The 57,671-nt window shown below is 33.0% G+C and carries 48 protein-coding genes (2 of these 48 running past the window's edge); 28 read left to right on the top strand and 20 right to left on the bottom strand.

Annotation, left to right across the window (positions count from 1 at the left end):
• The 14 genes from AAC084_RS12245 to AAC084_RS12180 all read left to right on the top strand — a co-directional run.
• On the top strand, nt 1–505 hold the end of the coding sequence (locus tag AAC084_RS12245; RefSeq protein ID WP_339840488.1) for a hypothetical protein. Its footprint begins 689 nt before the window's first position; only the last 505 of its 1,194 coding nucleotides appear in the window; its start codon lies beyond the left edge, outside the window; the stop codon is at nt 503–505.
• 679 nt (nt 506–1,184) lie between these two features.
• On the top strand, nt 1,185–1,559 hold the full coding sequence (locus AAC084_RS12240; RefSeq protein ID WP_339840487.1) for a GreA/GreB family elongation factor: 375 nt from the start codon (nt 1,185–1,187) through the stop codon (nt 1,557–1,559).
• Nucleotides 1,560–2,202: 643 nt separating this feature from the next.
• On the top strand, nt 2,203–2,769 hold the full coding sequence (locus tag AAC084_RS12235) for a Crp/Fnr family transcriptional regulator (protein ID WP_339840486.1): 567 nt from the start codon (nt 2,203–2,205) through the stop codon (nt 2,767–2,769).
• 53 nt (nt 2,770–2,822) lie between these two features.
• On the top strand, nt 2,823–3,278 hold the full coding sequence (locus AAC084_RS12230; RefSeq protein ID WP_339840485.1) for a hypothetical protein: 456 nt from the start codon (nt 2,823–2,825) through the stop codon (nt 3,276–3,278).
• A 20-nt stretch (nt 3,279–3,298) separates the two neighbouring features.
• A complete protein-coding gene (locus AAC084_RS12225; RefSeq protein ID WP_339840484.1) occupies nt 3,299–4,102 on the top strand; it encodes a type 1 glutamine amidotransferase domain-containing protein in 804 nt (267 codons plus the stop codon).
• A gap of 324 nt (nt 4,103–4,426) precedes the next feature.
• On the top strand, nt 4,427–4,996 hold the full coding sequence (locus AAC084_RS12220; RefSeq protein WP_339840483.1) for a Crp/Fnr family transcriptional regulator: 570 nt from the start codon (nt 4,427–4,429) through the stop codon (nt 4,994–4,996).
• Between the two features lie 59 nt (nt 4,997–5,055).
• Nucleotides 5,056–6,069, top strand: a complete 1,014-nt coding sequence (locus AAC084_RS12215; RefSeq protein ID WP_339840482.1) for an NAD-dependent epimerase/dehydratase family protein — start codon at nt 5,056–5,058, stop codon at nt 6,067–6,069.
• A 136-nt stretch (nt 6,070–6,205) separates the two neighbouring features.
• Entirely contained in the window at nt 6,206–6,841 is a 636-nt protein-coding gene (locus AAC084_RS12210; protein ID WP_339840481.1) for a chloramphenicol acetyltransferase, read from the top strand.
• A gap of 398 nt (nt 6,842–7,239) precedes the next feature.
• A complete protein-coding gene (locus AAC084_RS12205; protein ID WP_339840480.1) occupies nt 7,240–8,343 on the top strand; it encodes a DUF5009 domain-containing protein in 1,104 nt (367 codons plus the stop codon).
• Nucleotides 8,344–8,574: 231 nt separating this feature from the next.
• A complete protein-coding gene (locus tag AAC084_RS12200) occupies nt 8,575–9,075 on the top strand; it encodes a hypothetical protein (protein ID WP_339840479.1) in 501 nt (166 codons plus the stop codon).
• 808 nt (nt 9,076–9,883) lie between these two features.
• Nucleotides 9,884–10,273 carry a nuclear transport factor 2 family protein gene (locus AAC084_RS12195; protein WP_339840478.1) on the top strand — a complete coding sequence of 130 codons (390 nt, stop codon included), beginning with the start codon at nt 9,884–9,886 and terminating at the stop codon, nt 10,271–10,273.
• A gap of 42 nt (nt 10,274–10,315) precedes the next feature.
• A complete protein-coding gene (locus tag AAC084_RS12190) occupies nt 10,316–12,151 on the top strand; it encodes an NAD(P)/FAD-dependent oxidoreductase (protein WP_339840477.1) in 1,836 nt (611 codons plus the stop codon).
• Nucleotides 12,152–12,187: 36 nt separating this feature from the next.
• Nucleotides 12,188–12,706 (top strand): flavodoxin domain-containing protein, encoded by a 519-nt coding sequence (locus AAC084_RS12185; protein WP_339840476.1) that lies wholly within the window; start codon nt 12,188–12,190, stop codon nt 12,704–12,706.
• Between the two features lie 106 nt (nt 12,707–12,812).
• The gene (locus AAC084_RS12180; RefSeq protein WP_339840475.1) at nt 12,813–12,986 is read left to right on the top strand and encodes a hypothetical protein; all 174 of its coding nucleotides are present in this window, start codon (nt 12,813–12,815) and stop codon (nt 12,984–12,986) included.
• A gap of 95 nt (nt 12,987–13,081) precedes the next feature.
• On the opposite strand, the gene AAC084_RS12175 is transcribed toward AAC084_RS12180, so the two are convergent.
• The 5 genes from AAC084_RS12175 to AAC084_RS12155 all read right to left on the bottom strand — a co-directional run bounded on the left by AAC084_RS12175 (nt 13,082) and on the right by AAC084_RS12155 (nt 19,967).
• Nucleotides 13,082–14,320: a glycosyltransferase gene (locus AAC084_RS12175; RefSeq protein WP_339840474.1), complete on the bottom strand. Its 1,239-nt coding sequence runs from the start codon at nt 14,318–14,320 to the stop codon at nt 13,082–13,084.
• A 165-nt stretch (nt 14,321–14,485) separates the two neighbouring features.
• Nucleotides 14,486–16,696, bottom strand: coding sequence for a hypothetical protein (locus AAC084_RS12170; RefSeq protein WP_339840473.1), 2,211 nt, complete (start codon nt 16,694–16,696; stop codon nt 14,486–14,488).
• A gap of 218 nt (nt 16,697–16,914) precedes the next feature.
• A complete protein-coding gene (locus tag AAC084_RS12165) occupies nt 16,915–18,426 on the bottom strand; it encodes a DEAD/DEAH box helicase (RefSeq protein ID WP_339840472.1) in 1,512 nt (503 codons plus the stop codon).
• Between the two features lie 98 nt (nt 18,427–18,524).
• A complete protein-coding gene (locus AAC084_RS12160) occupies nt 18,525–19,454 on the bottom strand; it encodes a glyoxylate/hydroxypyruvate reductase A (protein WP_339840471.1) in 930 nt (309 codons plus the stop codon).
• Between the two features lie 3 nt (nt 19,455–19,457).
• Complete coding sequence (locus AAC084_RS12155) at nt 19,458–19,967, bottom strand: DUF6155 family protein (protein ID WP_339840470.1); 510 nt, start codon at nt 19,965–19,967, stop codon at nt 19,458–19,460.
• Nucleotides 19,968–20,139: 172 nt separating this feature from the next.
• Between AAC084_RS12155 and AAC084_RS12150 the strand changes: the two genes are divergently transcribed.
• Together AAC084_RS12150 and AAC084_RS12145 are read left to right on the top strand one after the other, a co-directional pair.
• Nucleotides 20,140–21,003: an RNA polymerase sigma factor RpoD/SigA gene (locus tag AAC084_RS12150; protein WP_339840469.1), complete on the top strand. Its 864-nt coding sequence runs from the start codon at nt 20,140–20,142 to the stop codon at nt 21,001–21,003.
• Nucleotides 21,004–21,765: 762 nt separating this feature from the next.
• Nucleotides 21,766–23,067 (top strand): hypothetical protein, encoded by a 1,302-nt coding sequence (locus AAC084_RS12145; protein WP_339840468.1) that lies wholly within the window; start codon nt 21,766–21,768, stop codon nt 23,065–23,067.
• Between the two features lie 145 nt (nt 23,068–23,212).
• Here AAC084_RS12145 and AAC084_RS12140 read toward each other — a convergent pair whose 3' ends face one another.
• Genes AAC084_RS12140 through AAC084_RS12115 form a run of 6 tightly spaced genes read right to left on the bottom strand, consistent with a single transcriptional unit; the run spans nt 23,213 to nt 33,029 of the window.
• Nucleotides 23,213–24,541, bottom strand: coding sequence for a YaiO family outer membrane beta-barrel protein (locus AAC084_RS12140; protein ID WP_339840467.1), 1,329 nt, complete (start codon nt 24,539–24,541; stop codon nt 23,213–23,215).
• Nucleotides 24,541–26,922: a sulfatase-like hydrolase/transferase gene (locus AAC084_RS12135; RefSeq protein ID WP_339840466.1), complete on the bottom strand. Its 2,382-nt coding sequence runs from the start codon at nt 26,920–26,922 to the stop codon at nt 24,541–24,543. The genes AAC084_RS12140 and AAC084_RS12135 overlap by 1 nt, the downstream gene beginning before the upstream one ends.
• An 8-nt stretch (nt 26,923–26,930) precedes the next feature.
• Nucleotides 26,931–28,361, bottom strand: a complete 1,431-nt coding sequence (locus AAC084_RS12130) for a glycosyltransferase (RefSeq protein ID WP_339840465.1) — start codon at nt 28,359–28,361, stop codon at nt 26,931–26,933.
• The gene (locus AAC084_RS12125) at nt 28,354–30,894 is read right to left on the bottom strand and encodes a hypothetical protein (protein ID WP_339840464.1); all 2,541 of its coding nucleotides are present in this window, start codon (nt 30,892–30,894) and stop codon (nt 28,354–28,356) included. Before AAC084_RS12125 ends, AAC084_RS12130 begins: the two co-directional genes overlap by 8 nt.
• A gap of 4 nt (nt 30,895–30,898) precedes the next feature.
• Complete coding sequence (locus AAC084_RS12120; RefSeq protein WP_339840463.1) at nt 30,899–31,267, bottom strand: response regulator transcription factor; 369 nt, start codon at nt 31,265–31,267, stop codon at nt 30,899–30,901.
• A gap of 1 nt (nt 31,268) precedes the next feature.
• Nucleotides 31,269–33,029 (bottom strand): ATP-binding protein, encoded by a 1,761-nt coding sequence (locus AAC084_RS12115; RefSeq protein WP_339840462.1) that lies wholly within the window; start codon nt 33,027–33,029, stop codon nt 31,269–31,271.
• Nucleotides 33,030–33,172: 143 nt separating this feature from the next.
• Here AAC084_RS12115 and AAC084_RS12110 point away from each other — a divergent pair, with 143 nt between their 5' ends.
• On the top strand, nt 33,173–34,462 hold the full coding sequence (locus tag AAC084_RS12110; protein ID WP_339840461.1) for a dipeptidase: 1,290 nt from the start codon (nt 33,173–33,175) through the stop codon (nt 34,460–34,462).
• On the opposite strand, the gene AAC084_RS12105 is transcribed toward AAC084_RS12110, so the two are convergent.
• Nucleotides 34,459–34,863, bottom strand: a complete 405-nt coding sequence (locus AAC084_RS12105; RefSeq protein WP_339840460.1) for a hotdog domain-containing protein — start codon at nt 34,861–34,863, stop codon at nt 34,459–34,461. The two genes, AAC084_RS12110 and AAC084_RS12105, sit on opposite strands and share 4 nt — an antisense overlap.
• A 277-nt stretch (nt 34,864–35,140) precedes the next feature.
• Here AAC084_RS12105 and AAC084_RS12100 point away from each other — a divergent pair, with 277 nt between their 5' ends.
• Nucleotides 35,141–35,545 (top strand): glyoxalase, encoded by a 405-nt coding sequence (locus tag AAC084_RS12100; RefSeq protein ID WP_339840459.1) that lies wholly within the window; start codon nt 35,141–35,143, stop codon nt 35,543–35,545.
• On the opposite strand, the gene AAC084_RS12095 is transcribed toward AAC084_RS12100, so the two are convergent.
• Entirely contained in the window at nt 35,537–36,217 is a 681-nt protein-coding gene (locus AAC084_RS12095) for a DUF2461 domain-containing protein (RefSeq protein WP_339840458.1), read from the bottom strand. The two genes, AAC084_RS12100 and AAC084_RS12095, sit on opposite strands and share 9 nt — an antisense overlap.
• 94 nt (nt 36,218–36,311) lie before the next feature.
• Between AAC084_RS12095 and epsC the strand changes: the two genes are divergently transcribed.
• Together epsC and cysM are read left to right on the top strand one after the other, a co-directional pair.
• Nucleotides 36,312–37,103: a serine O-acetyltransferase EpsC gene (gene epsC / locus AAC084_RS12090; protein WP_339840457.1), complete on the top strand. Its 792-nt coding sequence runs from the start codon at nt 36,312–36,314 to the stop codon at nt 37,101–37,103.
• Entirely contained in the window at nt 37,096–37,980 is an 885-nt protein-coding gene (cysM, locus tag AAC084_RS12085) for a cysteine synthase CysM (RefSeq protein ID WP_339840456.1), read from the top strand. The genes epsC and cysM overlap by 8 nt, the downstream gene beginning before the upstream one ends.
• A gap of 108 nt (nt 37,981–38,088) precedes the next feature.
• Here the strand turns inward: cysM and corA are convergent, their stop codons facing one another.
• Nucleotides 38,089–39,183, bottom strand: coding sequence for a magnesium/cobalt transporter CorA (gene corA, locus AAC084_RS12080; RefSeq protein WP_339840455.1), 1,095 nt, complete (start codon nt 39,181–39,183; stop codon nt 38,089–38,091).
• A gap of 34 nt (nt 39,184–39,217) precedes the next feature.
• Nucleotides 39,218–40,003, bottom strand: a complete 786-nt coding sequence (truA, locus tag AAC084_RS12075) for a tRNA pseudouridine(38-40) synthase TruA (protein ID WP_339840454.1) — start codon at nt 40,001–40,003, stop codon at nt 39,218–39,220.
• Between the two features lie 668 nt (nt 40,004–40,671).
• Here truA and AAC084_RS12070 point away from each other — a divergent pair.
• From AAC084_RS12070 to AAC084_RS12060, 3 genes are all read left to right on the top strand, one after another.
• Nucleotides 40,672–41,154, top strand: a complete 483-nt coding sequence (locus AAC084_RS12070; protein ID WP_339840453.1) for a hypothetical protein — start codon at nt 40,672–40,674, stop codon at nt 41,152–41,154.
• A gap of 300 nt (nt 41,155–41,454) precedes the next feature.
• Nucleotides 41,455–42,153, top strand: coding sequence for a response regulator transcription factor (locus AAC084_RS12065; RefSeq protein WP_339840452.1), 699 nt, complete (start codon nt 41,455–41,457; stop codon nt 42,151–42,153).
• Nucleotides 42,150–43,643, top strand: coding sequence for a HAMP domain-containing sensor histidine kinase (locus AAC084_RS12060; protein WP_339840451.1), 1,494 nt, complete (start codon nt 42,150–42,152; stop codon nt 43,641–43,643). The genes AAC084_RS12065 and AAC084_RS12060 overlap by 4 nt, the downstream gene beginning before the upstream one ends.
• A 75-nt stretch (nt 43,644–43,718) precedes the next feature.
• Here AAC084_RS12060 and AAC084_RS12055 read toward each other — a convergent pair whose 3' ends face one another.
• Nucleotides 43,719–45,182: an AAA family ATPase gene (locus AAC084_RS12055; RefSeq protein ID WP_339840450.1), complete on the bottom strand. Its 1,464-nt coding sequence runs from the start codon at nt 45,180–45,182 to the stop codon at nt 43,719–43,721.
• Between the two features lie 145 nt (nt 45,183–45,327).
• Nucleotides 45,328–46,479, bottom strand: a complete 1,152-nt coding sequence (locus AAC084_RS12050) for a VWA domain-containing protein (RefSeq protein ID WP_339840449.1) — start codon at nt 46,477–46,479, stop codon at nt 45,328–45,330.
• A gap of 293 nt (nt 46,480–46,772) precedes the next feature.
• Between AAC084_RS12050 and AAC084_RS12045 the strand changes: the two genes are divergently transcribed.
• A complete protein-coding gene (locus AAC084_RS12045) occupies nt 46,773–47,618 on the top strand; it encodes a DUF1853 family protein (protein WP_339840448.1) in 846 nt (281 codons plus the stop codon).
• Between the two features lie 154 nt (nt 47,619–47,772).
• Nucleotides 47,773–51,456, top strand: coding sequence for a hypothetical protein (locus AAC084_RS12040; RefSeq protein ID WP_339840447.1), 3,684 nt, complete (start codon nt 47,773–47,775; stop codon nt 51,454–51,456).
• 283 nt (nt 51,457–51,739) lie between these two features.
• Here AAC084_RS12040 and AAC084_RS12035 read toward each other — a convergent pair whose 3' ends face one another.
• Together AAC084_RS12035 and AAC084_RS12030 are read right to left on the bottom strand one after the other, a co-directional pair.
• Nucleotides 51,740–52,585 carry a DUF4249 domain-containing protein gene (locus AAC084_RS12035; protein ID WP_339840446.1) on the bottom strand — a complete coding sequence of 282 codons (846 nt, stop codon included), beginning with the start codon at nt 52,583–52,585 and terminating at the stop codon, nt 51,740–51,742.
• 3 nt (nt 52,586–52,588) lie between these two features.
• Nucleotides 52,589–54,919, bottom strand: a complete 2,331-nt coding sequence (locus AAC084_RS12030; protein ID WP_339840493.1) for a TonB-dependent receptor — start codon at nt 54,917–54,919, stop codon at nt 52,589–52,591.
• A 321-nt stretch (nt 54,920–55,240) separates the two neighbouring features.
• On the opposite strand from AAC084_RS12030, the gene AAC084_RS12025 reads away from it, so the two are divergent.
• From AAC084_RS12025 to AAC084_RS12015, 3 genes are read left to right on the top strand one after another with little or no spacing between them, the layout of a single operon-like run.
• A complete protein-coding gene (locus AAC084_RS12025) occupies nt 55,241–55,783 on the top strand; it encodes an RNA polymerase sigma factor (protein ID WP_339840445.1) in 543 nt (180 codons plus the stop codon).
• Entirely contained in the window at nt 55,783–56,322 is a 540-nt protein-coding gene (locus tag AAC084_RS12020; protein ID WP_339840444.1) for a hypothetical protein, read from the top strand. Before AAC084_RS12025 ends, AAC084_RS12020 begins: the two co-directional genes overlap by 1 nt.
• Nucleotides 56,306–57,394, top strand: a complete 1,089-nt coding sequence (locus AAC084_RS12015; RefSeq protein ID WP_339840443.1) for a hypothetical protein — start codon at nt 56,306–56,308, stop codon at nt 57,392–57,394. The genes AAC084_RS12020 and AAC084_RS12015 overlap by 17 nt, the downstream gene beginning before the upstream one ends.
• Nucleotides 57,395–57,499: 105 nt before the next feature.
• Here the strand turns inward: AAC084_RS12015 and AAC084_RS12010 are convergent, their stop codons facing one another.
• Nucleotides 57,500–57,671: the end of a lactoylglutathione lyase family protein gene (locus AAC084_RS12010; RefSeq protein ID WP_339840442.1), read on the bottom strand. 341 nt of this gene lie beyond the right edge of the window; only the last 172 of its 513 coding nucleotides appear in the window; the start codon falls outside the window, past its right edge; the stop codon is at nt 57,500–57,502.

The raw sequence follows: 57,671 nt of genomic DNA, 5'->3' as shown, positions 1-57,671 counted from the left end.
TACGTTCATGTATGAAAATTTTAAAAGATACTACGCTCAAAAGAAATGGGATGATGAAAATATTTATGGAGGATTTGGATTTTCACATACCCTTCAAGCATATGAAAATACCATAGCAGGAAAAATAAAAAAGGATACCACTATGCCCTATTTTAATAAAATGGTTAGCATAAATACACTATATATTGATTCTCGATTAACTGTTGATAGCAGTGCTCTGCCAAAATTCATGCAAGACAAAGGAAAAAAATTCACGAGATTTAAGTATTCCCAAGACAATAGGTTATTTATGTATATCAAGGGAATTGCAGATTATAAAAAAGTAACAAGGCCAAATACCATAAGTCTTCTAAAATTAGATGCTGAGGAATCACCCTATTTACAATCGACAAGAGGAACCAAAGTAAAGAAACTAATAACTATTTGGGACGCCTATGATATTATTGAAGGAACTTCAACAACTGATTATGCCCAATATTTATTTTTTGTAAGAAATGCCGATTGAATAAAACCCGATAAAAATTAACAGTAAATAACAGGGTATAAACTTGATAGGCTGAACCAATAATATATAAACCAAATAGCAATTACCGTTTCAGATATTGTTCATCGTAAACAGGAAATAATACGTGTAATTCAAGTTAATAAATTCTTATAAAACACCGTAGTAAGTACTTGACTCCAAATTTTGAAACAACGAACTTCGTTATCATCTGCTAAAAGGAATTGAAACTACTCTTAGCTCTTCGTTGTCAGTAACTTAAAAACGCTCGAATTCAAAAACATGACGCCTTGCATACATCTATAGAACAATTGTTTTTAATATACCTTAGTGGCTTTAACATTGTAAAATTAAATATAATGTTTAGCTTTGTAACTCGTTAATTTTTAATACAAATGGCAGCAGTTTACTTTATATATACTGAAAAAAATCCTTTAGGGTTAGCGCTGTCATTATCTTACTTACATGACGATATTTTTTTAAAAAATTCTAAAGAGTTTATTGATTAATCCCTGTTACGACTCAAAACAGGGCAACTCTTTATTATTCTCAAATTTTAATCTTATTTTCTTCTTAACACTATTATTAGCACTCAAAAATAGGAGCTCAATATACTGCGCACTATTTTGAATGATTGAGTCACCACTACATAATATTAAGAAGGAAATTTAAAAAAAATATTATGTCAAAAAATGTAATTTTAACAACTGGAATATACGATATGATTAAAGATCATGTTCGAAGAAAAAAAGTAACCAAACAAGAAGAAGAACTATTACTTTTAGAATTAAAAAACGCCAAACAAGTACTTAGGCGAGACTTACCAGATGATATTGTAACGGTAAACCGACGAGTAAAAATTAAAGATCATACGGAAAACAAAGAAAAAGAATATATGTTTGTGGCAACCACTAGAACAAACAATAAAAAAGGAAAATTATCTATTTTATGCGATGTTGCCGTTGCCACAATTGGTAGACAGGTCGGCGATATAATAAATTGGCCTTTTAAGGATGGGGAAAGAAAACTAGAAATTTTAATGGTTGAAAATATTTAACCTTCAAAAACAAGAAAAAGAGTCTTTGCTTTAATAACGCAAAGGCTCATTTTTAATTTTTTAAGTGCAATTAATAAACTTGAAGGCTATGAAAAAAGTAATCTCACTTTCATCTGAAGCCAACATTTAATTAAACATATTGTTTTTTATCTCAATTATTTTTCGCCAATAATTCATAAAATTTACATTTGATAAATGGTTATTGAGTTTTATATATTGGATTCTGTTCTAAATCGGAATTATATTAACTTAATCCGGAATAAAAAAACTACGGGCAACACCTTGTATAATTATTTGCTTGGTTCTAGCCTGCTTACGAAAATCTTAGCGGATTTTTTTTTTGGTTTTTATTTTAGTTACTTAAACACGTAACAAATCATATACAATCACGATAACGAAACTTCTAACATATTCTTTTTACCAATCCATTTCCATATACCTAGTTTCAGCTATTATTTTTTATTATGCTCAATTACTTCGTAAAATGTTAAGTATTATTCCCGTTAATAACTTCTTATAAAACACAGTAACAAGTACTTGACTTCAAATTTTGAAACAACGAACTTCGTTTTCATCCGTTAAAAGGAATTGAAATTCCTCTTAGCTCGCCGTTTGCAACAAGCTAATCACTCAAAGACTAGAAATGAATCAAATAAAAGAATATTTAGAAAAAATTGTTGAGCTAAGTGATAGTGACTGGGAAATATTTTCATCTAAGCTAATAAGAACTGAATACAAGAAAAAAACTACCCTTTTAAAAATAGGAAAAATAGAAAACCATCTTAGCTTTATTGAAAAGGGCTCCATTAGATTATATATTCCTAAAGTAGAAAACGATATAACTTTTGGGTTTTGTTTTAAAGGACAGTTTATGAGTGCTTATGATTCATTTTTAACTCAGTCACCTAGTACTTACCAAACAGAAACATTAACAGCAACTACATTATGGAGATTAAAATTCATTGATTTGCAAGACATTTATAAGCGAACAAAAATTGGAAATATAATTGGTAGGGTAACCGCAGAAAATCTTTTTTTAATGAAATCACAAAGAGAGCAATCTCTACTTAATGAGACTGCTGAAAAGAGATATTTAAACTTGTTTACAGAAAGACCTCAATTGATTAAAGAAATACCATTAAAATATCTCGCCTCTTACATTGGTGTAACTCCACAGGCATTAAGCCGAATCCGCAAACGAATTTCTTAACTTAAGTTCATATTTCTAGTGTGTTAATCTTCTGACATTTGTCAAAAAAAAAGATGAAGCCACTAATCGTACTACTTGTACTATTTACAATTACATTATTTACATTAAAATTTATACAAGGCACATATAACTTTGCCTTTTCTGCGCGCATGGGAATGTCCGCAATGCTATTATTTACAGCATTGGGGCATTTTATGTTTACAGATGGTATGTCTATGATGGTTCCAGAATTTATTCCCTTCAAAAAAGAAATGGTCTACTTCACTGCAATCATTGAAATTCTGGGTGCTTTTGCTCTTCATATACCACAAGTTAGAGTTGTTACAGCGTGGTTATTAATTCTATTCTTTATACTCATATTACCTGCTAATATTAAGGCATCTATTGCATCCCTCGACTATCAAAAAAGTACGTATGAAGGAAATGGACCCTTTTATTTATGGTTTAGAATTCCGTTACAAATTCTTTTTATTTTTTGGATATATAAGAGCGCAATAAAAACCACTTAATACATTAAAACAAAACCCTTATGAAACATTTAATTTTATTAATAATGACTTTATCGTTTACATCCTTTACTTTTTCTCAAGAGAAAACCATTTTATTTGTCATGAGTGCAGAAGATACTTTGACTCTAAATAATAATACGAAATTACGACAAACAGGAGTTTTTCTAAACGAGTTTTATCTTGCCTATAAATCGGTAACTGAAGCCGGATATGATGTGAAATTTGCGACCCCATCAGGAATTAAAGCTACCATAGATAATGAAAGTACAAACGATAAGTATTGGAAAAATAAACTTGAAATAAAAAAAGAAGCTTTAGAGTTTATCGAAACAAATAGTGAATTTTCAACACCAATGACATTAGAAGAAGCTATTGTTACTAGCGAACAATATCTAGGTCTAATAATTCCGGGTGGACAAGGACTCATGATAGACTTGATTCATGATGAAAATATTCCACTATTATTAACTCACTTTGCAAACAATCAAAAACCGACAGGGCTTATTTGTCATGCTCCTATTCTAATTTCAACAATCCCGAAAGCAGAAAACCCTTATATAGGCTTTAAAGTAAACTCAGTTTCTCCATTAGAGGAGTTTGTTATAGAAAGGTTTATTATGAAAGGGAAACCAAAAAACAGGAAAATAGCCAAAACATTAAAAAGATTAGGATTAAAATACAGAAGCGGATTTCCAAAAGCCAACTTTTCAATAAAAGACCGAAACCTAGTTACAAGTCAAAACCCATATTCAAGTGATGCGTTTAATGAGTTGTTTATAAAGGCATTATCAGAATACAATCAACTGAAAGAAATTAAACAATAAAGAGAATCATTACATCGTAGCTATAAAATTGCCAATAAGAACATGTACTAACAGTTTAGTTATAAATGTCTTAGACATCGTTTTATTCATATTTCGAAAAATGATTTTACATATCTACTTTTAAAATTGAACAAATAATTAATAGTAAGCTGTCGTTGATGATATATTGTATTTTAGCAAAATACAGGCAACTACTATCGTTTAAATTAGTGTATCAAAAAAAATAAATGCCAATTTTATTGAAATGGTAATACAAATATTACCGACCATTTTACACATTAAAGGTAACGGTGAAGAAGCTTAATTCCAATTCAAAACATACCTATGAAAAACCTCTTGAAGTATATTGAATCACGATTTTCTATGACGAAAGAGGATATTACTTTACTTGAAAAGTACACAACGACAGAAGACATTTCGGCACAAACAAAACTTTTAGAAGCAGGACAGATTGAGCGCTATGTATATTTTTTAAGTAGTGGAATCATTAAAGGGTATCAAAATGTAGATGGAAAATTCGTTATACAGCATTTAGTCGCCGAACATGATTTCTTTACGTCATTAGAGAGTTTTATGAGCGAGTCACCCTCAGCAGATTACTACGAAGCGATTACCGATTGTAAATTGATTAAAATATCAAAGCCGGACTTTGAACTTCTGCAAGAAAGTACCACTTTCTGGAACGATGTTGTAAAAACGGTGACCAATGAACACTTAAATTGCAAATTAGAACGTGTTACAGATTTTCAAACTTTAACCGCTAAAGAGCGCTATGTTAAGTTTCTAAGTCAACATCCGAAATTAGCCTTACATGTTTCTATAGATAATATTGCTTCTTTCTTAGGTATTGAGCCACAATCTTTAAGTCGAATACGTAAGCAAATCGCTTTCTAACAAATGTTATTTCTAATGTCTTAACGATTCTTGAAATTTGCTCAAACAAAATATAAAATATGAACGGAGAAATTTCATTAGTAACAGGTGGTAGCGGACATTTAGGTAATAACTTGATAAGACTCTTACTTTCTAAAAATATAAACGTAAGAACAACCGTTAGAAATATTCATAACAAAGCACCTTTTAAAGGTTTGGATTGTGATATTGTACAAGCCGATATTACCGATAGAGACTCCCTTAAAAAAGCATTTAAAGGCATTACTAACTTATATGCCGTAGCGGCAAATTTTAGTATGTGGGCTAAAAACCCTAAAGTAGAAATCTATGATAATAATTTACACGGTACTCAAAACGTATTTGATATCGCCAAAGAATGTGGCATAAAAAACATCGTATATGTTAGCTCTGTTGCCTCATTAGATTATACGAAGTTACCTGCACATGTAGACAATGGATATAATAAAGACAGAAGAAACACCTATTACAACTCTAAAAACGATTCAGATAAACTGGCGATTGAATTAGGGAAGAAATATGGTATTAGAACCGTTTTAATTTTACCTTCTGCAATAATCAGCAGAGAAGCTTTTAAATTAAGTTATTCCAATAATCTTGTCTATAAAATTTTAAACGGTGAAATTCCTGTAGACACCAATGTTACCTTAAATTGGATAGACGTTAAAGATGTTGCTTTTGGTGCCTATAATGCTATGATAAAAGGTAATAATAGTCAACGTTATATTCTAGCTAATGAACAGCACACGACGATTCAAGAGAGTGTAAAAATAGCATCTGAACGTTATCCTGAATTGAAATTGAAAACACCAAAGAAGATTCCCAAATGGTTATTGTATTCGATAGCAGGGTTAATGGAGAATGTTAGCAAGCTTACGGGAACAGAACCTTTAATGCAACGCCATTATGTAACTATGTTTTATGGCCTGAAACAAGATTTTGATATCACCAATTCTAAGAAAGATTTAGGTTTCAGCCCTAAACCTTCTAAAGAAGTACTTATAGCCGCTTTAGACTATCTAAAAAATGATTGGGGAAATATAAAAATAGAATAGCATTGTATAGCGCTATTTGTAAAACACGGTTATCAATCCACAACTAAAATTAAAAGATTTAATACCTCTTTACGTCGATTCCTCTATATTGATTATTTTTCCAAAACGGAACATAGCTATTCTCAAAAAACTAACGATGCACAAAGAAATAAATATAGAGACTTGGTACAGGAAAGACCATTTTGAATTCTTTTCAAAATTTGATGAGCCATTTCATGGTATTACAACAAAGATTGATTGTACAGAAACCTATAATGCTGCAAAAGAAAATGGCCATTCGTTCTTCTTATCTTATTTGCACAAAGCTCTAGTTGCCGTAAACAGAACGGTTGAGTTCAGGTATAGAATTATTGATGGCAAGTTGTATGAATTTGAAACCATTGATGCCTCACCAACAATTGATAGAGAAAATGGTTCTTTTGGTTTTTCATATTTAAGTTATCGTGAAAATTTTCAAGATTTTATTGCCTTGGCCATACCTGCCATTGAAAAAGTACGGAATTCAGACCGACTTATGCCTTCTGAATCTGGTGAGAACGTCATACATTGCTCCGCTATACCTTGGGTTGATTTTACTTCCATTTCACACGCAAGACATTTTGCATTTCCTGATAGCTGTCCAAAAATTACTTTCGGAAAAATGACTTCCGACGGCGATAAACTATCTATGCCGGTTTCAGTTCATGTTCATCATGCCTTAGTAGATGGCTATCATGTAGCGCAGTTTCTAGAGAAGTTTCAAAATCTCATGCAAGAACCGTGTTCGGCATAACAAGAAATTAATATGCCTCTATTTCAGAAATAACTTTACGGAGCTGTGCTTATTTTAACAATAAAAAGTACAAATGGTATTATTTAGATATCTAAACGTATCTAAAAAAATATGTTCGCAAAAAAGAAGTATTATCATATGTTTTCACGTTAATAACTTATTACAAATCAAGATAAAATCTCTTGTCTTCATTTGAAGAAACACCGAACTTCGTTTTCATCCGCTGAAAGGTCCTTTTACTAAGCTTGCCGAAGTATTGAAACTCCACTTAGCGTATCATTACCAATCAAATTAGAGTACTAGAAATATCAAATTTTATTGAACCAATACACCATTACCATAATCAGGAATAAATGAACAGGTATGCCTGAATTAGAAATCAATTATAACAATAAACTATGACTGATATACAAGAAAAATCAAGTGGGCGGCTTTTATCACTCGATTTTTATAGGGGATTAACCATGTTTTTACTGATAGCGGAGTTTTCTCATCTGTTTACTTTTTTGGTATCGCCGCAATTAGAGGGAACTTTTATTCATGCTGTAGGAGCTCAATTTCATCATGTCAGCTGGGAAGGAATGCATTTTTGGGATTTAATTCAGCCCTTTTTTATGTTCATTGTAGGGGTTGCAATGCCCTTATCTTTTTCAAAGAGGATTGCGAAAGGAGATTCCTATAAAGATTTAAGCATACATGCCATTAAAAGGGCATTTTTAATGTTACTCTTAGGTTGGGGGTTATATTGTATAGATCCAGGAGAAATTGTTTTCAGGTTCCAAAATGTACTGGCACAATTAGGAGTTGCTTATATCTTGGCTTTTTTAATAATTCGTAAATCCGTAATAATTCAAATTGGTTTTTCTATACTTTTAATTTTAATAAGCGAAGGCCTTTATCGATTCTTTCCTATTGAAGGGTTTACTAATGCTTTTGTTGACGGGGAGAATTTTGGAGCTTGGTTTAATATCCTTGTTTCAGGAGAAGAACCAGGGAGTGGTTGGGCAATGTTTAATGCCATCCCAACTGCGGCACATACCATTTGGGGTGTTCTGGCGGGCCAATTACTTATAAGTAAATATTCTGCCAAGAAAAAACTGATATATCTATTTGGAGCAGGGATTATTGGATTAATTATAGGCTATGGCTTAAGTCCATTTACGCCAATAATAAAAAAAATATCAACAAGCACATTTGTTTTTGCTAGTGGTGGGTGGGCATTGATTGCGCTTGCTTTATGTTATTGGGTAATAGATATTAAAAAATATCAAAAAGGTGTGTTGTTTTTTGCTATTGTAGGAATGAATCCATTATTTATATACCTATTCGCTCATGTAGGAGGCGCCGACCTTCTTACCAAAATATTTCTACCGTTCTCGAATGCACTTTTCGGTTGGACTGGTGAATTAGGTGCCCATATTATATTAAGTTGTATTGTGCTCTTTATGCTTTGGTACATTTGTTACTGGTTATACAAAAAGAAAATATTTATTAGAATTTAAAATGGTTGCACGAACCATGGTCATGAATTGGGTAACTTAATATGTTAAACTTAAAGACCTGTTTGTATCATGCAATGAATGTTTTCAGTTAATAACTTATTGAAAATCAAATCGTAATAACTTGACTAGCAATTTCGGAAAAACGAACTTCGTTATCATCCGGTAAAAGGAATTGAAACTCCTCTAAAATCGCCGTTGTAGCCAATCAAAGAAGAATAAAAATAATCTTATATGCGTAAATATATTTTTGTGATTTTTGTTGCATTATTGATTTCTTGTCAACAAGAAAAAACACCGACTTCTGAAGATATTAAGGAAACTCTAAAAGCAATTGTGGTCGGAGAAACTTATGCTTACATGGAGAAAGATTATCAGAAATGGGCATCGTATTGGGACCATAGCAACGATGTATTGCGATTAGATGTATCAAAAGCAGGTTTCGCTCAAAAAAGGGGTTGGGATAAAAATGGTGGAAATTTAGAATCATTTTTTAAGGAGAATCCTGAGCCCATAACTTCTACCTTCGTAAACTCCAATTATCTTATTTTTTATGATGTTAATTTGGCCTGGGTCGCATTTGACCAAACTTGGACAAACCAGTCAGAAGAAAAAACTGTGGCAAAAGCAACCATTACCTTAGTTAAAAAAGCAAACGCCTGGAAAATTATATCATATACTGCAATTCAATATGAAGCAGAAAATCAAAATGTTGATACTTTGGAAAGGGAGTAATGAACCAAAATAAAACTGGCTACAACATGTAAAATTATTTGATTGAAAGTGGGTAAAGAGTATCTTAGAAATTCTGCCGAATTTCCTAATCGCAGTACATTTTAGTTATCATAGACACTTACACAATAAACCATATACAAACCGATATCGAAACCTCAACTATCTACTATTTTTCTCATCATCCATTTAATTATAAACTTGTTGACTGTTATAGTTTAGTGACATAAAAAGGTCACGGTTTTACCTAAGTTTATATACTTTAATTTTCTCCATTTTGTTAGGCTATTAGCTATTTTTCGTTAATAACATCTTGCAAAACGAGTCGTAAGCAATTGACTAGCTATTTCGAAAAACCGAACTTCATCATCCGGTAAAAGGAATTAAAACTCCTCTTAGCTAGCCGTTGTGCTTTATTATGCCTCGTCCTTCATATTTAAAAAGGCTAATTTTCTAACAAAAGTTAAAGTAAATATAACAATCAATTATCCAGACCAGCGCTTAAAAAACTCTTCCAAAATTCAATAGTCTTATCATTCAATTCAATTCTAAGTGCAATAATAATTGTTGCTATTATTAATTCTATTTGTCACCATGACCATTTAGGAATAAGAATCTTAAAAAAATGTTTTATGATTTATATCATTTTTTAAATAGCTGATATATAGTAGATTCAGTGTTCAAGTCAAGAACTTAACACTAGTAAAACAATAACTTTTTCACTTATTTCACGCTGTACAACTGTCTTTTTCAGCCAAGAATAGAATGAAGGCAATTCATTCTAAAAAGCACATAATTAAAAATTAATATTATGAATAAAGAACATCCAAATATCAGTATTTTAAAGAGGTTCAACCCAGAAAACCCCAATACTTTGGCTGAGGTGTTAGCCGAAGATTTCGTTTGGCACTATATTAATCCAAAGCTGTCCGAGTTAGAAGGAGACTATTTCGGCCTCTCTGGCTTAACAGATTTCTTCCAAAAAATAGCAGGTCGTACTAGCGGTTCTTTTAAGGAAAATCCTATATCCATAACCCCTATGGGAGATGAACTAATCATCACGCATGTTAAAGACAGGTTGTCACTGGAAGGCAAACCTATGGAGATTGACGCTATTGTGGTATGGTGTATTATTGATGGTCAGATTAAAGAAGCTTGGGACATACCTATTGTTCATACAGCAAAAATAACAGACACCTAAATTTCAATAATAAACTACCCTCATTACACAAAACACAAAAAAATGAAATATAATACAGTCGTTATCGGAGGAGGTTTAGGCGGATTGGTTGCTGGAGCCATGCTTACAAAATTTGGCAAGAAAGTTCTATTATTAGAACAACACCACAAACCCGGAGGCTGTGCAACCACTTTTAAAAGAGGTGATTTCATTATTGAAGTCGGTCTTCATGAGATGTGTGGCTTAGAAAAAGAAGGGGCAATAAAGCAAATATTCAACATGTTGGAAATCAATCAACAGGTTGAATTACTTCAAGTACCTGAACTATATGCTGTGCTTTCAGACAAAGAGAAGTTTGTGTTTCCTCACAGCTATGAAGCTGCAAGCAAGGCATTAATCGACAAATATCCTGAAGATGAAAAAGGAATCAAGCGGCTTATGAAATTGCTTGCCGGTATACGAAGAGAAGGAATCAAATTACCGCATACACCATTGAAACGCAAGCTGATGTATCCGTTTATGCCCTTGCTTTATCCCACTCTTGTAGAAGCTTCTCGTCATACGGTTGGGTCTTGGTTCGATAAGTATATTACCAATGAAAATGCAAAACTTGACCTGTTAGCACATATTGTTTATTGGGGCGATGACCCTTACACCTTATCTATGTTTTATTATGGTTTGCCATTTTCCAGCTTTATTGGGACGGGTGGATACTTTATAAAAGGTGGCTCACAACAGCTTTCCAATCAATTAGCATCATACATTGAGAAACAAGGAGGTTGCGTTTTGTTAGGTAAAAAGGCAGAAAAGATTGTAACGAAAAATGACCGAGTAACCGGAGTCACCTTCCGTGATAGTTTTAATAAGAGCTCAGAAGCCGTAACCATTGCCTGCGATAATGTCGTGGCCAATTGTGCCATTCCCATAGTGCCAGATATGTTGGATGAGCCCCATGCAACTTCGCTCAGAAAACAAATCGCTGATAAAACCAATGCGTGTTCCTTATTAAATATTTATCTAGGCTTTAAATCTGATTTAGAAACCTATGGTGTAAAACACTACTCTAATTCTATTAAGGGAGATGATGTAAAGACTTTGAAGGACATACACCCTAACAATACAGGCGATTGGTCAAAACGCAGCTTCGTTTTTGTAGATTACAACAAGGTAGATGCCCAATTGGCACCATCCGGTAAATCTGTAGGTGTAATCTGTTGCGCTGATTATCTGAAAGACTGGGATGAACTGAGTAAGGAAGATTACAAAGCAAAAAAGGAAGAAGTAGCACAAATTTTATTAGGCCGATTAGAAAAGCAATTTCCAGGAATACGAGAAAGCATTGAATATTACGAAGTCGCCACTTCGAAAACTATTGAGCGGTTTACCTCAAATACTGCTGGATCGGTTTATGGCTTCGCTCAATCCAAACAGCAATCCGGCTTAAAGCGTTTTAGAAATAACTTCCTTATCTCCAACTTATATTTTGCATCAGCATGGGCATTTCCCGGAGGTGGCTTTGAAGGTAGCATGATGGCCGGATTTTTAGCCGCATTGCAAATGAATCGAGACAAAATATGGTCAGAATGTGATGACGCAAAGTATGTTGACCAGAGAATTGTTCCTCTCTCGGGGCGTAAAAAAATAGATGAAAAAACGCTGGAATTGAGTTTTGAAAAACCAGCCGGATTTCAGCATCAAAAAGGGCAGTATGCCATTCTAAACATAAAGAAGCCAAAAATAACCGAGTTGGATCTACCCTATCGCTGGCTTCCCGTTGTTTCTTCTCCCGAAGATGCAATTTTACGGTTCAATATTCCTCAAGACAATAGCAGTTTTCAAAAAAGCTGTGACTTGCTAAAAGTCGGTGAAAAGGCACTGATTTTTGGGCCTATGGGCTAATGCACTTTTGATAAATCAACAATAAAACAACTTATTATGAACGGAGCAATTTTTTTTTCAGGGAATTACGGTAGTACAGAACAATATGCCAATTGGATTGGAGAAGCCACAGGATTACCCGTATTTGACATTAAGGATTCCAATGCCAATCCGTCAAATTACGAATATCTAATATTGGGCAGTTCCATTATTTTTTTTAAGCTGACTATTCGAAAATGGGCAAGCGCAAATTTATCAATGCTTAAAGGCAGATCAAAAATCTTATTCTCGGTCTCTGGTGCCGGTCCAAGCAATAAACTCAACACATGGGTTGCTAATTCCCTTCCTTCCGGACTATTTTCACAATTGGATCATGTGGCCCTTCGTGGCAGGTTAGACCATTCTAAACTCAGTTGGTGGCTTCGGCCTATTATGTGGTTTGGCTCCCTGATTAATCCTGATTCTGAAGCTAGCAAAGATGAGCGCTTTGGGTTTGACTATGTCGACAAAGAAAGTATTGAACCAATTTTAAAATTGATTAGGCAATTTAAACCTAATGAATTGCCTGAAAAGTAATACTCTAAGAACGAAATTCTAAAAGAAAATTGAAATTTCCGTAAGAGTGTTCTTATTGTCGACCAAATTTCAGCATTAGTATGGGCAGTTTGCCATTCTAAACATCATGAAACTGAAAATAACCGAATTGGATCTACCCCATCATTGGCTTCCCGTTGTTTCTTCTCCAGAGGAAAATAGCATACGGTTTCATATTGAATTTGATGGTAGCAGCTTTTCTAAAAGTTGTGAGCTTATCGATATTAGTGATGAGGCTATTATATTTGGACCTATGACTTAGCTCAGAACTAATAAAAAAACACAACAATATATATTAGTTCGTAGCCTCCTTTCGTCGGCAACGTCGCATATACCAGAGCGATAACGAAACTCTAACTACCCCCTATTTTTCTCCTCAATCCATTTGCCCATATACTTGGTACTTTGAAGTGTTTGGTGCTGAAGTAAAGCTCCAATAAAGTTTTGTGAACGGTGTTGTATCAACTCATTTTGAAGCTGTTCTATTTTTTGAACCAATATATGTTCTAAACTCGTTTTAGCATACAAAGTGTTGATAAGAGATTTACCTTGTTCTTGAGCATTTTCCCATGTTTGCTGTACGGTGTACAATCTTATGGCTGCTTCTACAAATGCAGTATGGTCGTTTTCAATATAACCGTTCCAATCTAAAATACCGTGCATACCTTCTGCGCCAATAGTTGTGGTCACACTTGGTGTACCGTTTTGCATGGCAGATAACAACTTCCCTTTAATTCCTGCACCGAAACGTAATGGTGCCAAACATACTTTTGAAGCCTGCATAACATCGTTTGCATCTTCTACCCTACCCTTTACCAAAAAGCCTTCTTTAGTGTTGTTCATTTCTACCACCTGTTGTGGTAAGTAGGCTCCGTAAATTTTCAGGTTAGCTTCTGGTAATCGCTTATGTAGTAATGGCCAGATTATAGTCTTTAAGCACTTAATCGCATCTATATTAGGCACATGTTTTCCACCACCAATGAATAAGAAATCTTTTCTGTCTTCAAAAGTTTTCCAATTCGTTTCTTCGGTGATTTCATTTGCCATAAAGGGAAGTAACAAAAGTAGACTTATATCTATTTTTATCACATCGGTAAGTAAATCAAATTCAAAACTAGAGATAATTAAAGACAGGTCACATCGATAAATACTAGCAATTTCTCGTTTAGTTTTATCATCTGCTAACCAAGCATCCGTAGTAAAAGGAATCCCCATTTTAAAGCATTGTTCACGCACATGACGAAGGGAATGTAAATCTTCGGTATCCAAAATTCGTAATGCATCGGGACAGTTCTCTGCAACGCGCCATCCGAATTGTTCTTCGGTTAAAAACCTATCGAACAACACTACATCAGGATTCAATTTTTTCACAAAAACATCAAAAGAACTGTCATTCATTTTAATGTCTTTGATTTCAAATCCTAAAGAAGTAAAATCAAAAGAATACTCCGACTTTGAAGCTGCTGAAGCAATGGTAATCGAATACCCTTGTTTCTGAAAAACATCTAATAATTGCATCATTCGTACACCTGCAGCCGTAGAAGCAGGTTCTGGCCAAACAAGGGCAATTACGAGGAGGGATTTATTGTTGGACAATTAGTATTGAGTAGTTAGCAGTTAGTAATGAGTACAAAGTACGGGAATTGGTAGACAGTTAGCAAATTCTGAGTATTCAGTGTTCAGTCGGCAGTATCAGTTTTCAGTAGTTGTTCTCGACTGCGCTCGAACGGACATAATCTCTATTTTACGAACAACGAACAACTATTCAGCCGAAACCCCAATTTCATCAACCACCACTACCCCATATTCTGTTTGGTCAAAAATGAATTTGATACTTTTTAATTGTTCCGAATTAAATTCGGGATTCTTGGTTGTAAAAGTATTCAAAGGAAAATGATAGGTTTGTAATTGAATTTCCCAATCATCACCAATCATCTCTTTATCTAAAAATTTAAACTTAGTGAAGCGTGTTTTTAACGGTTTAGGAATCCCTTTTATAGCACTCACTATAATAGCGGTGGTTTGACCAAGTTCGTCGGTCAATTGTATAGTAAAATCTAATTGTGGAACTTCCCGTTCGTCATCATCCTCTTTATCTTCCTTTTCTTCATCCGTTAGGTTTACATCTAACCATTCATGATTTCCTGCTCCTAAAGTAATCTGTAAGCTTGATTCTGGATCAAAAAGTGATTTGTCGGTATCAGATAAGGTAATTTCATAAACACCTTTTGTAGCCGAGCTTTTAGGGTTTTCATAATCCCACCCCAATATAACACCACTATTTTCTTGACTGTTCTCGTCACGGGTCGGTAAAATCTGTTCTTTCCATAACATCATGTCGATCGCTTGTAATGTAGTACTATCCTTAGCGGTAGTGATATCTAAATCTTCTTCAAAGTCGGCAATAGTTTGTAAATCTGAAGACTCAAAATGAGTTAAGTAATGTTCAATAGGTAACCATTGCTTGGCAACAGCAACATTCTTGAAAATTGCTCTATATTCTTGCTTATCTTTAAGTGTTGCCTCAGCAAAAGCGCTTATAAATACTTTAGCTGTCTCTTGCTGCTGCTCTTCTTTAAGTAACGGGTCTAGGTTCAACAACCATTTAGATGGAGCACCAAAATCTGAATTACCCCAAGTAGAATTAAACTGCCCATGGTTCGCGTGATGCACATAAACACCAGATTTAAATCTAGAAATAGAATCGGTATATTGTAACCTACGGTAGGGTCGCATTCCCCAAAAGCTCACTTCATCAGAATCATAAGAACCTTGTATGCTTAAAAAATTGATATTGTCTAAAATGATTTTACGATTATACCTATAATCTGTTGGGGCTAGAGCAACCACGCCCTTAATATTATACTTAAAATCGAATTTTTCTTTTGCTTCATCGGGAAAATAAGGCAACTTATTATAAGCAGCTGCAATAGAAACAGCTTCTCCACCTCTAGAATGCCCCACTAACATGATGTTTTCCATATCAACTTTTTCAGATAAATCATGTCCGTCTTCTGTATTCCATTTATCCCATTGTTCAAGATGTTTTAAAAGCAGCCAAGCTCTAGCTGGCATTTCCTTACCCATAAAGTCTCCGGACCAATGTCCGTTCAAGAAATTCTCATCGACAGAAACAGCAATAATTCCCCTACTCGCTAAAAGTTTACCCAAATAGCCATATCCATCATCAGAATAATCAATCATACTATGGTTACCATGTACAATGAGGGTTAGGGGAAAAGGACCGTCACCTTCTGGCATGTATACCCTACCATTGAGCGGGAAATTTTCTACTCCGAATCCCCAATACCGCTCACGCCATTTTTTCTTTTTATCCTTCCAATCCGGTATTAACCATTTACCATTAACCGTATTCGTTCGATACGTAACACCCGATGAAAACTCCTCCCGTTGCTCATCGGTACCACTACCATAGGTGAATGTTTTAACATTAAAAGGCCCAAAAGAAGCAGGGTTTTCAAATAATACTTCAGGGGGAGGAAAATTGCTATCTTCGGCAAACGCCAAAGGAACTTCTACATCATAGGGATCTGCACCAGGGCTAGCCAATACAAATACGATGTACCCAACAGAACATAGTACTATACCAACTACCAGTTTAGATAACAAAGTCTTCTTTTTTTGGAACCAATAAAGTGCAATGCAAAATAAAATTCCAAGCCCAACTACAACACTATAGAATAAGGTTGGCCACCCAAAACCAAATAGTTTTAATATGATGAAACCTACAATACCACTACATATGGCCGTGATAGATTTTAGCGGAATAGTTCGAGATCTTTTAACGATTACATTTAAGAGTCCGTATATAACAAGATTGATTAGTAAACCGAAAAGAATACCAATAAACATCATAATAATAGGATGCCACCCAGTCAAAAAATGATAACCGGCTATACCATAAAAAATAAGAGATAGTAAAATGATGAATGAGAGAAGTCGGTTTTTCATTTACGATGGTTATTCTAGTGGTTTAAGCACATGAATTTAACCATCTTACATGAATTTTAATGGCTCTCAGCACATTTTTAAGTATCCTGCAATAGAAAGCACATTTGAATATAGAATAAACGTAGTAGATATTGTAATTCTAGAATACTTTAAGGGAGACCATAAAAAATTAGGAATTAAATTCGAACTACACCGTAAACTGCTATCCTTAATAAAATTTACATTTTAGCTGCAAACTTCTTAGAAATCTTAGAACGTAGTTTACGCTCGTAATCTTCCTCTAACCACTCTTTATAGTTCTTAGTATTGTTCATTATACAATAAGAATATTGACGAACTCTATATTTTATTTCCTCTTTTAGTTTTTTAGCTAAAATTCGGGCATCAAATACATCTTCAGAATTTTCAACACATATTTTAGCGTGTTGTTCTATACTTTTTTCTAATACCAATTTAGATTTTTCACCGTTAGCGAAACTCTTTTTGTATTCCGCTTTAATATCAAAATCAATTTCGGTAGACTTCGCAAATTCAGCTCTTAAAGCCGGCGGCATTTCATAAACGAATTCCCGTTCAATTTCCTCATCGTTCTTAATATTTTCTAGATAGAAATCTGGAAAATGAAATATTTCTTGCCAGTCAATTCCAGCATTCCATAGGCCAAAACGGGCAACATTGTTTCCCATGTCAATCACATGAAATTCCTCTTTGTGCGGCAGGTATCTAGACCCACGTCCGATCATTTGAAAGTACAGCGTAAGTGAACGTGTGGCGCGGTTAAGAATAATAGTTTCTACACTAGGTTCATCAAAACCTGTAGTTAAAATACTTACCGAGGTAAGAATAGCATCGGGCGTTTCTTTAAACCATTTCAGAATCTCTTTACGCTCAGAGGCGTTGTTCTTATTGTCAAGGTGGCGAATATTGTAACCTGCCTTTTTGAACGTTTCACAAACGTATCTTGACGTATTAATTCCGTTATTGAATATAAGCGTCTTAGTGCCCTTTGCAATTTCATTATACGCCGCAACCAATTTATTAAGCATGCTATGGTTACCATATAGCTCATCAGATGATTTAACCGTATAATCACCACTTATCCCTAATTTTAAGGTTTGAAGGCTTACATCATAATTGTACATATTGGCTTTTGCCAAGAACTTTTTCTGTATCAGCGATTCAATAGACTCACCCACAATCAACTTCTTATAGTTGTCTTTCATGGGAAGCTTAATATTCGAACTTAGCGGGGTTGCGGTAACTCCAAGAATTACAGAGTTCTCAAAAAACTTGAATAACTTTCTAAAGGAGTTGTAATGCGCCTCATCAATAATAACTAAACCGATATTGTTGATTTCTATTTTTTCTTCTTGAAGTCGATTATTTAGTGTTTCTACCATAGCCACAAAGCACATGTACTCATCTTGGTCTTGCCACTCCTTAACTTCACTATTAATAATTTTATTCTTTACCCCAAACCCCTTCAACATTTTTGAGGTCTGTTGACTTAATTCTATTCGGTGGGTAAGTACGACAACCTTTTTATTGGTTCGTGCGATATAACGCTTTGCTATTTCAGAGAATACAACTGTTTTACCACCACCTGTTGGTAGTTGATATAGTAAGTTCGAATTATCACCGTTCTCATCTAGATACTTAAAAATAGTATTTAGATCTTCCTCTTGATAATCATATAAGGTCTTCTCCGTAATATCTTCGTGTATCTTCAAAAGGTGTGTAGGCGTTAATTAAATTAATAATGCAAAAACCTTATAAAATTATGGGATTTTTATCGGTAAAAGAAATAAAAAAAATTAAATACACAATATTAATACCCCTTGTTCATATCCACTTTATTTTGAAGTTCATTACCAGATTGCAATCTTCTATAATTCTCGATTAATTGGGGAATAACTGAATTGGTATCTGAAACGCTGGCATAATGGGGAGTCATGTGTATTTTATCATGGTTCCAAAATGGATGCGAAGTTGGTAATGGTTCTGAATGATAAACATCTAAACAAGCTCCTGAAAGATGATCACTATTTATAAGTTCTAGTAAATCTTCATCTACTAAATGGCCGCCTCTAGCAACATTGATTACGAATGCATTTTTAGGTAGTTGAGATAAAAGTTCTTTATTTAGGATACCCTCGGTAGCAGGCGTTAAAGGTAATAAGCAGATTAAAATATCTGTTGATTTAAGAAATTCTGATAATGATTCGGGACCATTATAAGTCTTCATATTATCGATATTCTTTTTACTACGACTCCATCCTTGAACTGTAAATCCGTGTTTAATAAGGTCCGTACCAGTAAGAGAACCCAACTCCCCTAGACCTAAAATACCAACAGTAACATCTTTTATTCTCAAATAATCCATCGGTTCCCAAACATTCGCTATTTGTTTTGATTTATAAGTATTCAGATTTTTAAGATGAGCTAAAATCACCGCCAAAACATGTTCAGACATATCGCTAGCCAAATATGGGTCAACAATACGGGTAATAGGGATTTCTTTAGGTCGAGTTACATCTTCGAATATATAATCGACACCGGCCCCTGCCGAGGCAATACATTTTAAGTTGGGATACTCGGTAAGCGAACCATTAGGATGCTTCCAGATGACAGCCATGTTTATTTCATCTTTTGGATGTTCCTCTAAATAACTGTAAACTTCTAAAGAACTATCTGCTTTCAAAAGTGCATTTTTCCAAAGTTCAATTTTATTGTCTTGTCTAATAATTACTATCGCCATATTCTAATCTATTATATCCAAAGCCTTTGAAAATTCATCTTCAAAAAGCCATTTTTGGTTTTGGGTTTCTGTATAAATTTTTAAAATCCGTTCTTTAAATTCCGGTAGAATACCTTGAACTGTGGTAAACTGAATAACTTCTTTGAACGAGTTAAGCATACTTCTAAAGAAAGAATCAGGTACATTTTTCTCCATAGAGAATGTCTGTGCAATTTCAAGATTATAGCACATTACATCTGCTATTAAATGTGGATCTACACCTAATTTAATAAAATGCTTCAAGAATTTTTGAGCAACAGAACGTCGTGCTTTTGGTCGTCTTCTTTTTAGCGGGAAGTATTCATTAGATATTTTTGCTTTAGCATCCTGTACCAGTTTATCTTCTTTCGGGTTAAAAGCAAAGTCATAGTAGGTTTTTACAGTAGGAAATTTTTCATAAAGTTCTACTATCTGTTCTTCCAATGCCTTTTTTGGTAGTTTGGATAAATACGTTTTTAAGGCTCTTTTACTCATATAAAATATCTGTGTAGGTTCAAAAATAAGCCTTACTGTTTAAATGTCCTAAATGCATAATTCTTTGTTAAACCTCATAAATAGTGTAGAAGTATAACTCACTTTCTTTGGTAAAGACGATAATTTGTGGTATACTGTAAACTTGTAGAACTTCTAAATTCCATACATACATATGAGGCAACTAAAGATTATTAAGCAGGTAACGAATCGTGAATCTAAATCACTCGATAAATACTTGCAAGATATCAGTAAAATTGATTTGATTACTGCAAATGAAGAGGTAGAGTTAGCACAAAAGATAAGGGAAGGTAGTCAAGCAGCTTTAGAAAAATTGACGACTGCAAATTTAAGGTTTGTGGTTTCGGTGGCAAAACAATATCAAAATCAAGGTTTAAAATTACCTGATTTAATTAATGAAGGAAATTTAGGTTTAGTAAAGGCAGCAAAAAGATTTGATGAAACTAGAGGGTTTAAATTTATATCCTATGCAGTATGGTGGATCAGACAATCTATTTTACAAGCTTTAGCAGAACAGTCTAGAGTAGTTCGTTTACCATTGAACAAAATTGGTTCAATAAATAAAATTAAAAAGACATTTTCATATTTAGAACAAGCACACGAGCGACCACCATCTCCAGAGGAAATTGCAAAGGAATTGGAAATGACCGTTTCTGAAGTAAAGCAATCACTTAAGAATTCAGGTAGACACGTATCTATGGATGCACCACTACGTGAAGGTGAGGATTCTAACCTTTATGATGTATTACGTTCTAGTGAATCACCTAGACCTGATAATCAATTATTGCAACAATCATTGAATACAGAAATTAATAGAGCCTTAGATACATTATCTCCTAGAGAAGCTGATGTTGTTAAGTTATATTATGGTATTGGTGATCAGCAATCAATGACTTTGGCTGAAATTGGACAAACATTCGACTTAACTAGAGAGCGTGTAAGACAAATTCGTGAAAAGGCAATACGTAAATTGCGTCATGCTTCAAGAAGTAAGTTGTTAAAAACGTATTTAGGATAAATAGAATTACTTTTATAAAAAGAGAAAGCGCCCGTTTATACGGGCGCTTTCTCTTTTCTTAATGTTACACATTAAGAATAGGTCAATTTGTTAATGTTGAAATTAACTAGGATAGAATTTAAATCCTGAATGAAATTTTGATAAGATGAAAAATCTTGATTTTGATGTGCCATGTGAATTTAATTTTTAGTGGTTTGGTTACCGTTTACATATAATCTAACTCAGCTAATTCGTTGATACTTAAAATTTCGTTTAAATCTTGAAGAAATACTAGGTACTCTTCACCGTAAGTGTCGTAAAGCATTTTGTAGGTTTAAAATTAAAATTGATTTGGGTAAATAAATCTTGAAGTAAATATATATTGAAGAACTAGGCGCGACAATAAAATGTGGTGAACCTTTTTGTTTTTGTTGTAAAACCTATATAAAAGTGTTGTTTACATTAAATAATGCTGCAACACTGGTGTTTACTGGCCTTTAGTAAAGTGTAGTTTATCCTGTTTTTTGGTGTTTTGTCGATTACCTCAGTAATACTGGATTATTTTTTAAATAAATCTCAACATTCAATTTTATAAGAAATTTTATTATAACTGATATTGATTAATAATAGTCCTTACATTTTTATCAATTTAAAAACATCTTTCACTCCCTTAAAATCATAAAAATTATGCTACAATATGACTCGTAAAATTTCGTTTTCATTCTACAGTCATATTTAACCTTTTAGAGTACTAAATGATTGTCATAGTAAAGATGAAATTAAATGAATGCATATCCCCTTCGTAACTATAATTCCTTAATTAAGCTATTTATATTTTTTGTATTTATTACAAGTACAACTACCAGTTTTGCAATTGAACCTTTAGCTGTGGTTTCTAAAAAAACGACACCGGGAGAATTAATATTGAACAGTCAAAGTTTTAATACCCATCAACAAAGTTCGTTTACGTATTTATCACAAACGGAATCTATTGAGCGAGGAATAACGATTATTCATTTTCTTGATTCTAAAAATATTGAATATAAAACCTATGATACATACGGTAGTAAGAATGAAGCACAAGAATTTTTAACTGTGTTAACTCAAATGATAGAGATTAAATCAAACTTCGCTCTTTTAGCCCATGATTCTGCAGCTGCCAGTTTAGTAGATTTTATAAAACCTTTAGAATCTCAAGGTTTAGTTCAATTGAGTAACTTACAAGGAAGACAGGCATACATAATGCACAATTTAAATGGGAGTATTGTTGAAGAAATACATGACAATTCCATTGTTAAAACTATTTCAGTACCTGCTGAAATCAATGACAAACATATTTACTTTCCAAAAATTACATATGATTTCGAGCCTAACATCAATAGATATATTGCTGAAGCTGGCGGTGAAGTAAACGGAATTAAATCAACCAATTCAAAAGATGCTCTTGATCAGAATTATAAAAAGGGATTCAGAATTTTTGAATTGGATATTATAGAGACTTCAGACGGTCATTTGGTTGCAGCTCATGATTGGGGTATGTGGGCCCGTTTTACTGATTATACAGGTACCCTACCTCCTACTCATGCTCAATTTGTTACACAAAAAATATATGGCGATTATTCTACATTAGATATGAAAGGTATCAATACCTGGTTCGAGCAGCACCCAGATGCTTCTTTAGTAACTGATAAGGTAAACGACCCCATTTCTTTCGCTGATGCCTTTATTGATAAAGACCGTCTTATTATGGAGCTATATAGTGTTATGGCAATAGAAAAAGCATCAGAACATAGTATACATACCATGATTACGCAAGAAGCATTACTTGAACTAAAAGACGATAAAATAAACTTCTTAAAAGTCAATAATGTAATGTATGTTGGTCTTTCTAGAAAAATAATTAAGAGCCAAAAAAAGCTTATACTACAGTTAAAAGATGAAGGCATAAAAGTGTATGTCTACAATGTTAATTATGATGTAGGTAAAGATGAAGCTTATGTGCAAGAAAATGAAATAGGCCTAGTATATGGCATGTTTGCAGATAAATGGATATCAGACATGCAACCTGAGTTACCATTAAAATAGCGCATTAACTTACTTGTAAAGAAACTGGGGTTAGAATTTAATAATAACAATTATTAATACTATTTTTTTTGTTTATTATATTATTGAATACATTAAAAGGAATACTGTTCTATTTGACAGTATAGTTCAGTTGCCCTTAAAATTCCTAGAATTTAACCGAATAGGTAAGACCCGCTGATAAAGACCAGAAAAAACTACCTGGGGAAAAGGAAAGTTCCTCTCTCGTTATTCCAATAGAGGTACTATATGTACTCATGTCATTTTTACTTGGAAATTGATATTCTAAACTAAGTCGTTGTGATTCCAAATAAAGCAAGGTTTCTGCCAAAATTTGACTTTGAGAAGTTAATTGTCTAAGTTCTGGTGAATAACCAACTCCAACGTTTACTCCAAAATAATTTTTAGCACCTTTCAAATATTTACGTACCAATATATTTCCTGATAGACTTGTCAGATTATCTTTACTAGGGGTAATATATGAACGCAGTGAAAAATAATAGTTACCGGTATAATAGCCAATAGAATTTGTTATCAACGAAACGTCAGTATTTGTAAAACTAATAAACCTACCTCCTGCAGAAAACTCGAGTCCTCCTTTTATATTTAAATACAAATCTCCACCTACTCTATGATTAGGGTAAATTTCTGAATTTGAATATCCGTAATTTACATAGGCATATAATCCCTTAGTAATTTTAGGATACAAATCAAGATCGTACTGTACTCCATTTATTCCAAATCGATTACTATAATTTATTCTTGGAATTATGCTCCCTAAAGCTGTTTCCTGTTTGTATGAAATACTTGCATAACTCATAGGATCAAATACTTCATTAAAAACGGACAAAGAACTATTGAACGTAACACTTTTTTTGAATTCTTCAGTTGATTCAATTGATTTGTCTACAATATTCGTTTTACTAGAATCAATAGCCAATTCTTCCGCTATATTGTTTTTAACATCTTCCTTGTTCTCAAGTTTATTTAAATTATCATTTGAATCTGACCAATTATAATCATCATATTCAACGGTATTAACACCGTTTAAAGCTAGAGTTCTTAATCTTTCAATTTCGATATCTTTTTTTATATGGATTAATGCTTTATTTGACAGCCCTAATGCGATATAATAGTTTTTAGCATATAGTTCGTTTTTAATAGCGGACAACCATGCACTTCGATTACTTTTATCATTAGATAATAGGTCATTGAATTGTACGCGTGCTTTTTCGTAATTGCCTTCCCAACTATTGGTACTGGCCCATAATAATTTAGAATTGGTATCATCTGGACTTTTAGTAGCCAAAGTGCTTAACATTCTATTAGCAGTTGACGTTTTACCATCATAAGCTAATTCATAGGCTTTTTCAAAACTTGGAGCTTTGTTTTCAATAGTGTTTATATCTTGCCCACTGACACTGTATACACAGATCAGCAGTAAGAATAAGACACATTGTATAATCTTGTTTTTCATTATTTTGAGGATGTCAAGGGTGCTTTTGTTGTATTTTCCACAACATTATGGACATCTATATTCGCTTGTCTAGCTTGATTTCGGGCTCGTGAAATTTTAGCAGATAATTCATTGGCACTAGCACTATTCTCTTCTACAGCTGTAATTAGCTCTAAAGCTTCCCGAGGTTTATCTGACCAAAAGAATACATCGAATAAAGCAGCATAAGAATCGATATAATTCGGATTCATACTAATGCATTCTTTCAAAATTTCAATAGCTATATCATGATTTCCTTTCCATGAATTTACTCTTCCCATTAATATCTTAGTATCTATATGGCTAGGAGCTTCAGATAAATTATATCGACTTAACAATAATGCTTTGTCCCATTTTTTATTCCATGCTAATTCCCGTGCTTTAAAATATCCTTTATCAGAATCTTTACCATCATAAACACTATTTAGCCATACGGTTTCAGTATCAGTGAATTTTTCTTTCTGAATCGAGAAAATGGCAAGACTATCAGGTATTATTTTGTTTTCAGTAGTTACATAATGGTTTATAGATTTGAACCTTTCAAGTGTCGCTTCGACCGAGCCACCACCAAAAGCAGAACTTATATCCATATTTTCATCTAACTCCATAATATCTCCATCCGTATACAGCTTTTCTCCGCTTATATATTCTTTCAATTCATTCTTATTTCTCATTAAAGGGATATTCTTGGTAGATCTAAAAGCAGTTTGCATATCTAACGCACCACCCATCCAAGCTACTTTTTTTGGCATCTTCAATTCGTACGAATCTTCTAATAATGCTAAAATGGAAGGTGTTACGTCGAAATGAGAAGAAACCGAGCTTATTTTGCGAGTAGTCTTTAGCATAGGGCTATACATAATCAAAGGCACATGAAAACGGCTTATGTTATTACGTTGCGGTATTGGAATAAGCCTGTGATCTCCAGTTATAATAAATATGGTATTCTCATAATTAGGTTGTGATTTATACGCATCCATAAACCATTTTATAGCCTCATCGGTATATAATAACGTGGCAAATACATTATCATTTTTCTCAATAACATTTTCCACTCTTGAATTGAAATCACCTTTTGAAAGAATTGTCTCTACCTCACGCTCATAGTATTCTTGATTAGGTGGAATAAAAGGTTCGTGTGTACTAATGGTCATATAAACTTCTAGTCTAGGCTGATTTTCTTCTCGAGGTAGGCTAATACTTTTTTTGAATAGTTCTTTATCGGGATAACCCCAAGAAGAACCGGCCGCATCTTCTGCCTGCTGTTCGTAATTAACACCAAAACCAGATTTATCTAAAACAAAATCAACATTCTCACTTTTAAGAAACCTATCAACTTTATCAAAAGAGCTATTAGTACCTTGATAGAATGAAGTATGGTAACCGTTATTTTTAAGTACGCTAAATAAGGTCAGTTTATTGGGGTACTCTTCCAATTCCATAAATCCGCTTTTCCCAAAAGGAAGTGAGCCTAATAAAGAAGGTAATACTCCGAATGTTCTCCCTGTGTTGCTTAAAAAATTCTCCCAATATAACGACTTGGTACTTAAAGAATCAAGAAACGGTGTAAAACCACCATATTCAGCACCTTCCCCTACAAAATCTCTACCAAGACCTTCAACCATTATAAAAACGATATTCGGTTTTTTTTCTTTTAGATCGAAATACTCACCTAATACGTTTACAATATTTGGTTTTTTAACCAATGGATATTCTTCTGTAGACGTATACGAGTTGTCTTCAGTACTACTATTGTATAAGTTTACAGCCAAGTATTGAGTTTTATTCTGATTTATTGGTTTACCATCAGTAAATAAGGATGCAACAAATAAGCTGAAGAGTACAATGGTAAAAGGGTACATTTTACTGATTCTGTGATAGAACCTAGAGGTAACTCTATAAAAGCCTAGAAATAGAGTTATTAAGAAAATAACACCTATAAATAAATAAACGGAAATCATGAATCCGCCAGAATTGGCCAAGGTTATTTTCATATCCGAATAGCTATACCCTAAAAGGTCAGAACCTAAAGGAACCAATGTGGTACAATAATAACTAGTAAGCATAGCTTCAATAATTAAAATGAAGCTGAGCAGAACAAAGACAAGATTAAATCCGTACTTAGATCTTAGATTCTCCCAGAAATTGAAAGGAAATACCATGATTATTCCTGTAATCGCCGTGAACCCTATTTGATGTATTATGGCCTTTAACAAGCTAACAGTGAAAATACTATCTAGAACACCTTTATAATATAGAACACCATATTGAAAAAGCGTCAATATGAGCAAACATCCAAAAAAGGATATCATAAGCCGCGTATACTGTTTTAAAGAATATCTATCTATTGTACTTGTATTCATTTTATAATTTAAGTTGCTTTAGCAAAACCTTTTCTTACCTGGGATCCCCAACCAGACTTTATATTAAATAATTTTTTATAGTTACCTCTAACTGCAGCATAAACCACAATTGGATGGAAAACAAAAGGCTCTAGCAAGGCTAGTCCCATTAATATTAAAATATCTTTTGTGCGCCTATATTGATTATATGAGTAGACATCCCATAGAATGGCATAAAATGAAATCATAACAGAAAACAGATATATAGCCAATGTTATAAGTAAAAAAAATTCCCAATTAAGAATACCTAAATATGCAAACAATATAATGGTGAAAAAGCCAAAAAACTCTAACAATGGAGATAGCCATTCATAGAAAAACCAATAGGGATAGCTTAATAAACCTAGTCTACCGAACTTAGAATTGAACAACATGTCTTTATGCTTGAACAAGGTTTCTAGATTACCACGCGCCCAACGATCTCTTTGATTTACAAGAATATTTAAGTCCTCAGGTACTTCCGTCCAACATAAAGGATCGGGTATATATTCAATGGTATACGGCTCTTTTCGTTCATGCATGTACCGTCGCATTTTAAATACGATCTCCATATCCTCACCAACAGTATTAGTATCATAACCCCCTACGGCAAGTGCAATTTCACGCTCAAAAAATCCGAATGCACCAGAAATAATTAATAAGCTATCAATTCTACCCCAAGCCATTCTACCTAAGATAAAGGAGCGGGTATATTCTAATAATTGAAATCGGGCTAACCAATTTGTCGGTAATCTTATTTCTTCTAACTGTCCGCCATCAATTACACAAGAGTTGGCAACTCGTATAACACCGCCAACAGCAATAACTCGTTTTTTAGATCTTTGAAAAAATGACTTTACTACGTGCAATAGGGCATCAGGTTGCAGCAAACAGTCTACGTCAATGCAACCAACATATTTACTAGTAGACAAGGAAACACCAGCGTTTAGGGCATCCGATTTACCTCCATTCAATTTATCGACAACTGTCAATTTAGCGAATGCCATATTTTGAGACTTATAAATAGCATTTACTGGTTTTGATTTCCAATCAGGATCCATTTCTGTATCCATTTTCACCAAGTCAAAGGCAATCTTCAATTTTTGTAAGGTGTCATCTTTACTCCCGTCATTGACAACCATAACATCATAATTCACATATTGTAATGACAACAATGACCTTATATTTTCTACGATAGTAAGTCCTTCGTTATAGGCAGGAGCAATTATCGTAATTGTTGGCGCCAAAGGAGAAGCCATAATTTTTGTAATATCGGTAAAACTGTTTTTATTTCTATAGTGAATAGAGTTTCTGGTTGAAAAATAAGCCATAGCAGAAAACATGATAAATAATATCATGGTAAACAGGAAGAATACAAAATTGATATATTCTAGTACTATGCCGAATAGTTCACTATCCATTTATCTTATTGTATAAGGTATTAGACATGGAGCATAAATGGTCAAATAAAGTTGAACCATTTTCGTTCGAGTTCATCATTCTTCTAGACGCCTCACTAAATCCTAATTCAAAATCAACATCGAATAATGGATCTTCATTTTCATCAGTTGTCTTTAATTCTACATTAGTTAATGCAATCTGGGATTTAATATGTTTTAATACAGATTTAGCGGATTTAGCTAATGCTTTCGACTCTGTTTCAATTACAGTTTCTAATAATTGAATTTCCTTTTCATCTCCTATTCTTTTGATCTCTTCTAACAATATAAATTTGGTTTCATTATCTGAAAGATTATAAATTTCAGTAAAGACACTTTCTGCTAGGTCATTTTTTGATGAGAACAATGCATTAGGACGAGGTGATTGATATGAAAACTTCTGTATCAATTCAGTAATTCGTTCTAATATTAGTGGTGATGTGGTATCAGCTAATAGTTCATGAAGTATAGGGAGTTCTCGACAATCACCCATTTCGGCTATATTTTCTAACAGCACCATAGTATCAAGTTCATCTTGTTCTATGAAATTGGCAGAAAAAGTTACAGTATCATTTTCAAATGAAACTAAAGGTTCTTTACTAGTTTCAACATCTTCATTTGCGTCTATAGAACTTTTAATTGAAATACTAGACCAATCAATTTCTTTAATTTCATCTTCAGGCGCAATATCATTTTCATGCTCTATATCATTACACTCTATATCAATATCATCATCTAACGAAAACAACGGTACAAAATCTTCCTGCTCATCATTAGTTATTCTTTCCTCAACAATTACATTAGATATAATTAATGGTAAAAATTCAAAAGTCAATTCTTTTTCCTCTTCTTGAGTATTCTCTATATGTGATTGAATATTTACATCTTCTTCAATAACATTATTGTTGATTTTGGGTAAAAAAGTTAAATCAATTTCAGAAATTAAATCATCATCAGGTTCTTGTTCTACGATGTTATTTTCCTCGATAACATCGTTATCTGTAATACTATTTATCTCGTTTAACTCCGGTTTAATAGGCACTGAATTTTCATCAGAGTTAATAATGACAATTTCTTCTTCAATTATTGGTTCACTTGTTTCTTCTACTGGTACATTATCTTTAACTTCAATGATATTTTTAGATATGGTTACTGGTAATTCAACCGCAATCTCATTGTCTATACTTGCTGGCACTTCGCTATCTGTAATACTAATTATCTCGTTTAACTCTGGTTTAATATGTACTGAATTTTCATCAGAGTTAATAATGACAATTTCTTCTTCAATTATTGGTTCACTTGTTTCTTCTACTGGTACATCATCTTTAACTTCAATGATATTATTAGATATGGTTACTGGTAATTCAACCGCAATCTCATTGTCTATACTTGCTGGTACTTCGCTATCATCCTCATTATTCTCCAATTCACTTGAGAAATAATCAGAACCAGCTATATTCTTTGTAGGTAAAATACTTTCTGGATCAAGTTTATTTAACGTGCCGACAATTTTATTCTTAACATTAAAATTCTTCTCCTTATTCTTTAAGCCCTCTAAAAACGTTAAATCTGATTTAGAGCCGATTTCCCCTATAGCATCTAAAATTGCAATCTTTATGTCATTACTAGCTTTGCCATACACCATTTTCAGTGTTGGTAAAGCACTAATAAAAAAGAACTCTTTTATACAATCTATTGCCTCTGACTGTACGTCCCTCTTTTTATGTTTTAAAAGTGTAACGATAGACTGCTCTGTATTACTCTGTTTATAGTATTTAATTAATCGCAAAGAAAAAAGTACTACATGGCTATTGGTAGATGTCAACCATAAACCAAACAATGGCGGCTCAAAATTTGGCTTATGCCTAAGTACATCCAAAAGTTTTAATTGCTGCCATTCAGAAATTTTATATTTTGTATTGTCTAGGAAATACCCAATACCTTCTTCCTTAAGGTTTACTACAGCTATTTCAGCTTGTTTACGAATGGTACCTTGTCTATGATTTATGAATTTTATAATCAGTCCATAAGACTCCTTGACATCCATAGAGGTTAACTCTAGAATTCCACTAGAAACGATTTGCCATCTTCTGCTCGATAATTTTTCATAAGCATCGTTATGTAATCCTAAATCTTTATAAAGATCAATTAGAACTGTTTGTGATTGGCCAGACAAATCTTTTCGTAAATCAAGTAGAACCTCGGTCAATACATTTCTATCAAAGTCTTCTTTGATTAATTCCCTAATCTGAATTTTAAGGTTTAAATAATTCATTTTTTCCTCCTTACTATTTGAGTCTTCATAGAATAAAAACTCATTAATCATTGGGGAGAACTCTACTTTTTTATCTCTTGTGCGACCATTAATAGCATTTATCCTATTTCTGATAAAGAATATTCCAACAAAATACAATACAGCCAGTACCATAAATAAAATGGACAACCACCAGAGATAATCCAAATTGAATTCTGGTGCCGTAATCAGCGTTATTTTTATTTGTCTTGGGGGAATCAACAAATTATTTTTTATTTATTTCTCTTGCTACACGTACTAATAGTTCGGTTGGACTTACAGGTTTTGTAATAAAATCGTTGGCACCTAATTCAAATGCGCTAAGTACATTTTGCTCATTACCAGCAGATGAAATTATAATTATAGGTACATTCGATTTTAATTCGTTTCTCACAAAATCAATTAGCTCAATACCAGAAAAATATGGCATCATAATATCACTAACAATGATATCTGGTATTTCGGTTTTAAGATATTCTTTTACCTCTTTACCGTTTGATGAATGGTGCACTTCATAACCACCCTTTTTTAACCTGAAGTTTAACAACGAAGCTAAAAGTTGGTCGTCATCTGCTAATAGTACACGTTTACCCATATTACTGTTTATTCAATCTTTCTAAATCAATATTTAAATTATTCTCTAATAAAGGATAATCGTTTAAAAACAATTCATATAACTCTTTGACTTTGCTAGGTTCATTTGCTTTACAATTAGCCTCTAACTCTACAATTAAGTTTCGCATACCATTAGCTTTTAACATCGCAAAACTTGCCTTGAGTTTATGTGCAGAAAATGCAATTTCGACAAGGTTATCTGTTTTTATATGAATTGTAACATTGCCGATAAACTCAAGAACATTCGTCTTAAAAAGTTTAATCAATTCATTTAACATCTCTAATTCACCAAAACAATCATCTAAAAGACTATTTAGGTCAACAACAGTAGTTTCTTTAGGTTCTATCATTTGTTTTTGAAGTATTGGTCCAAACTCTTCAGTTAGTTTATTCTTTCTTTTATTTTTTAAAATAATGGACATTAAGTCATTTAATGTATAAGGCTTTAATAGAAAATCATTGATTCCTATTGACTCACAATCTTTACCATCTTGTTCTGTAAAATCAGCACTGAAAGCTACAATTGGTGTATTTCTGATAAACGCATTCTCATTTGACCTAATGGCTTTAGATACTTCAAATCCGTTTAAATTTGGCATCTTTAAATCCATCAAAATCAGGTCTATATTTTTTGCAGCTAATATGGTCAACCCTTTTTCTAAGGTTACATTAGTATGCACATTACAGCCCCATTTGGTCAACTGTTCTAATATTAAATGTTGATTCATTAAATTATCTTCAAATACCATTATTTCGGCACCCTTTAATAATTTTTTTGCTTCTTCAACATCAAGATTTTTTTCTTGTTCAATCGGTAGACTATTTAAATCTCCTTTAGAAAATGGTAGTGTAAAAGAGACGGTAGTTCCCTTACCTACAACACTACTTATATTTATTTCTCCGTTTTGTTTTTCGATGATTTCTTTGGTAATAGATAATCCTAGTCCAGTACCACCATATTTAATGTATGTGTCTTTTTCTGCTTGCGAATAACGTTCGAAAATGGAATTTATCTTTTCCTTTGAAATACCAATTCCTGTATCAATTATAGAAAATTCTAATACGTAATCATTTTCATTAAGTTCCTTAACAAAAACGCCCAATTTTATAAAACCATGGTTTACAAATTTGATAGAATTACCGACTAGGTTTAAAAGAACTTGTGAAAGTTTTGAAGGATCCCCTTTTATTATTTTTGGCACATTCTCATCTATATCAATAATTAGATCTACTTGACTATCAACAAGCAATGTTTCGCATAAGAACATAACATCATTAAGTAAACCATGTAGTTTAAAATCTATAGATTCAAAACTTGTATTGCCAGAAGATATTTTTGAATAATCCAATACCTCATTAATAAGCTTTAATAATGTATTTGAAGCAAATTGAATAGCTTCTACTTTTCTATGCTGATTAGATGTTAATTCTTCTTCTTTCAGAAGGTTAGCATAACCGATTATGCTGTTCAAAGGAGTTCGAATCTCATGACTTACATGAGTCATAAATTGTTTTTGCGATACTTCTTGTTTATCTACAACCACAGATTCCGCTTTTTCTGAAATGGTATTATTTTGGCTAGGAGAATAAATTTTACTTTCCAAACTAGATTTAAAGGTGTTAAATGATTTTTTTAACGCCTTAGCTTCATCGGCACTTAACTCCTCAAAAGAGAACTCACCTACCGAGCGTTCTAACTGAGATAATTGACCAAGTAAATCTGTAGTTTTTGAAATGGACATAAAATGCTATTCTTTTATTATTTACCTATTCTTACTTAAGAGTTTTTAAAAATGCGCCATTATACACGTGTCAGCAATAAAATGTTTGCAAGGGTTGGTTATTTGTTGTGAATACACTTAAATTGTAGGTCTAAAACGATTTTATGAAGCAGTTTATCTATGTTATGTGTTTTTTAATGGCTTTCTCATGTTCAGAAAAGAAAGAAAATTCAACAGAAACAACGATTGAAAAAGCACAACGAATTCATGAAGATGTAATTACAATTGATACACATAACGATATCAATATCAAGAACTTTACCGATAGCGTTAATTACACTCAAAACCTAGAAACTCAGGTTAACTTACCAAAAATGAAAGATGGAGGTTTAGACGTTACATGGCTAATCGTTTATACCGGTCAAGATACACTCACTGATGAAGGTTATGCAAAAGCAAAAGAAAATGCTTTGCAGAAATTTGATGCCATACACAAGCTTTGTGAAGAAATTGCCCCTGACCAAATTGGTTTGGCTTTATCATCTTCTGATGTTAGGGAAATTATTGGTTCTGGAAAAAAAGCAGCAATGATTGGAGTAGAGAATGCATACCCCATTGGCAAAGATATGAGTCAATTTAAGACATACTATGATTTAGGTGCACGCTATATTTCTTTAGCACATAATGGTCATAGCCAATTTTCAGATTCAAATACAGGAGAAGCTGATGATAAATGGTTACATAATGGATTAAGTGATTTAGGTAAAGAAGCTGTAATTGAAATGAATAAGCTCGGTATTATGATAGATGTTTCACATCCGTCAAAAGAGGCAATGAAACAAATGATAGCCCTTTCAAAAGCACCAATAATTGCTTCCCATTCATCTGCTAGAGCATTATGTGATCATAGTAGAAATTTAGATGATGAGCAATTAATGTTGATGAAAGAAAATGGCGGAGTTGTTCAAACAGTCGCTTTTAGCTCTTATTTAAATACAAAGAAACACGATGCTAGAGCTGCATACATGAAATCGATTTATCAGAAAGTAGCAGATTCATTAGGTATTGATTGGTATGAGCGCTCTCAATTCTCTAGCCTAACTGAGGCAGAAAAAGAAGCATTTATGGAGAATTACCCAAAGGTGCTTAAACTTGGTAAAGAGTTGGTAAAAGATAAAACAGATGCACCTGCAGCAGTTAACGTAGCAGATTTTGTAGATCATATAGATTACATGGTCAAATTAATTGGTATTGACCATGTTGGTATAAGTTCAGATTTTGATGGCGGAGGTGGAATTGAAGGTTGGAATGATGCTTCAGAAACATTCAATGTAACACTAGAACTTGTAGAACGTGGTTATACCCACGAAGAAATTGCCAAATTATGGGGTGGTAACTTGTTAAGAGTACTCGATGAAGTCCAAGCCATAGCTAAGAAAATAGGGGATAGTTAATATTCTTCTCCTAAAGCGGCCAAACGGTCTTTTACAAACTCAATCTTTGTTTTACCGTGTGGTGCTGGTTTTTCGTTTTCACCTAAGTTTACCATAATGATATTGTCTACAGTGACAATAGTTTCATGGTTCATTTTATTACGTACTTCACAGTTTAATGTCAGTGACGTTTTACCGAATTTAACAACTTCAATACCAATCTCAATAACATCACCTTTCTTGGCAGCGCTCATAAAATTTATTTCTGACATATATTTTGTCACTACTTTTCCATTCTCTAATTGAATGATACTATACAAAGCCGCTTCTTCATCTATCCATGCCAATAAACGACCTCCAAATAAAGTGCCATTTGAATTTAAATCGCCAGGCTTAACTAATTTTCTAGTATGAAATCTCATAGTCTTAAATTTGAAAATTTATGTCGCAAAGTTATACCGAAAAATAAGAATTATACTACTTTTTAGAAGAAGCCAAATGGATTTATCAATAGTAATGATTGTATAATCTTTTACTTACATTTTGATAATATGACCCTGACGTAATTACTATTTTCTTAATTACAATAGAGATTTTTAGAAACGGTACTACCTTTGTTCATAACAGGTTAAAAACTTATTATTAGCTTTTCATATGGGTTTTGTCTAATATGTATCTTTAAATAAAATCATAGAAAAAATGGACAGATCTCAGAAATTACTATCGATACGCCCTTTAATTTCTTCCGCTAAAATAGTTCCGAATATGACCGAAGAGGAACGTTTTCAAAACCAGACCTTACGTCCTATTTTAAAATTACAGAACGATTTATTATTAGCCTCTTTTCAAAATTATATCAAAAAAATGAAGAATACGTATTATGAGCATAAGCTTGAAAAACGTATGAATTATATTACGAAATCCATTCAAAAAGATATTAAATTCCGTAATTCCTTAAAAGGTTTTATCATTGGTCAATTCACTATTGAAGAGTATGAACTGTATATTAAAAATTCATCTGCTTTAAATAAACGCATGATGAATATGGTTATTAAACGATTACAAGATCAAATTCAATATTTTGATAAATTTGAACTAGTCTAATAACGATTCTCCATTTAAATTAGTGGTTAGTATACTACTCATTAAATTAAAATAGGGTTTAATCATTTTAAAACTTTCATCTATTTGGTCAATAAAATCATTTGACAAAACCTCTTTATCTGAAAATTTTCTAATAAAAATAAATTGCTTTTTTCTAATAAACTCAATGTTTGGGTCCTCTTTATCGAACCCTTTCGGAGCGGTTTTTAACTCCTCACCTACTAACTGACCCCACACTTTTTTGAATTTTGGGTTTTCAATGATAGCAACCAATTCTGCTGTGTCTAACTCCCACTCTTTTCTAATTCGTAACAAATCCTCTTTTTCAGGATTCCAAAAACCCGTAGCTATAAAACTATTACCGGGTTCTACTTGTAAATAATAACCTCCACGACGATGTTGACCAGCTCTAGCGTACGAAGCTGAAAAATTACTTTTGTAAGGCGTTTTATTTTTAGAGAAACGAACATCTCTATAGATTCTAAAAACCTTTAGGCGTTCAATTTCATCATGAATTTTCAGTTTTTCAAGTACATTATTAAAGAAGCTTTTGACCTTATCTGACTCAGTTGTAAAATCTGTTTTATGTTCGGCAAACCACTCTCGATTATTATTTTTTTTAAGTGAATTTAAAAATTGGAAGGTACTCTTTGTAATATTCGTTTCTAACATACGACCTAGCTCTTGTGATTTTAAGCTAAAGTTAACCAATAGATAAGAAGTACTTTTAGTTATTTGGTTAATTTTGACTAACTAATGTAGAACCATGGACCATCGATCAATAATCGAAAAAATTAATGCTCACAAAAAACAACCTAATCTAAGATTTCGTTTAAAAAGGAATGTAGAGAAATTTACAGATCTTCTTTTTTACACGCTCTTTGATATAGAAACGCCTGTAGCAGACAATCTAGGCAAACTTCAAGAACAGTTTGACGAACTTGTAGATTTAGCTTGCTGGGAGAGTGAGAAGCCCTGTAAGAAGGTATGGGAGAATTATGTAGAAAAGCTACCGCAAATTTTAGAAAGCCTAAACCTTGATGCTGAAGCAACCGTAAATTGTGACCCGGCATCATTGTCTATTGAGGAAGTATATATGGCTTATCCTGGCTTTTATGCAATATCGGTATATCGTTTAGCACATGAATTATATAAATCTGGTTTCCCACTTGTACCAAGGTTAATGACCGAGTATGCACATAGGCAAACTGGGGTTGACATTAATCCTGGCGCAAAAATTGGCAATTCTTTTCACATAGACCATGGTACTGGTGTTGTTATCGGTGAAACTGCTGTAATAAAGAATGATGTAAAAATTTATCAAGGGGTAACCTTAGGTGGCCTTTTTGTTGCCAAAAACCTCCAAAAAACTAAGCGTCATCCTACCATAGAAAACAATGTTACAATTTATGCAAATGCAACTATTTTAGGTGGTAACACAATTATAGGAGCAAATAGTGTAATTGGTGGAAATGCTTGGATTACGACTTCTGTTCCTCCTAATTCTACTGTTTTTCACACTCCAGAAATTAAAATTAAAACTTTACCCCATGTCTAATTCTATACTTTCACTTATTGGTAATACCCCTTTGGTAAAATCGAGAGTACTTAATACGAACCCTAATGTTTCCCTGTATTTTAAAATGGAAGGTCATAACCCTGGCGGTAGCGTTAAAGACCGTGCTGCTTATAATATGATTAAAACCGGCTTAGAGCGCGGAGATTTCAGTGCAACTGATAAACTAATTGAAGCTACTAGTGGCAATACTGGCATTGCTTTGGCCATGATAGCTGGTATTTACGGATTGGATATTGAATTAGTAATGCCTGAAAATGCAACGATAGAACGAGTACAAACAATGCGCGCCTATGGTGCAAAAGTGACGTTGACTTCTAAGGATGTAGGTATAGAAGGTGCCAGAGATTATGCAGAAAGTAAAGTTGCTAGCGAAGGCTACATTATGATGAACCAATTTGGAAACCCCAATAATTGGAAAGCACATTACAAAACTACAGGTCCTGAAATATGGAACGATACAGATGGCAAAGTAACTCATTTTGTTTCATCTATGGGTACTACCGGAACCATTATGGGCACTTCAACTTTCTTAAAGGAAAAGAACAATGATATACAAATTGTAGGCGTACAACCTAGCGACAACGCTAGTATACCTGGTATACGTAAATGGCCTAAAGAATATTTACCTAAAATTTTCGATGCCAGAAAAGTAGATAGAATAATGGAAGTCAACGAAGGGGAAGCAACGGCTATGGCCAAAAGACTTGCCAAAGAGGAAGGTATTTTTTCGGGAATGAGTAGTGGCGGTGCTGCGACCGTGGCTTTACGCTTAGCTGAAGAATTAGACCATGGTGTAATTGTCTCAATAGTTTGTGATCGAGGCGATAGATATTTGTCTTCTAAGCTATTCGACTAATACTTAATTATTACTACAAAATATAAAAAGAGCCAAAATTGGCTCTTTTTATATTCATAGTTATATTAAACAAGATGTTTTATTTAATGAGTATTGCAAAGCTAAATTTTACAACCACTTTTTCTTTTTAAAATAAAACATCATACCTATAAAAAGAGCAATCATAACTGCCCATACGTAGTAATATCCGTTTTTAGTATGTAATTCTGGCATGTGATCAAAGTTCATTCCATAAATACCTGCAATAAAAGTTAGCGGAATAAAAATAGAAGCCATAATGGTCAAAACCTTCATGACCTCATTCATTTTATTACTCATATTACTCATATACATCTCCATCAAACTCATAGACATTTCACGGTATATCTGTAAACTCTCATTAATTTCCATGGTGTGATCGTGAACATCCCTTAAAAAAAGTTTAGTGTCTTTAGTTATTAAAGGGTTTTCAGAATCAATTAATCTACTGATCAATTCTTTTACAGGATAAATCCAACGCCTTATCTTAAGTACTTCTTTTTTTAATTGTTGAATATTCTTAGCAACGATAGGTTCAGGATTGTTGTAAACCTCTTCTTCTAAACTTTCAATTCTATTGTTTAAATTCTCGATAGCTAAAAAGTAGTTATCCACTATAGCATCTAGTAACGCGAAAAACAAGTAATCAGCGCCTCTTGCTCTAATACGACCAAGTTTACCTGTTATACGATCTCTTAGCCCGTTAAATACATCTGCTCTTACTTCTTGAAATACTAAAACTGTATTTTCTAATAGCACAATGGCAATATGCTCCCCTATTATCTCATCTTCTTCAGATATATATAACATTCTGAAAACTGCGAAAATATAATCATCATATTCATCAATTTTTGGGCGTTGTTCTGTATTTACTATATCCTCCAGTACTAAAGGATTTAAATTAAAATGTTTACCAAGACGTTCTATAAAAGGTTCATCAGAAATACCAACAACATTAACCCATGATATTACTCCCTCTTTTTTTTCTTTAATAAACTCATCTAACTTAGCAAACTCCTTCGTTTCAAAATTATCTACATCATAGGTAGTACTGAAAATAATACTATCACTACGCTCTTTATCGCCCATATAACTAATAGTACCAGGCGCTTTCCCCATTTTGTTCTGCTGGCGAGACTTTTTTTTCTTTCTTTTAGGGAAGTTTAGCTTTTTGTTTGTAGCCATAAACTATTTTATTTAAATATAATGAAACTCCTATTTAATCATTGAATTTCAGCTCATTTAAGAGTAATCCTGATCCAGGAGCAATTGTTTTCAACTTTAAATCGGAGCCTGTTTTCAAAGATAATTTTATATCGTCTAACGTAAGTTCATTTTTGCCTAATTGAACCAAGACACCCATGATCATACGTATTTGATATCGCATAAAACCTTTTCCTTTTATTTTTAATATAAAACTACTTTCTGGAAAAAAATTTGCAGTCAAAACATCATTCTTTTCTATACAACAAGAGTCTATTGTACGAACTGTTTTAGTGTTAGGTTTTAGTCCTGCTGTGTAAATTGAAAAATCATGATTTCCTACAAATAATTCAGCACCTTGCTTCATGGTATCCAAATTAAGTTCTTCCATATAGTTAGTGATAAAAGGAGCACTAAAAGGATGATTTTTACATCCGAAAGAAAAGAAATAATAATACTCTTTAGTTTTACCATCCTTAATTATATTAAAATCTTGACTAACCGGTTCTATGGCGAGTAAACGAATATCTGATGGTAGATTTTTATTGAAATTAAGTACGAAGCCTTCTAAATCTTGTAACTCGTCTTCTAAAAATAATTCAAAAGCCCCATCTAAAGAAGATACTTTAGCATCTGTTCTACCCGCACCCAATATTTTATAGTTTCGCTCGGGGTATATAAATTCGAAGGTTTTGTTCAGCATACTAACGATTGTGCGTTGTTTTGGTTGAATCTGCCACCCACTAAATCTAAATCCCAAATATTGTAAACGCACTAAATAGCAAAATCGCTGAATCTTCATGATTGTAAAAATAAATACAATCCACGTAAACTCATGTATTTTGTTAAGATACTCTTGACATTGCTTTTTTATGCAAATTTTTATACCTATCCATTATCTGTGGTATTAATTACTTGAAATTATGTCGAAGATCCTCCAAAATGGTTTTAAGTCATTTACGTTTTTACTTTAGTATGCAGCAATACAACTCTTTTGCCGTTTTACTATAAATTATTTATGGCAAATGAAATATTCGATAACCTTAATGAACATTAGAGATGCTTACATAAAAATAGCCCTAGTTGGGTTATTATAGTTTTTGGTATACATGTTGCTTCAGGGGTAACGGCTACTATTCTATGGATGATTAGAAATAAAAGAGTGTATACATTTGGACATAAACCATTGCTAGCCATAGTTATACAAATGTCATATCTTTATTTTATTAAAAATGCAATATTACTTTTGGGTATGAAGAATTTGTTAATGCCGATGCCATTATTCATAATTACATTAACGACCATATTATTACTATTTGTAAAGTACTCAATAACAAAACGATGAATAGTTTACATTTAAGGTATTGAACAACAAAGTATACCGTTCGTCGAATTGTTTAAAATAAAGAGTATACATACCCGTTCTTGAAAGAAAACAAATGGTTATCAAAGACCATGAAATCTAATTATATGAATTTTATTAAAGGAATACTAACATGGAAACGCACATTAATTCTGTCCGTTGGTATATTGGCTCTTTTAAATATTTTTAGTTTTTACGGACTTTACACTAATAAGTTTTACTTTTTTAAAATTGACAATTACATATTTCCTATTCTGTCAATTGTACATATTGTATTTCTTTACGTTTTATGGTTTAAGATAAAAGAAGATGAATTGAGCGACCCGCCTATGCGTACTCTCGAATATGTGTTATACATTATATCTTTAGTTTATATATACAAACTTGTAGAAACATTTATCATTTTATTGAGCTATAACGACTTCGATAATCACCTAATACCAAGTACCTTTTTACCAATAGGATATTTTATATTTCTATTATACACCTTGTTACTTTTGCTTACATATTTAGCAATAGCTTACAGAAAACAGATTGTAGGCACATATCTTTTCGATGATATGAATCAACATGTAGATCACTGGAAATAAATAAAAAAACAGAAAACAAAAAGCCTCGGTAAATACTACCGAGGCTTTTTTTTTGGTTTATAATTTTGTCTGTTAAAAGTATCAGGCCATATTTTTATATTCCGCTATCCATATATGCTAGCTTTAGTCTAATATTTAGACCACTCAGTTATATTTTTTTATGATTTAAGAAATGTAAAAGGTCTTGTAATAATTTATTAAAACGACGACTTAAACAAAGTGAGTATTTTTTAGACTATAGCATTTTAAATATTGATGTGATTTTTCTGTGATACTTTTTACTTTAATTCGTACTTGACTATGAAACGTATCCTAATTATTGAAGATGATCCAGAAATTATAAAGCTCTTAGAGCTTCATTTAACCGATATTAACTATCAGACAACAAAGGCGATGGAAGGTGCTTTAGGTCTTCGCTTAGCATTAGAGAATGATTATGATCTTATACTCCTAGATCTTACCTTACCTGTTTTAGATGGTATTGATGTTTGCAAAAAATTACGTGCAAATAAAAATACACCTGTAATAATGCTTACTGCAAAGTCAGAAGAGATAGATAGAGTATTGGGTTTAGAAATCGGCGCTGATGATTATATGATCAAACCATTTAGCATAAGGGAGCTATTAGCGAGAATTAAAGCTGTTCTTAGAAGAACGAACGAGATACAACCAAAACCACAAGATATTTCTATGATATCTGCAGAAGGTTTATCTATCGATATCGATAAGCGTAAAGTGGTTATAGGAGATTATAAAATAGAGCTTTCCCCAAAAGAGTTTGAGTTGTTGGTATTAATGGCTTCGAACCCAGGTAGAAATTACACAAGAACAGAACTACTAAATATTATCTGGGGTTATAATTTTGAGGGTTATGAACATACCGTTAATTCACATATTAATAGGTTAAGAGCCAAAATTGAATCTGATATGGCCAATCCTAATTATATTTTAACTACATGGGGTGTTGGCTATAAGTTTAATGAAGAGATTATTGCATGATACAAAAGCATAAGACCCTTACACCAAGGTTAATAAAAAAATTATGGATAGCATTTATATTCATAATCATATTGATGGCTGCTTCTTATATCTTCATAACTGGGTATTTAACCTTAAACTATAATCAAGCCATTACACAACAAATTAATGCTAATGTAGCGGAACATGTAATTCAAGAAAAGTTCAAAAATGCAGCACCATTTTTAGAAGATGGAAGCGTCAATAAAGAACTTTTTGGAGATTTAATGCATGATATGATGGCGGTTAACCGTGGTATTGAAGTGTACTTATTGAATAAATCAGGAGACATTTTATATTCCGTAGTATTAGAGCACAATTCAAATGAACCTACCAAGTCAGTAGCCTTAGGGCCAATACAAGACTTTATCAAAACAAAAGGTACCAAATATATTGTAGGTGATGACCCATTGAACCCTGGTGAGCAAAATATATTTTCAGCGGCACCTTTTGATATTAACGGTCATGAGGGTTTTATTTATATCATTGTTGCTGGCAAACAATTAGAACTTATTAGGGACAATTTATTTGGTCAATACTTCACTAAATTAAGTATTGGAGCTATACTATTAACTATGCTATTTGCCGCTATTGTTGCCATGCTAAGTATTTGGTTCTTAACTAAAAATCTTAGGGTGATTACCCAAACAGTACGTAAATTTCAAGAAGGAGATTTAGATATAAGAATTGAAAATCCTGAAGAATCTGATATTGAAGTTTTAGCAACTTCTTTTAATGAAATGGCAGATAGCATTGTTGGCAACATGAATAAGATGAAATCTGTTGATAATCTCCGTAGGGAGTTGATTGCGAATGTGTCTCATGATTTACGAACACCTTTAGCGATTTTAAAGGGGTATATTGAAACACTTCAAATCAAAAAAGATTCCCTAACCGAAAATCAAAAGCAGGAATATTTGGAAATTACGCATTCTAATATTGATAAACTTTCTAATCTTATCAACCAATTATTTGACTATTCTAAGTTAGAAGCGGAGCAAATAACTCCCATAAAAGAACCCTTTTCTATTACCGAATTATCACATGACCTTATCGCAAAATTCAAAGTTCTGGCAGAACAAAAGAAGATAAATCTACAACTAGAGAACCCAGAAGATAATTGCATGGTATTCGCTGACATTGGCTTAGTGGAAAGAGCTTTACAGAATTTAATTGAAAATGCTATTAAGTATACCGATGCTGAAGGAAAGGTAACGTTGAAACTATTGAGGAAAGGAAATAACATTGAAATAATTATCACAGATACCGGAAGCGGTATCCCTGTTAACGAACAGCCATTTATTTTTGACCGTTACAAACAAGTAAACAAGAATACTCAAAAGCAAGGTTCTGGTTTAGGATTGGCAATAGTCAAAAAAATCATGGACTTACATGACACCACTATTATTGTTTTAAGTAAACCATACGAGGGAAGTTCGTTTATTTTTAACCTACCTACCTATCAAGTGTAAAGAATTTAATATTGCTATGAAAAAGAAAAGCCCTTTCAAAATTGAAAGGGCTTTTTTTATATAAGTACGGATTTATTAAATATCCTTTAAGAAACTACTGTAGAGGTCTTTGAATTCAAAACCATCAGTGAACCGTTGTTTGTTCAGTTTTTTGTAAGAGACTAAACCCCACAACAATAATTCCTTTAAGAAATAAACATCCTTTTCGTTATAATCTGGCTGATGTTCTTTTATCAATTGATTCAATGCGGGTATACTATCAAGCGCTCGCTTGTATTCCTCATCTGTAAAATCATCCATCAGTTCAAAACCTTCACTTTGAAAAAACCAATGCAAAAGCTCATCGTAAACCGTTTCCTCATCCTTACGTTCCAACTTATTAATTTTAGGAAAATATGTCGGGAAAAGCGACTTTACAGCATCATCGATTAAAATACCTGCAACTCCGTCGGCTCCCTCCTGCTCTCCTTCATAAACTAATTCAATCTTACCAGTAATAGAAGGTATCACTCCTAGAAAATCACTTAAACGAACCATGGTATGATCACCCCCGTTTAACAAAGACCTACGCTCCGCTGTACTTAAAAGGTTTTCAAAAGCCGTAATACTTGTTCGTGCACTTACACCACTTTTTGAATCTACATACTCGCTTTCACGAGCTTCAAAACTAATTTGCTCTAATAAGTCTTTTGCCAAATCGGGTACATAAATACTTTCAACTTGTCGAGCATCTAATTTAGATTCTTGTTCCGTAATCTTACGTGCAGTTGCGATATCGTCTGGGTAATGCGTTAAAATTTGTGACCCTATTCTATCTTTTAATGGAGTAACGATACTACCTCTATTGGTGTAATCTTCTGGGTTAGCAGTAAAAATAAACTGAAGGTCTAACGGCAGTCTTAACTTAAAACCTCTAATTTGAATATCACCTTCTTGTAATATATTGAATAGCGAAACTTGAATACGCGCTTGTAAATCGGGCAATTCGTTAATCACAAAAATACAGCGGTTAGCGCGCGGTATCATTCCGAAATGAATCACACGGTCATCGGCGTACGAAAATTTTAAATTCGCAGCTTTAATAGGATCTACATCACCGATTAAATCAGCAACCGTAACATCTGGTGTAGCTAATTTTTCAAAGAATCGGTCATCTCTATGTAACCAAGCAATCGGAGTATCGTCTCCTTTTTCCGCAATTAGCTCAAGAGCATAGCGGGACATTGGTTTAAGTGGGTCATCATTAATTTCAGAACCTTCTACAAACGGGATCCACTCATCTAAAAGGTTAACCATTAATCTGGCCAAACGAGTTTTCGCTTGTCCTCTCAGTCCTAAAAGGTTTATGTTGTGTCTCGATAAAATAGCACGTTCCAATTCTGGAATAACGGAATCTTCATAACCCCAAACTCCTTGAAATGAATCTTTCCCAGCTATTATATTCTCACGAAGATTATCCCTAAGCTCATCTTTTATTTTTTTGGTTTGATATCCGGCTTTTACTAATTGGCCTAATGTTTTTATTTCTGTATGCTTCATATATTTGTTGATGGTTGATAGTTATTTGTTGACGGTATCACCGAACCTCTTTCAACCTTTGAATGTTATATTATTTTCCTTTAATTTTTCAATCTTATCTGTTCAATACTTTTATTTAATCCGAATGTTAACCAACAACGAACAACTACTTCAATCGCTTCTTTCTATTTGTTTCATAGTCTTCAAAAATCATTTCACCCAAACCTTTAAGTCCCGTAAAAAATGCTTTGCCTTTATTTGCCTCTGTAAAATGACGAATAAATTGCATTAAATAGGGGTCCTGAGCAATCATAAAAGTAGTAATGGGAATATGAAGCTTTCGTGCCTGGCGTGCCATATTGTAGCATTTCTCTACAATAAAATCATCTAATCCAACACTATTTTTATAATACGTACCATCAGGCATGCGCAAACAGCTAGGCTTACCATCGGTAATCATAAAAATCTGTTTGTTGGTATTTCGTTTTCTGCGCAACATATCCATTGCTAATTGAAGTCCCGCAACCGTATTGGTATGATAAGGTCCTACTTTTAAATAGGGCAAATCTTTAATAGGAATTGGCCATGCATCATTACCAAAAACCAATATATCGAGGGTATCTTTTGGGTAGCGTGTTGTTATCAGTTCTGCCAACGCCATCGCCACTTTCTTAGCAGGTGTAATTCGGTCTTCACCATATAGAATCATACTATGGCTAATGTCAATCATTAACACCGTACTCATCTGGGCTTTGTGTTGCGTGTCTTCAACTACCAAATCTTCCTCACTTAGTTGAAAACTTCCTATACCATGATTAATTTGGGCATTTTTAAGACTCTCGGTCATTGAAATATGCTCCAAACCATCACCATAGCGATATTCTCTAAAATCTCCGGTGTGTTCATCACCTTGTCCAGATTTACCCGTTTTATGATTCCCAGAGCCACTTCGTTTTATTTTTCCGAATATTTGGTCTAATGCACGCTTACGAATAATACGTTCCATTTTTGCGGTAATTGAAATATCTCCACCGCCTGATCCTTCTTCTCCGTCTTCACCATCACCTCCGCCATCTTTAAATTCTTCACGTATATAACCCTTATCCTTTAAATCTTCAATAAAATCATCAATAGTATATTCTTCTGTGGTCAATTCATATTCTTTGTCCAACTCGCGCAACCAATCTATTGCCTCTTCAAAATCGCCAGATGTATGCGTAATGAGCTCTTGAAAAATATCAAAAAGTTTATCAAATATTGACTGTTCGGGTGCCTCGTAGGTTTCGAAACGAAAACCATTTCTTACATTCATTGCCATAGTATAAAATTAACACATTTCGGTTGGATGCCCGTGGCTTTTAGGAAATGTTAACGTTGTTGTTTAAGAATTTGGTTGTTCGTTGATTGTTGTTAGTTGTTCGAACAGTACAATTAAACGAAGTATCGACTACAGCGTCATTTCGCGAAGCTTTTTCAACGACGAAACAATCTGTTTGTTTAGCAATGACGTATTACTGAATCAATGAAAATTAAAGTAACTTCGGCTACGCTCATTTACCGGACTTAATCCTTTTCAAATGATAAATAGCCTGGTCACTGAGCGAAGCCGAAGTGCAACATATTAAAACAAATACCATCAACCAACAACCAACAACTATCAACCAATTCAAAGGCTTTTTAAATACACCGTCTATATGGAAACAAACACAATTTGGAATAGCACAGTTTGATTTTCCAACAGTGGATTTGTCGGACTTCTCCCCTGCTCCAATTCCAAAAAATTTACGATTGGGACACCAAATGGAAAATGTCTGTAAGCAGTTATTAGACCATTCTTCGCAGTATGAAGTGCTAGTTTATAATTTGCCCATTCGGGAAGGGAAACAAACTTTAGGAGAAATTGATTTTATACTGAAGGATGTTGCCACCGAACAAATCATACATGTAGAATTGACCTATAAATTCTATATAATAGATACTGATATTTCTGAACCTCTGCACCAATTGATAGGCCCCAACAAACGGGATGCTTTCTTTATGAAAATGAAAAAAATAAAGAACAAACAATTCACCCTTTTACATACTAAAGCGGGCACTAAAGCACTGGCAGACTTAGAGATTGATGCATCCAACCTCGTACATCAAACATGTTTTAAGGCACAGCTCTTTAAACCCTATAAAATAGACACAATACAACTAAATCCATTAAACGAAAATTGTATTGTTGGTTATTGGCTGCGATTGTCAGACTTTACTAGCGATTCATTTACAGCAAATGAATTCTGTATCCCTAATAAAAGCGAATGGGTTTTAAACCCTGACGCTACCAATAGTTGGACTTCTCATACAAACACACGATTAATTATAGAACAACAATTGCTTAAACAAAACTCTCCCCTAGTTTGGATGAAAAAAAGTGACACCAAATATGAGAAGTTTTTTGTGGTGTGGTGGTAATCTTAAATTTCGAGAACATTCGTGTAATACAAATGTTTATAACTGTTGAAAAGTAGGTTATTTAGTACTTATAAATTAGATTACTTTTAAAATAGATATATATGTAATTGTACACATATCTGCACGCTGTAAGCAATTATGTCAAAAACCATCTATGAAAAAAAAAATACGTGATTTCTTATTAATTGCTTCAAAAAAACTTGAAGAATTACATTTTAAACTATCTAAAAAAAACCTAGTTGAATTAGACTACTCATCTCTTTCTCCAATGGATAATGGTGACGATAAAGGACACTATTCAAATGCTTTGCAATGGGCTCTTGAAAATCGTAAAGACGAAGACATAAAGAACATAGCTCTTACAGGGGCATATGGGTCAGGTAAAAGTACAATTCTGAAAACTTTTCGAAAGAATTACAAAGGAACTGACTTTAAATTTCTTAATATTTCTTTGGCAACATTCAAAGAAGAAAAACTAAAATTTGATAAAGATGGAAACATTATTGAAAAAGATAAAGAAGACCTTTTAAGATTAATAGAGACAAGTATTTTACAACAAATATTTTATCACGAAGAAGATAAAAATATTCCTGATTCAAGATTCAAGAAAATTAAAAGCTATAGTGGCAAAAAGCTTTTATTTACTTCATTAGGGATTTTACTATTCATAGTTGCTTTATTTAATTATTTTTATCCTTATCTCATCCAAAGTGTTTTTAAAGATAACCCATTAAGTACTATTACTTGTGACACATTGCACTACGGTAGCATATTAATAATTCTAATTGGTGCTTTCTTTTTGGTTTATAAATCCATTAGAATTATTAGTTCTGTAACAATAAACAAACTTAAGTTTCAAAATGCTGAGATTGGAATTGGAGAAAGTATTAATAAATCAATACTAAATCACCATTTAGATGAAATCCTTTACTTCTTTACAATAAGACCTTATAATGTCGTAATCATAGAGGACCTTGACCGTTTTAAAGAAACTGAAATTTTCACAAAGCTTAGGGAAATTAACCTTCTATTAAACAACTCCGAAAAAACTAAAAAGAAAAACATCACTTTTATATATGCTGTAAGAGATGATATGTTTTCAGACAATGAAAGAATTAAATTTTTTGACTTCATAATTCCTGTTATTCCAGTAATTAACTCATCAAATTCAAGTGAAATTTTACTTCGTAAGAAAGAAAAATATAAATACAACCTAACAGAAAGTTTTATTGATGATATATCCTTTTTTATAGATGATATGCGCTTACTTCATAATGTAGCTAATGAATTTTACTTGTATAAAGTAAAACAAGGAGAAACTCCATTAAATGAAGATAAATTATTTGCAATTATTACTTATAAAAATAAATACCCTAATGATTTTGTTTCCTTAAGTAAAAATGAAGGTCATTTGTATAATATTCTTAACACTAAATCAAAATACGTAAATCAAGAAGTCAATCGAATAGAAGAAGAAATTTCAATTTTGAAACACAAAATTCAAAATCTCGAATTAGTAAACTTTAAAAGTATTGAAGAACTACGCCAATTATATATAATTCGAACAATCGAAACATTAGACAACTTTAATACTTTTATTATAAACAGTAATGATGTTTCTATTGATGACATATTAAAAGATGAAAATTTTGAGTACTTAAAAAGTGATGATTTATATTATAAAAAAGTTACACCAAGTCACAATTATTCTATCTATTATAAAATAATGAAAGTCCCTACTCTATTTTCAAAAATAGAAAGTAAAGTAAATCCAAAAAAATCATATGATGTTTTAGAACAAGAAATACATGATATAAAATCAAACAAATCAAACTATTTAAGAAAAGAAATACAAGAACTAGAGAAACAAAAAATTAGAACTAGAAATTTAAAAATCTCTGAATTATTACAATCAAATAAAGAAATTGATTTAAATATCAACAAAAAATTAGATGAAGATTTCATCAGAACTTTAATTAGAAATGGATATATATCAGAAGATTATATTGATTACATTTCCTTGTTTCATGAAGGGAGTATAACAAGAAATGACCATAAATTTATTATCAATGTAAGAAACAAACAAAAATCAGAGTTTGACTATAAACTTTCAAAAATTGATAAAATAATTTCAAAAATAAACCCAATTGATTTTAACTCTGAACTTATCTTGAATTATTATTTATTAGATTTTTTACTTAAAAACCACAAAACTAATAAGATTCCTTTAGAATATATTTTCACCAAGTTAAAAGATGAATCCTCAACTTCCATTCTATTCATAAATGGCTTTATAGAAAGAACAGAAAATTTAAACCTATTTATTAAAACGTTATGTAAATATTGGATTAGTATTTGGGGATATTATCTAAATGATGTAACGCATTCTGATGAACAATTAAATAAAATATTAAAATACATCATAGAATATGCAGATATTGAATCTATTATTAAAATTGATAAACAATCTAATCTAAAAAATAACCTAACAAAAGACCTTCAAATTTTAAACATCATTTCAAACAGTGATAAACTAATAAATATTATCACAGCTTTACAATTAAAATTTACTGATTTAGACTTTGAAAATTCTCCAGAAAATATTTTAGACTTTATTTACGAGAATAATCATTATGATTTTCACGAAAAAATAGTTCGTAAAATTGTAAAAAAATATGGTGAATTTGAACAAGTAAGTTTTGACAATTCTAATTACTATTCTCTTAAAAATTCAAAATCTGATAGTCTTATTAATTATATAGAAGCTAACATAAATAACTACATAAAAAATATTTACTTAAAGCTTGATACTAATATCAATGAGGAAGAAAAAACATATTTAGGTTTATTAAATCATTCAGAATTAAGTTTAAAACTTAAAAAAGAAGTCATTAAAAAAGTAGTTACAAAAGTCTCTGATATTTCACTTATTGAAGATATTGATTTGTTGCCATATATTATTGATAATAATAAGATAGAACCTACATGGGAAAACTTATTGTTTTTTTTCAAAAAGTCTGAAGATAAAATATTAGACTCAACTATTGACTTTATTAATAATTTAGAAAATTCAAATAAATTAGCAAAAATAAAAATACCAACTAAAGTTAATGATGAAAACATTTTTGGTGTATTCTGTAAACTTTTAATCCTATCAAACAATATCGAAAATAAACCTTTTGATTTAATTACAAATTCAATTCCTTGGCGGTATAGCGGACTAAATATTGATAAACTTGATGAAGAAAAAGTTCATTCATTAATCAAGAATAGAATAATCAGTCCAACAATTGAAAGTTTTAATAGTTTAAAAGAAAACTATGAGACCTTAAGTATTGTTCTGTTAGAGACACATAAGTCTGTATATATAAAACTAATGGATGAACTTGTTTTAGATGCAAATGATTTAGAAAAAATATTAAGATCTACTGTTTTTAACAATTTGGAAAAAACCAAATTTTTAGAGACTTGTACTAATGATACTATTTCATCAAACTTTGAAAATTTTAAATTAATAAGTGAACTTATATTAAATGATAGTTCATTTCGAATAAATGAGTTCCTATTCAAAGATTTAATCATAAACAAAAGTGTATCGATTTCTAATAGAATTAAATTATTCAACATGAATCTTTTTAGCATGGATGAAACTTTCATAGTAAAATTCTTAAACAACTTAGATAGCAGTTATGCAAAAATCACAAATAGAGATAAAAGGGCAAAAATTCAAGACACTCCTGACAACCGAGAACTATTGACAAATTTGAAACGTAAAAATTACATTTCAAGTTTTTCTGATGGATTATTTGGTTTAAGGGTTAACCATAAAAGGAAATAATAACTGTGTCTAACAAAGAACTGAGGTAAAAAACATAGGGCATATGTGTTTAACCAAAAGTTCTGTGCTAATAATTAAGTCCGCTAAATAATAAACCGAAACAAAAGTGCTTATCATCTCCACTACATTTCTTATACTAACCCTAATACTTCATAATATTAATAGCCAACAATAGTTTTTACTATTTAAATATTAGTTTTTTATAAAATTAGGTACTAAATCAAAATGAAAAAGCCCCAATTTCTCAGGGCTTCGTAATTCCAATAAGTATATATAATATCTTCTACTCAAACGTATAACGCTCCCTATTTACTTGGGTCAAACGAAAGTAGCCATGAGCATAATTATCAGGGTTTGTGAGGTTGATGCAGTTTCCTTTTACTGCCACAGGTGTGGTTGCAAAAATACCTACACCCCCAATTTGGTCAATTAGAATATCCATATAATCAAAATAAGCTTCTGAAATACCGTACATTTCAATCGTTACCACATCACCAGGCACGAGCACATCTATTTTTTCAGTATCATCATCTTCATCAAGTTCAAACCACTCATCCACTTGATTCCCATTAATAAACTCATCATCCCCAACTTCAAATTGTGGTAATAAATCTCCTTCTCTTTGAAATTTGAATAAATAATAATTCTCCTCATCCTCCGGATCGGTATATTCCACATGCAGTTCTAGTTCTTCATCATTAAAGCCATCTTCACGATCTTGGTATAAACGTGTAATATCAGTAACCGACATTAGAGTTTCCTGTGCGGTATATGTTTCCCCATCATGAACAATTACCATTGAGTATGACTGATTCAAAACAGGTACAAATTCAGTCGTACTGTACGAACCATCATTTTGGTCTGTAAAGATAAATTCAGCGCCACTGGTATCGTTTGTCACTGCAACCGAAGCTCCTGTAACCGCAGTGTTGCTGGTCGTATCAAAAAAATCGGTAGAAGTACTCAGGTATACCACTTGCTCATTTCCATTGGTGCCTTTCTCCCAATCTAAAGAAGCTTGAATAACCAATCGTGTGGGGCCTTGCTGTACATCAACATCGATAACGTCGCTACAGGAGGTTAGTGAGGATATAAAAAGTAGTGCTGTGATTTTTATATAGTTGCGCATTTCTTAAAATTTAAAGTTATAGGTTAATGAAGGAACGATTCCGAAAATAGCGGTTCTGGTAGCTTCATTGGCTCCGGTCTCTATATTCTGCCCGAAGGAAATTGATGCCGCGTTTTTGCGGTTATAAGCATTATACACGCCCAATACCCACTCCCCTTTGAATCTACTTTCGGGCTTACGGTTCGGTTTGTAATTAACGGATAAGTCTAAACGGTGATACGCCGGCAAACGGTCTGAATTTCTATCGGCATAACTTGCCACAGATATTCCTTCATATTCATATTGCCCATTTGGGTAGGTCACCGGTCTCCCAGTCTGAAAAACGAGATTGGTACCAAAGCTCCATTTATCGTTTAATCTGTAGGATCCTGAAATTGAAATATCATGGGTTCTATCATACGGTGTGTTGTACCATGCTCCATTATTAATACCTAATCCGCCAGCAGTACCCCCGGGCGTGCGTTGTTCTGATTTTGATAAGGTATAGGCAATCCATCCTGTGAAATTCCCTTCATTTTTACGGAACAATAATTCAAGACCATACGCTCTAGATTCTCCGGTCAGTATTTCCGTTTCAATCGTATTCTGCCCGATTAAATCAGACCCATCAATATAATCGATTCTATTATCGGTGTTTTTAAAATAGACTTCCGCTTCCATCGAATACGCTTTATCCTTGAAATTTCGAAAATAACCTAATGCATATTGGTTGGACAACTGCGGTTTAATATACTGTCCGCTAGGCGCCCAAACATCTAAAGGCGTAGCAGATGAAGTATTCGATAGTAAATGAATGTACTGGGCAACTCTAGAAAAACCAGCTTTCAATGAAGAATTATCGTTCAAAGTATAGGCCAAAGAAGCCCTAGGTTCTAAATTGCCAAATTGTTCAATAGCATCTCCTTTTTCATAATTGATCTCCCCCGTTGGCGTACCGCGCTCGTAAATACCCAATTCTGAATTATAGACCACCGGTTGGTCATTGGCATATTCAACCATAGGTTGACCACCAAGTCTGGTAAAGGCACTATAGCGTACCCCGTATTGCGCCGTTAAGTTATCGGTCAATTTATGTTCGGCATTGACATAAACACCACTTTCCAACGCTTTTTTCTGGTCTAAGATTAACGGGTTAATAGCAGATGTTTCAGAAGTAGGTTTAATCTCCCCTGGGTCAAAATCATAATAAATTCCGCTAGCTCCAAAATCAAGTTTAAACTTGTCACTGAAATAGTATTTTAAATCATATTTAAGATTGTAATTGGTAATGGAAGACACCCAGTCGAACTCCGCCGTTGTAATCCCCAAATCGTAATCGTACTTACTATAGACTGCCGAAAGGTTCGAAAAAAGGCGGTCATTAAAAATATGATTCCAACGCAAATTTCCGGTAGAATTGCCATAACTACTGCTAAAATTCTCTCCTAATTCAAAAGCATCACGACCAAAATAACCAGAAAGATAAAGTCGGTTATTGGTATTGATCTTGTAATTCGTTTTTAAATTCAGGTCGTAAAAGCTAACACTATTATCATTCCCTGAAGCCTTTAATAATACATCTGCATACGAACGTCGACCAGCAATTATAAAAGAACCTTTCTCCTTAAACAATGGACCTTCAAGGGCAAGACGACTCGAAATAATACCGATACCACCCGTAGCTTCAAACCTTTTGCTATTTCCGTCTTTCTGACGCACATCAAGTACCGAAGATACCCTACCGCCATATCGCGCAGGTATTCCCCCTTTATATAATTTCACATCTTTAATAGCATCGGCATTGAATACCGAAAAGAAGCCGAACATGTGTGATGTATTATAAATTATAGCCTCATCTAATAACACCAAGTTTTGGTCACCCGCACCACCACGAACATGAAAACCACCTGTGCCCTCACCATTATTGGTAACACCCGGTAGCATCTGTAACGACTTTAAAATATCGACTTCGCCCAAAACCACGGGCATTTGTTTCACGGTTTCGATATTCATTTTAAGCACGCTCATTTCTGGCTTACGTAAAATAGCTCTTTCAGGCTCGTCGGCTGTAACCTCTACTTCATCAAGCTTGGTCGATGTTTCAGAGATTTCAAAATTGAATTGTTGATTTTTATTGAGGTTGATAGCCTGTTTAATATCAGAATAGCCCATATAGGTAATCAATAAGCGATATTCACCTTGTGGAGCGGTAAGGGAGTAGAATCCGTATTCGTTGGTGACCACCCCAATAGAAGTTCCTTCTAAAAAAACAGAAGCTCCAAATAGCGTTTCTCCATTTTCTATATCACTAATTTTACCACTAACGGTATAGTTTTCTTGTGCAAACCCCTGCATGCATATTAGCAACAACAGCAAACTTGTAATGGTATTGAGCCGTTGTTGCCAATACCTAATCGATTCCTTTTTAATCATTTTATGTATTTTATTTTGAATGATGAACACCCTATTGACAAGTGAATTTTGAAAAGGTTGCATCCATTTTATTTTTTAAGGAAATAATAACACTGTGAGACTTCAAGTTTTAAGAGCGCAAAAATACTATGATAATGTATACTTTAGTGACAAAATAATTCTCTCTAAATGCAACCCTATCGTTTTTTGTTTGTCTTTGTAATAGAACTATGATTTAGAGTACAATCAACCCTCTTAAATTAATTGGAAACCGATATTCGTTTTACGCATAAGTCACTTGTTGAAAGTAGCAAGGCAGGCGACAGAAACTCGCAGTACAAACTGTACGAGCTCTATGTGGATGCGATGTACAATATCGGCTTGCGATTTCTAGGTACTAAAGAAGATGCTGAAGACATTGTGCAAGAAAGCTTTGTTGATGCCTTTAAAAACCTGCATAGTTTTAAATATGAAAGCACGTTCGGGGCATGGCTTAAACGAATAGTGATTAATAAAAGTATTAATCATCTAAAAATTAAGCGACTATCACTTTCAACGATGGAGGATCACGAATATCACCTTGCTGACGAAGCGGAAATTGAAAATGAAGTACCGTTGGAACTTCAAAAAATAAAAACTGGTATTGAAAAATTACCTCTTGGGTATAAGCAAATTATAAATCTATACCTACTAGAAGGATTTGATCATATGGAAATTGGGGAAGTACTGGGTATTTCAACATCTACCTCAAAATCACAATACCACAGGGCAAAAAAGAAACTAGTTCAAATTATAAATACGTTGTAATGGACAAATTTGAAAAACATATAGAAGAGAACAAAGCGTTCTTTAATGACCAAAAAGCTGACCGCGCCAAACTATGGGCGAATATTGAGGCAGAACTTGGTCCTACGCAGAGAAAAACGATTCCGTTATGGAAATCACCCCTCTTTAAAATCGCGGCTAGTATACTCCTGTTATTGGGTATGGGCGGTATACTGGGTATTTCGTTGATTGGTACAGCTTCGAATGAAGATAGATATGCATCACAAGAATTGCGTGATATAGATATGCATTACAAAGGCTTGGTTTCTTACCAAGTACAATTGATACAGAAAAACGAACATTTATCAGAATCGGATAAAACTGAGTTTCTATCCTTTATAGATGAATTAGATAAAGAATATGAGGTACTGCGGCTCGAAATGCATAACAATCTTGATAATCAATTGGTGCTAGAAGCCATTGTTTCAAACTATAGAAAGCGCATAGAATTGATAGAGAACCTATTGCGACAACTAAATGAGTCAAAACTTAAAGATGATGAATATGGATATACTTTATAAAAGACTGCTTCTTTTTGCTGCGGCGATAGTCTTTGGCTTTGCTGCTATGGCGCAGGAAAAGGTGTCTAAAAAAACTACCAAAACATATCCGTTCAGTAATGCCGGCGAGTTACATTTAGAAAATAAATATGGCAATATTAATATCTACGGATGGACAAAAGATGAAGTCTCCATAACCGTAAATATTACCGTTACCGATAAGAAAAAGGAAAATGCTAATGATTTATTAGACCGAATAAAACCGATTATAAGAAGAAGCGATAAGTATATTTCAGTTAATTATGAAATAGGCGAGAAAAGCTCCGGATTCTTTTCTAACCTATTTGAAAAAGCGAATCCGTTTGATTTTGACCGAAGCAATGTTCAAATCGATTACAAGGTTTATATACCCAAAAAGGCAGAATTGGAAATCATTAATAAATTCGGTGATGTATTTATTGAAGATTGGGTAGGCGTTTTAAAAGCAGATGTACAACATGGGGACATGTGGATGAATGACAATTTAAACAAAGCTGATATTAACATGAAATATGGGAAATTGAGAGCTAAAAATATCTACTACGCCAATTTAGATATTAGCAATGGTGGTTTAGATATGGACCACGCAAATACTATGCGCCTTAATAGTAGCGGAAGTAACATAGATATACAACAAGCTGAATCTTTAGAATTTTATTCCAATAAAGATGAAGTAGACTTCAAAGAAATAGGCACACTTTATGGCAACATAAAATTTAGTAAGCTACGTATACGGCACCTAAAAAAGGACATTGATTTAAATTTAAAGATTTCGGATTTATGGATAGAAAATATCGTTTCCACAAATTCTAAAATTTCCATTGAACAAGAATCATCTGAAGTGAGTATAAATATTTTGAACTTTCCACATGACTTCTCTGCCAAACTAGAAGAAGGATTGGTACGATTACCAAAATCATTCCACAATGTAGATTCTAAAATGTTGGATAAAGGCAAGAAGTTACGTGAAATAAGAGCCGTATATGGAAAAGATGGGCAAGGACGAATTTTAATTTCGGGTAAAAAGGGAGTTGTTTTATTGAAAGAGCTTTAAGATTGATATGCTTTTCAATTGCAGTTAGATAAACTGTTGAAATTTTATAAAAAGCGACTGGTACTATTAAAAGGCCAGTCGCTTTTTAGTTTATTATTATACTCTCTATTTCTCATATGCACCCGAAGAATAGGTCAATTCATAACTATGGGTGTAGATTTCAAATACAATACCGAAGGGGTCTTCGACATAACACATTTTATAAGGCTTATCATTTGGGTAATAAGAACGTATTGGCATACGTTGCTTTCCGCCATTAGCTACAATCTTTTCAATC

It is taken from the genome of uncultured Maribacter sp. (assembly GCF_963977385.1).
Classification (GTDB): Bacteria; Bacteroidota; Bacteroidia; order Flavobacteriales; family Flavobacteriaceae; genus Maribacter.
The sequence above is the reverse complement of the archived record's forward strand: the minus strand, read 5'-3'. Positions and strand labels throughout refer to the sequence as shown.

Bases quoted from the DNA above. Each gene is read 5' to 3' on its own strand.
- AAC084_RS12050 (WP_339840449.1), bottom strand. From the start codon at position 46,479: ATGGCAATGAATGTAAGAAATGGTTTTCGTTTCGAAACCTACGAGGCA.
- AAC084_RS12030 (WP_339840493.1), bottom strand. From the start codon at position 54,919: ATGCAGGGGTTTGCACAAGAAAACTATACCGTTAGTGGTAAAATTAGT.
- AAC084_RS12100 (WP_339840459.1), top strand. From the start codon at position 35,141: ATGGACAGATCTCAGAAATTACTATCGATACGCCCTTTAATTTCTTCC.
- AAC084_RS12235 (WP_339840486.1), top strand. From the start codon at position 2,203: ATGAATCAAATAAAAGAATATTTAGAAAAAATTGTTGAGCTAAGTGAT.
- AAC084_RS12130 (WP_339840465.1), bottom strand. From the start codon at position 28,361: ATGGATAGTGAACTATTCGGCATAGTACTAGAATATATCAATTTTGTA.
- AAC084_RS12105 (WP_339840460.1), bottom strand. From the start codon at position 34,863: ATGAGATTTCATACTAGAAAATTAGTTAAGCCTGGCGATTTAAATTCA.
- AAC084_RS12020 (WP_339840444.1), top strand. From the start codon at position 55,783: ATGGACAAATTTGAAAAACATATAGAAGAGAACAAAGCGTTCTTTAAT.
- AAC084_RS12215 (WP_339840482.1), top strand. From the start codon at position 5,056: ATGAACGGAGAAATTTCATTAGTAACAGGTGGTAGCGGACATTTAGGT.
- AAC084_RS12230 (WP_339840485.1), top strand. From the start codon at position 2,823: ATGAAGCCACTAATCGTACTACTTGTACTATTTACAATTACATTATTT.
- AAC084_RS12140 (WP_339840467.1), bottom strand. From the start codon at position 24,541: ATGAAAAACAAGATTATACAATGTGTCTTATTCTTACTGCTGATCTGT.
- AAC084_RS12240 (WP_339840487.1), top strand. From the start codon at position 1,185: ATGTCAAAAAATGTAATTTTAACAACTGGAATATACGATATGATTAAA.
- AAC084_RS12190 (WP_339840477.1), top strand. From the start codon at position 10,316: ATGAAATATAATACAGTCGTTATCGGAGGAGGTTTAGGCGGATTGGTT.
- AAC084_RS12180 (WP_339840475.1), top strand. From the start codon at position 12,813: ATGAAACTGAAAATAACCGAATTGGATCTACCCCATCATTGGCTTCCC.
- AAC084_RS12115 (WP_339840462.1), bottom strand. From the start codon at position 33,029: ATGTCCATTTCAAAAACTACAGATTTACTTGGTCAATTATCTCAGTTA.
- AAC084_RS12060 (WP_339840451.1), top strand. From the start codon at position 42,150: ATGATACAAAAGCATAAGACCCTTACACCAAGGTTAATAAAAAAATTA.
- AAC084_RS12035 (WP_339840446.1), bottom strand. From the start codon at position 52,585: ATGCGCAACTATATAAAAATCACAGCACTACTTTTTATATCCTCACTA.
- AAC084_RS12150 (WP_339840469.1), top strand. From the start codon at position 20,140: ATGAGGCAACTAAAGATTATTAAGCAGGTAACGAATCGTGAATCTAAA.
- AAC084_RS12170 (WP_339840473.1), bottom strand. From the start codon at position 16,696: ATGAAAAACCGACTTCTCTCATTCATCATTTTACTATCTCTTATTTTT.
- truA (WP_339840454.1), bottom strand. From the start codon at position 40,003: ATGAAGATTCAGCGATTTTGCTATTTAGTGCGTTTACAATATTTGGGA.
- AAC084_RS12120 (WP_339840463.1), bottom strand. From the start codon at position 31,267: ATGGGTAAACGTGTACTATTAGCAGATGACGACCAACTTTTAGCTTCG.
- cysM (WP_339840456.1), top strand. From the start codon at position 37,096: ATGTCTAATTCTATACTTTCACTTATTGGTAATACCCCTTTGGTAAAA.
- AAC084_RS12135 (WP_339840466.1), bottom strand. From the start codon at position 26,922: ATGAATACAAGTACAATAGATAGATATTCTTTAAAACAGTATACGCGG.
- epsC (WP_339840457.1), top strand. From the start codon at position 36,312: ATGGACCATCGATCAATAATCGAAAAAATTAATGCTCACAAAAAACAA.
- AAC084_RS12055 (WP_339840450.1), bottom strand. From the start codon at position 45,182: ATGAAGCATACAGAAATAAAAACATTAGGCCAATTAGTAAAAGCCGGA.
- AAC084_RS12205 (WP_339840480.1), top strand. From the start codon at position 7,240: ATGACTGATATACAAGAAAAATCAAGTGGGCGGCTTTTATCACTCGAT.
- AAC084_RS12210 (WP_339840481.1), top strand. From the start codon at position 6,206: ATGCACAAAGAAATAAATATAGAGACTTGGTACAGGAAAGACCATTTT.
- AAC084_RS12155 (WP_339840470.1), bottom strand. From the start codon at position 19,967: ATGAGTAAAAGAGCCTTAAAAACGTATTTATCCAAACTACCAAAAAAG.
- AAC084_RS12065 (WP_339840452.1), top strand. From the start codon at position 41,455: ATGAAACGTATCCTAATTATTGAAGATGATCCAGAAATTATAAAGCTC.
- AAC084_RS12225 (WP_339840484.1), top strand. From the start codon at position 3,299: ATGAAACATTTAATTTTATTAATAATGACTTTATCGTTTACATCCTTT.
- AAC084_RS12220 (WP_339840483.1), top strand. From the start codon at position 4,427: ATGAAAAACCTCTTGAAGTATATTGAATCACGATTTTCTATGACGAAA.
- AAC084_RS12040 (WP_339840447.1), top strand. From the start codon at position 47,773: ATGAAAAAAAAAATACGTGATTTCTTATTAATTGCTTCAAAAAAACTT.
- AAC084_RS12070 (WP_339840453.1), top strand. From the start codon at position 40,672: ATGAATTTTATTAAAGGAATACTAACATGGAAACGCACATTAATTCTG.
- AAC084_RS12095 (WP_339840458.1), bottom strand. From the start codon at position 36,217: ATGTTAGAAACGAATATTACAAAGAGTACCTTCCAATTTTTAAATTCA.
- AAC084_RS12110 (WP_339840461.1), top strand. From the start codon at position 33,173: ATGAAGCAGTTTATCTATGTTATGTGTTTTTTAATGGCTTTCTCATGT.
- AAC084_RS12160 (WP_339840471.1), bottom strand. From the start codon at position 19,454: ATGGCGATAGTAATTATTAGACAAGACAATAAAATTGAACTTTGGAAA.
- AAC084_RS12185 (WP_339840476.1), top strand. From the start codon at position 12,188: ATGAACGGAGCAATTTTTTTTTCAGGGAATTACGGTAGTACAGAACAA.
- corA (WP_339840455.1), bottom strand. From the start codon at position 39,183: ATGGCTACAAACAAAAAGCTAAACTTCCCTAAAAGAAAGAAAAAAAAG.
- AAC084_RS12145 (WP_339840468.1), top strand. From the start codon at position 21,766: ATGAATGCATATCCCCTTCGTAACTATAATTCCTTAATTAAGCTATTT.
- AAC084_RS12195 (WP_339840478.1), top strand. From the start codon at position 9,884: ATGAATAAAGAACATCCAAATATCAGTATTTTAAAGAGGTTCAACCCA.
- AAC084_RS12200 (WP_339840479.1), top strand. From the start codon at position 8,575: ATGCGTAAATATATTTTTGTGATTTTTGTTGCATTATTGATTTCTTGT.
- AAC084_RS12015 (WP_339840443.1), top strand. From the start codon at position 56,306: ATGGATATACTTTATAAAAGACTGCTTCTTTTTGCTGCGGCGATAGTC.